This is a genomic window from Enterobacter sp. SECR19-1250, from assembly GCF_013391025.1.
GTDB lineage: Bacteria > Pseudomonadota > Gammaproteobacteria > Enterobacterales > Enterobacteriaceae > Enterobacter > Enterobacter cloacae.
Genome location: NZ_JACASJ010000020.1, coordinates 1 through 57,615, shown reverse-complemented (window position 1 = coordinate 57,615; position 57,615 = coordinate 1). Strand labels below are relative to the sequence as shown.

The window sequence follows — 57,615 nt, the reverse complement described above, 5'->3', positions numbered from 1 at the left end:
GAACGTAGATCTCACCAATAAATAGCCGTCAATACGGCGCTCACTTAACGCTTACGAAAGATGCTGCGCCCACCCCAGCGGGCTGCGTACCCATAAGCCGGGCCATGCCGCCTGCAGCGATGCCAGACCACCTGCATGGTCCAGGTGCTCGTGACTGAGAATAACGCCCTCTGGTTGCAGGTGATGCCAGCGTAACCACGGAATAATCAACTGCTGCGCACTGTCTCCCCCAGGCCAGCCGGGACCGGTGTCGTATAGAAGCGCTTTACCCTGCCGCTCAATAACCATTGATAGCCCCTGCCCCACATCCAGCATATGCAACGTCCAGCTATCGGTTTTCTCCGTTTGCATGAATGGGGATGCCAGCACGACAGTTCCTGTCAGACACACCGCCGGCATGCTTTTCCAGGAGCGAAAGCGCCAGCCGATAATGGCCAGCCAGGGCAGCAATGCCAGGTACTGCCAGCGCTCATCGACATCCTGCCAACCATCAGGCAGACGCTGCAACAGCCAGAACAATCCGGCCAGGGACTTATTTGCCGCAAACCATACGCCAGTCTCCAGGGAGACTAGCGGGAGCAGGTGCAGTAGCATACCGAGCAGGATCAGCGGAACCGAGATAAAGGTCACCAGCGGAACGGCAAAGAGATTGGCCACCAGCGAAGAGACGCTGAAGCCATGGAACATCAACACCTGCAAAGGCAGGAGCAGCAGCAACATCCCAACCTGCAGATAGAGTAAATTTACCAGGGGTCGCACCCGGCGAGTCCAGCGCCAGCTGGGGAGTGGCAGCCACTGATACCAGAAAATCAACGCCGCGACAGCAAACGCTGACAACACCAGGCTTTGAGAAAGCACCGCCAGCGGATCAACGATGAGTATCGCTGCAATACAGCTACACCAGACCTGCCATGCTGACCACTGACGCGCGCCGATCCGCAGAGCGGCCAGCACCGCAAGCGCGATGACCGTGCGTAATGCAGGCGGCTGCAGACCCGTCAGCCATGCGTAGAAGGCCGCAAAAAACAGTCCCGCAAGCAGTGGCATCTGCCAGCGGATCCACTGACACGGCAATAAAAACTGAATACCCCTGGCAAGCAACCAGACGATGGAAGCCGCCAGAGCGATGTGCAAACCCGAGATCGCCATCAGATGCGACGTGCCGGTTTCACGCATCAGTGTTTTTATTTCCCGGGGCACATCCAGGCGCTCGCCCATCCCCAGCCCCAGGATCACCGCTCCCCATCGATAGGCTGAAAGGGTGTCGTGCAGCGATGACAGATAGCGGGCACGCAAGCTACAGCGTTCATCAATTATTTCTGCCCGTGTAAAACGTCCGCTTAACGTTTGATGCCGGGCAAAAGCATTTCGCTGAGGATCATATCCCCCGTCGTTTAGTTCACCATGTACAGGCCTGAGCCTGAGCGTCATGGCCCAGCGCTGACCCGCGCAGGCCTTTTGCGGCAGGTAATTGCCATACAGCACGATGCCCGTCGATGCCCACCAGCGCTTACCATTAAGTGCAACGATTTTCCCCTGATGGACTGTTGCGCCATCGGTGGCGGTGATCTCTACCTCAGCCTTGACTGCACCGGTGGTTAAATGCTGCATCGGCCAGACGCTTTCCTGCGCTGCCAGAATACCCCACGCGCAAAATAACAACCCCATACCGATACACTTCAGACTGATGCTTCGCTGTAAGCCCAGCACCAACCCGCCGGCAACCATGATCCATACAGTATGCCGTGCAGGTAGTTCAGGTAACCAGAGTAGCGGCACTATCGCCAGAATGGCGCACAGACTTAGTGTGGGAATTCCCATTACGACCTCCCTGTTTCAGGGCGGCAGTATGTAAGAAGAGGGAGAGAGGCGTCAGTTGAATAAAATGCAGGTTACAGCGCGCGCTGCACTGTTTTTGTCGGTTTGCAGAAAACGACACGGGGATTGCGGCACGGCTTCAGAATAAAAACGATAAGTACAAAAAAAGCACCCGGAGGTGCTTTCTTTTGAACCCAGTTTAACCTGATGGCTAAACTCAGTTGCCGTAAATATTGGCGCGATCGCGCAGTTCTTTACCCGGCTTAAAGTGTGGAACGTACTTACCTTCCAGCTCGACTTTATCGCCAGTCTTCGGGTTACGCCCGGTACGTGGAGCACGATAGTGCAGAGAAAAACTACCGAAACCGCGGATTTCAATGCGCTCGCCCTGGGCAAGAGTGGTGGCCATATGCTCCAGCATCTCTTTTACGGCATCTTCCACTGCTTTAGCTGGGATATGCGGTTGCTGACTGGCAAGTCTTTCAATCAATTCTGACTTGGTCATGATTCCTCCGGTTCCTTTCAAACCAATTAGCTGAACAGCTCATTAAACAAGGGCGGCCGTAGCCGCCCTTTGTTATTGATTACAGGACGAATCCTGCAATCTGTCAAGTTTGCTCCTCATCCTTCGCGCGATAAATGCGTTACCGCTCAAAGGATGCTGAGGACTTGATATTACTCGCCTTTAGCTGCTTTGAAAGCTTCAGCCATTGCGTTGTTAGAGAAGTTTGCATCTTCCTGTTTGTTAACAGTAGCGATTGCATCTTTCTCGTCAGCTTCGTCTTTCGCACGAACAGACAGGCTGATTGCACGGTTCTTACGGTCAACACCGGTGAACTTAGCTTCAACATCGTCGCCAACGTTCAGAACCAGAGTGGCATCTTCAACGCGGTCACGTGAAGCTTCAGAAGCGCGCAGGTAACCTTCAACGCCGTCAGCCAGTTCTACGGTTGCGCCTTTAGCGTCAACTGCAGTCACTTTACCGTTTACGATTGCGCCTTTCTTGTTCAGTGCAACCCAGTTGTTGAACGGATCTTCTGCGAGCTGTTTAACGCCCAGAGAGATACGCTCACGCTCTGCGTCAACCTGCAGAACAACTGCTGCGATTTCGTCGCCTTTTTTGTATTCACGAACTGCTTCTTCGCCTGCAACGTTCCAGGAGATGTCAGACAGGTGAACCAGGCCGTCGATGCCGCCGTCCAGGCCGATGAAGATACCGAAGTCAGTGATAGACTTGATTTTACCTTCAACACGGTCGCCCTTGTTGTGGGTTTCCGCGAACTGCTGCCATGGGTTGTTTTTGCACTGCTTCAGGCCCAGGGAGATACGACGACGTTCTTCGTCGATATCCAGAACCATAACTTCCACTACGTCACCAACGTTAACAACTTTGGATGGGTGGATGTTTTTGTTGGTCCAGTCCATTTCGGAAACGTGTACCAGACCTTCAACGCCTTCTTCGATTTCAACGAAGCAGCCGTAGTCAGTCAGGTTGGTCACGCGGCCAGTCAGTTTGGTACCTTCTGGGTAACGCTTAGCGATAGCTACCCATGGATCTTCGCCCAGCTGTTTCAGGCCGAGGGATACACGAGTACGCTCGCGGTCGAACTTCAGCACTTTAACAGTGATTTCGTCGCCCACGTTCACGATTTCGCTTGGGTGCTTAACGCGTTTCCACGCCATGTCGGTGATGTGCAGCAGGCCATCAACGCCGCCCAGGTCAACGAATGCGCCGTAGTCAGTGAGGTTCTTAACGATACCTTTGACTTCCATGCCTTCCTGCAGGTTTTCCAGCAGCTGATCGCGTTCTGCGCTGTTTTCGGATTCGATAACGGCACGACGGGAAACAACAACGTTGTTACGCTTCTGGTCCAGCTTGATTACTTTGAACTCAAGCTCTTTGCCTTCGAGGTGCAGGGTGTCACGGACTGGACGAACGTCTACCAGAGAACCTGGCAGGAACGCACGAATACCATTCAGCTCAACAGTGAAGCCACCTTTAACTTTGCCGTTGATAACACCGACCACAGTTTCAGCTTCTTCGTAAGCTTTCTCCAGCGTGATCCATGCTTCGTGACGTTTAGCTTTTTCACGAGACAGCAGGGTTTCGCCGAAGCCGTCTTCTACTGCGTCCAGAGCAACGTCAACTTCGTCACCTACCTGGATTTCCAGCTCGCCCTGGGCGTTTTTGAACTGCTCTGCCGGAATGGCGGACTCAGATTTCAGACCGGCGTCAACCAGTACTACGTCTTTGTCGATAGCAACAACAACACCGCGAACGATGGAACCCGGACGGGTTTCGATTTCTTTTAAGGATTCTTCAAACAGTTGAGCAAAAGATTCAGTCATGTTTAATCTTCAGGTTAATATTAACGTCCACCTGGCTCCGTGCCGGATGGGGTTGTTTCACATACCCGCCGTCAATCCATTGCAGCGGGGGTACTGCTAAATCGGTCGCAATTACGCGAGTGCCAGTTTTTGGCGCGCATATTGTAGCGCTTTTTCAATCACTTGCTCAATAGTTAAACTGGTGGAATCCAGAACTAATGCATCTTCTGCAGGAACAAGTGGGGCGACGGCGCGGTTACGGTCGCGGTCATCGCGCTCTTTTATCTCGGATAAAAGGCGATCAAAGTTAACACTAAAGCCCTTCTCCTGCAACTGAAGCATGCGGCGTTGAGCCCGTTCTTCCGAGGAGGCGTCAAGGAAAATTTTCACTGGCGCATCAGGGAATACAACCGTCCCCATATCTCGCCCGTCAGCGATCAGGCCGGGTGCTTCACGGAAAGCACGCTGACGGCGTAACAGGGCCTCACGAACGCGCGGGAAAGCCGCTACCTGAGAGGCAGCGTTAGCAACCTCCTGCGTACGAATTTCGCCGCTCACATCTTCCCCTTCCAGGATCACTTCGAGGTTGCCATCGGTCGAGACAAAACGCACATCCAGATGCGCAGCCAGCGGAACCAGCGCCTCTTCAGACGCAACATCCACATGGTGATGCAGCGCTGCCAGCGCCAGCACGCGATAGATAGCTCCCGAATCTAAAAGATGCCATTGCAATGCTTCCGCCATCGCCTTGCACAGAGTTCCTTTCCCTGCGCCACTAGGCCCATCAATGGTGATTACCGGGGCAACTGCCGTCATCTTTTTCTCCTTAATAAAGGCATACCGTTAACATGAACGCCGCGCATTATACGCGCCAACGTGCGCAACTGTTACCTTTGCGTGCAAATTACGGAATTAATGAAGCAGAGTGTAGAAGAAATGTGCGGGAACAAACGTCAGAAAACGTAAGGAAATGCCGCATCGGGTGATGCGGCATCATGTCATCAGGCCAGTGTACTGATGCGGGCCAGCTGTTCGAAATAGTCCGGGAAGGTTTTCGCCGTACATTTCGGATCGAGGATCGTGACAGGTGTATCGGACAACGCCACCAGCGAGAAGCACATCGCCATACGGTGATCGTTGTAAGTTCCGATTTCCGCGAACTGCAGTTTTGCCGGAGGCGTCACGCGAATATAGTCTTCGCCCTCTTCCACTTCGGCGCCTACTTTACGCAACTCGGTAGCCATCGCGAACAGACGGTCGGTTTCTTTCACGCGCCAGTTGTAGATGTTACGCAGCGTCGTGGTACCTTTTGCAAAGAGCGCAGCGGTGGCAATGGTCATTGCCGCGTCAGGAATGTGGTTCATGTCCATATCGATGGCGTTGAGTTCACCACGTGTACAGGCGATGAAATCCTCCCCCCAGGTCACCACCGCACCCATTTTCTCCAGCACATCAGCAAAACGAATATCGCCCTGCACGCTGTTACGGCCAATACCGGTCACTTTCACCGTACCGCCTTTAATCGCTCCTGCCGCCAGGAAGTAAGACGCAGATGAGGCGTCACCTTCAACCAGATAGTTACCCGGAGACTGATACTGCTGCGCACCGCGAACCACGAAGCGCTGATACGCGTGGTTTTCCACCTCCACACCGAAGGTTTTCATCAGATGCAGGGTGATATCAATGTACGGCTTAGACACCAGGTCGCCCTTGATGGTGATGACCGTATCCTGCGGTGCCAGCGGTGCAGTCATCAACAGTGCCGTCAGGAACTGGCTGGAGACGCTGCCGTCCACCTCAACGTTGCCGCCGGTAAAGCCACCGCGAAGGCGCAGTGGTGGGTAATTCTCTTGCTCCAGATAGTCAATCTGGGCACCGCCCTGACGAAGGGCATCCACCAGATGACCGATCGGACGCTCTTTCATGCGCGGCTCGCCGGTCAGAACAATATTGTTGCTGCCCAGGCACAGAGCTGCCGCCAGTGGGCGCATGGCGGTTCCCGCGTTACCCAGAAACAGCTCCAGTTCCTCGGCTGAACGTAGCGCACCGCCGTTCCCCGTCACTTCACAGCGGGTACGGTCGTCAGACAGCGTGTAGTGAACTCCCAACGCTTTCAGCGCATTGAGCATATGGCGCACGTCATCGCTGTCCAGCAGGTTCGTGAGGACGGTGGTGCCGTTTGCCAGAGCTGCCAGCAGCAGAGCGCGGTTCGAGACACTTTTTGAACCAGGCAGATTGATGGTGCCATCTACCCGCGCGATAGGTTGTAACGTCAGGGATTCCATGAAACTTAACTCTCAACTCAACATAATAAAAACCCCGCAGCAGGGCTACGGGGGTGAAAACAGCGCAATCAACCGTGGCGACGTTCGAAGTCAATCATGAAATCGGTCAGGGCGTTAACGCCTTCCAGCGGCATGGCGTTATAGATGGAGGCGCGCATGCCGCCTACCACACGGTGACCTTTCAGCGCATGCAGACCTGCGGCGAAAGACTCTTCCAGGAATACTTTATCCAGGTTGCTGTCCGCCAGCTGGAACGGCACGTTCATGCGGGAACGGTTGGCTTTCGCCACATCGTTACGATAGAAATCACTCTTATCAATGACGCCGTACAGCAGTTCAGCTTTCTGCTGATTGATCTTGTCCATCTGCGCCACGCCGCCGTTTTGCTTCAGCCATTTAAAGACCAGGCCGGAGAGATACCAGGCAAACGTCGGTGGGGTGTTGAACATGGAGTCGTTATCGTTCAGCACAGTGTAATCAAGAATCGACGGGCAGGATTTATGCGCTTTACCCAGCAGATCGTCACGTACGATGACGATAGTCAGGCCTGCAGGGCCGATATTTTTCTGCGCACCCGCATAGATGACACCGTAGCGGCTGACGTCAATCGGCGCAGAGAGAATGGTGGAGGAGAAGTCAGCGGCAACCACCACGTCTTTACCGAAGTCCGGCGTCTCGTCGATGGCAATCCCGTCAATGGTTTCGTTCGGGCAGTAGTGCAGATACGCGGCGTTGTCAGAGAGCTGCCACTCGCTCATTGGCTTAACGGCACGCAGGCCATCAACGGTCACTTTGGCGTCGATGACGTTTGGCGTGCAATACTTGTGCGCCTCCTTCACCGCGCTGGCAGCCCAGTAGCCAGCGTCAACATAGTCTGCCGTGGTTTTGTCACCCAGAATATTCAGCGGTACGCCAGCAAACTGGCCGCGTCCACCACCGTGGCAGAACAATACTTTGTAGTTCGAGGGAATGTTCAGCAGATCGCGAAAATCCTTTTCTGCTTCTTCCGCCACCTGAATAAACTCTTTACCTCGGTGGCTGATTTCCATCACCGACGTACCCAGACCGTTCCAGTCACAAAGTTCCTGTTGAGCCTGTTTAAGCACGTCTGCCGGTAACATTGCCGGACCTGAACTGAAATTAAAGACTTGAGCCATTTCCCCTCACCACGCTAAAAGCCATAAGTTATAACTGTGGATATCGGTTTTATCATTCAGTGACACGCGCCGCAATGTCTAAAACTTATGACCGGTGAAATGTGCCCTTCGTCACACAATACAATCTGTCGCCTCGCTGTCACAAAACCGACAAAATGGCTGTCAGACAAGGCGTTTGGCCCGGCTAACCTTCGACCATTCCGGATTTGTACAGCGGGGACATAATTGATGATCGCCCACGTGCATGGCAACGACATGGCTACATCTTACACAGGCATATTCGCCGGATTCCGGTACCGTTTTAAACCGCTCGATCAACATATCCGGCAGAATACAGAGCCCTGGCTTAACCTCGTCGTCAGGATAGTAATACACGCTGATTTGCCCATTCGTTTCCATTATCGCCAGACGCACTTGCCCAAGCTGCTCCACGCTGTTCAGCCGCAGCTCCATAAAGAACTCAAATTCGGTCATATTGGCGCTTTGGACATTTTCCCAGGCCAGCTGTCCGTTCTCAACGATAACGACGGGTTTCCCTTCAAGCATGTCTTCCAGCTTTTCGCTTTTCGACATCAGCCACATGACCAGCCGGTAAAGCAGCGCCAGCGTGACGAAGACAATAAACACCGGCACCATTGGCACATCATCGTAAAAAGCGACATCCCCCGCCGCTGAACCCAGCGTCAGAATGATCAGCACCTCAAACAACGACATCTGCCGTACGCCACGCCGACCGGTGATTTTAAGAAACAGGAAGACCAGGACGAAGGTATACAGACTACGCAGCGCCACTTCGCCTAAAAATTCGGGTGGGACTTTATCAAACGCCATCCTTTGCAGATCGAATGCTTTCATTTTTTTATGCCTTAACAGTCAGTTACTGACAGTAAGCATAGCCCAGTCTTTTATTTTCGCCGGAGATAGCACCCGTCACGCAAAACCCGTATCATTGCGCGCTTTACGTACGATAAAAGTGAACGCCATGACTCAAACGTTTATCCCCGGCAAAGACGCCGCCCTGGAAGATTCCATCGCTCGCTTCCAGCAGAAACTGACCGACCTGGGCTTTAATATCGAAGAAGCCTCCTGGCTTAATCCAGTGCCTCACGTCTGGTCCGTGCATATTCGCGATAAAGACTGTGCACTGTGCTTTACCAACGGTAAAGGCGCGACGAAAAAAGCGGCGCTGGCTTCTGCGCTGGGTGAGTATTTTGAACGTCTGTCGACCAACTACTTCTTCGCCGATTTCTGGCTGGGTGAAACCATCGCTAACGGCCCGTTCGTTCACTATCCCAATGAAAAATGGTTCCCGCTGACCGAAGACGATGAACTGCCGGAAGACATTCTGGATGCGCGTCTGCGTGCGTTCTACGATCCGGAAAATGAACTGACCGCCAGCATGCTGATCGATCTGCAGTCGGGTAATGAAGAGCGTGGGATCTGCGCCCTGCCGTTCACCCGTCAGTCTGATGAACAGACCGTGTACATCCCGATGAACATTGTCGGTAACCTGTATGTCTCTAACGGCATGTCCGCCGGTAATACCCGCAATGAAGCGCGTGTGCAGGGGCTGTCAGAAGTGTTTGAGCGCCACATTAAAAACCGCATCATTGCTGAATCCATCAGTCTGCCTGAAATTCCGGCCGACGTGCTGGCGCGCTATCCGGGCGTGGTGGAATCCATTGCTAAGCTGGAGGCAGAAGGCTTCCCCATCTTTGCGTATGATGGCTCGCTGGGCGGTAAATACCCGGTTATCTGCGTTGTGCTGTTTAACCCGACGAACGGCACCTGCTTCGCCTCCTTCGGCGCGCATCCTGACTTTGGCGTGGCACTGGAGCGTACCGTCACCGAGCTGCTGCAGGGCCGTAGCCTGAAAGATCTCGATGTATTTACTCCACCAACCTTTGACGATGAAGAAGTGGCCGAGCATACCAACCTCGAAACCCACTTCATCGACTCCAGCGGTTTGATCTCCTGGGATATGTTCAAGCAGGACGCAGACTATCCATTCGTCGACTGGAGCTTTGCCGGTACGACCGAAGAAGAGTTCGCTACCCTGATGGCTATCTTCAACGCGGAAGATAAAGAAGTCTACATTGCTGACTACGAACATCTGGGTGTTTACGCCTGCCGTATTCTGGTGCCGGGCATGTCCGATATCTATCCGGCTGAAGATCTGTGGCTGGCGAACAACAGCATGGGTGCGCACCTGCGTGAAACGCTGCTGGCCCTGCCGGGCAGCGAGTGGGAAAAAGAGGATTATCTGAACCTGATCGCCCAGCTGGACGACGAAGGCCATGATGACTTCACGCGCGTACGTGAACTGCTGGGTCTGGCTACCGGTAAAGACAACGGCTGGTATACCCTGCGCATCGGCGAGCTGAAAGCGATGCTGGCGCTGGCTGGCGGCGATCTGGATCAGGCCCTGGCCTGGACCGAGTGGACCATGGAATTCAACCAGTCAGTGTTCTCTGCCGAGCGCACCAACTACTACCGCTGCCTGCAAACCCTCCTGCTTCTTGCGCAGGAAGAGGATCGTGAGCCACTGCAGTACCTGAATGCCTTCGTGCGCATGTACGGTGCCGAGGCGGTAGAAGCCGCCAGCGCGGCCCTGAGCGGCGAAGCGCCATTCTACGGACTGCAGGCGGTAGACAGCGATCTGAAAGCCTTCCCTGCGCATCAGTCGCTGTTGAAGGCCTATGAAAAACTGCAGAAAGCAAAAGCCGCTTATTGGTCAAAATAAGCGCATATAACATTATCAGCAGTAGGCGTATTTAATCGTCTGGGCTATATTACGGGGCAATTTCATTGCCCTGTTTTTTATTTTTTCGGCAATGAACGTTGAATGTAATAATAAAGTTAAATATGGGTAAATATAATAATATTTACCTGGGCTTTACTGTTACTTTTTATGGCAAATACTCCATATTAATTAACTGTTTCAGAGGTGGCCGACCGAAAAAATTCAACTCTTTTCATAACTTTTAAAATTTATTTTTACACGGATAATCAAAAACTTACACCGCAATTGTCGTAAAACCATACACACTGCGGGCCTATAAGCCAGGCGAGATATGATCTATATCAATTTCTCTTCTATAATGCTTTGTTAGTATCTCGTCGCCGACTTAATAAAGAGAGAGTTAGTGTGAAAGCTGACAACCCTTTTGATCTTTTACTCCCTGCTGCGATGGCCAAAGTGGCCGAAGAAGCAGGTGTCTATAAAGCAACGAAACACCCGATGAAGACGTTCTATCTGGCGATCACGGCTGGTGTGTTCATCTCTATCGCGTTCGTCTTCTACATCACTGCCACCACCGGTACTGCCGCGATGCCTTACGGCATGGCCAAACTGATTGGCGGCATTTGCTTCTCACTGGGTCTGATTCTGTGCGTTATCTGCGGCGCCGACCTCTTCACCTCAACGGTGCTGATTGTCGTAGCAAAAGCCAGCGGAAGAATTACCTGGGGTCAACTGGCGCGCAACTGGCTTAACGTCTATGTTGGTAACCTGATTGGCTGTCTGCTCTTTGTTTTGTTGATGTGGCTCTCTGGCGAGTATATGACCGCCAACGGTGGCTGGGGACTGAACGTCCTGCAGACCGCAGACCACAAAATGCACCACACATTTATCGAAGCGGTTGCACTTGGCATCCTCGCGAACCTGATGGTCTGTCTGGCGGTATGGATGAGTTACTCCGGCCGTAGCCTGATGGACAAAGCCATGATTATGGTTCTGCCGGTTGCGATGTTTGTTGCCAGCGGCTTCGAGCACAGTATCGCGAACATGTTTATGATCCCAATGGGTATTGTAATCCGCAACTTTGCGAGCCCGGAGTTCTGGACTGCAGTTGGTTCAACCCCGGAAAGTTTCTCTCACCTGACTATTATGAATTTCATTACTGATAACCTGATCCCTGTCACTATCGGGAACATTATCGGTGGGGGTCTGTTAGTTGGGTTGACATACTGGGTCATTTACCTGCGTGGCGACGATCATCATTGATGGTTATCTCAGGCAGTAAATAAAAAATCCACTTAAGAAGGTAGGTGTTACATGTCCGAGCTTAATGAAAAGTTAGCCACAGCCTGGGAAGGTTTTGCAAAAGGTGACTGGCAGAATGAAGTAAACGTACGTGACTTCATTCAGAAAAACTATACCCCGTATGAAGGTGACGAATCCTTCCTGGCTGGCGCAACTGAAGCGACCACCAAGCTGTGGGACAGCGTAATGGAAGGCGTAAAACTGGAAAACCGCACTCACGCGCCAGTTGATTTTGACACCTCCGTTGCTTCCACCATCACTTCTCACGATGCTGGTTACATCAACAAAGCCCTTGAGAAAATCGTTGGTCTGCAGACTGAAGCACCACTGAAACGTGCGATCATCCCGTTCGGTGGTATCAAAATGGTTGAAGGTTCCTGCAAAGCGTACAACCGCGAGCTGGACCCAATGCTGAAAAAAATCTTCACCGAATACCGTAAAACCCACAACCAGGGTGTATTCGATGTTTACACCAAAGACATTCTGAACTGCCGTAAATCCGGTGTTCTGACTGGTCTGCCAGATGCCTACGGCCGTGGCCGTATCATCGGTGACTACCGTCGCGTTGCGCTGTACGGTATCGACTTCCTGATGAAAGACAAATACGCGCAGTTCGTTTCCCTGCAGTCCGATCTGGAAAACGGCGTAAACCTGGAAGCGACCATCCGTCTGCGTGAAGAGATCGCTGAACAGCACCGTGCGCTGGGTCAGATCAAAGAGATGGCTGCTAAATATGGCTGCGATATCTCTGGTCCTGCAACTAACGCTCAGGAAGCTATCCAGTGGACCTACTTCGGCTACCTGGCCGCGGTTAAGTCTCAGAACGGTGCAGCAATGTCCTTCGGTCGTGTATCCACCTTCCTGGACGCGTACATCGAACGTGACCTGAAAGCAGGTAAAATCACCGAGCAAGACGCTCAGGAAATGATTGACCACCTGGTCATGAAACTGCGTATGGTTCGCTTCCTGCGTACCCCAGAGTATGATGAACTGTTCTCTGGTGACCCAATCTGGGCAACCGAATCTATCGGTGGTATGGGCGTAGATGGCCGTACTCTGGTCACCAAAAACAGCTTCCGCTTCCTGAACACCCTGTACACCATGGGTCCTTCTCCGGAGCCAAACATCACCGTTCTGTGGTCTGAAAAACTGCCTCTGAACTTCAAGAAATTCGCCGCTAAAGTGTCCATCGACACCTCTTCTCTGCAGTATGAGAATGATGACCTGATGCGTCCGGACTTCAACAACGACGACTACGCTATCGCATGCTGCGTAAGCCCAATGGTTGTTGGTAAACAAATGCAGTTCTTCGGTGCGCGTGCAAACCTGGCGAAAACCATGCTGTACGCTATCAACGGCGGCGTTGATGAAAAACTGAAAATGCAGGTTGGTCCTAAGTCTGAACCAATCAAAGGCGATGTGCTGAACTATGACGAAGTCATGGATCGCATGGATCACTTCATGGACTGGCTGGCGAAACAGTACGTTACTGCACTGAACGTTATCCACTACATGCACGACAAGTACAGCTACGAAGCCTCTCTGATGGCGCTGCATGACCGTGACGTTATCCGTACCATGGCGTGTGGTATCGCAGGTCTGTCCGTTGCTGCTGACTCCCTGTCTGCTATCAAATATGCGAAAGTTAAACCAATTCGTGACGAAGACGGTCTGGCTATCGACTTCGAAATCGAAGGCGAATATCCGCAGTTTGGTAACAACGACGCTCGCGTTGATGACATGGCGGTTGACCTGGTTGAACGTTTCATGAAGAAAATTCAGAAACTGACCACTTACCGTAACGCTATCCCGACTCAGTCTGTTCTGACCATCACCTCTAACGTTGTGTATGGTAAGAAAACCGGTAACACCCCAGACGGTCGTCGTGCTGGCGCGCCATTTGGCCCAGGTGCTAACCCAATGCACGGTCGTGACCAGAAAGGTGCGGTTGCCTCTCTGACTTCCGTTGCAAAACTGCCGTTTGCTTACGCGAAAGATGGTATCTCTTACACCTTCTCTATCGTGCCAAACGCGCTGGGTAAAGATGACGAAGTACGTAAAACTAACCTCGCGGGTCTGATGGATGGTTACTTCCACCACGAAGCGTCCATCGAAGGTGGTCAGCACCTGAACGTGAACGTCATGAACCGTGAAATGCTGCTCGACGCGATGGAACACCCTGAGAAATATCCTCAGCTGACCATCCGTGTATCTGGCTACGCAGTACGCTTTAACTCCCTGACTAAAGAACAGCAGCAGGACGTTATCACCCGTACTTTCACTCAGTCCATGTAACTGGAATTGACTGAAATCACGCGTTAAAAAGCGTACAATAAAGGCTCCACGTCAGTGGGGCCTTTTTCTTCCCCACCCCAGTCTCTTTTGGCCGCTATCTATACTGAATGGATAACAGCCAAAACAGACTCGACATAGCCTTTGAGCTGTGCATCAACACAGGCCCCGGGATGGGCCAAATTCGGAGATATCACCGCAATGTCAATTATTGGTCGCATTCACTCCTTTGAATCCTGTGGCACTGTTGATGGCCCGGGCATCCGTTTTATCACCTTTTTCCAGGGCTGCCTGATGCGCTGCCTGTACTGCCACAACCGTGACACATGGGATACGCACGGCGGCAAAGAAGTGACCGTTGAAGATCTGATGAAAGAGGTGGTGACTTACCGCCACTTTATGAACGCGTCCGGCGGAGGCGTCACCGCATCCGGTGGTGAAGCCATTCTTCAGGCGGAATTTGTGCGCGACTGGTTCCGCGCCTGCCACAAAGAAGGCATACACACCTGCCTCGACACGAACGGGTTTGTGCGCCGCTACGATCCGGTCATCGATGAATTGCTTGAAGTCACCGACCTGGTCATGCTCGATCTCAAACAGATGAATGATGAGATCCACCAGAACCTGGTTGGCGTATCCAACCACCGTACGCTGGAGTTCGCCAAATATATTTCAGCCAAGGGCATCAAAACCTGGATCCGCTATGTCGTGGTTCCAGGCTGGTCTGATGATGATGATTCCGCACATCGCCTGGGCGAATTTACCCGCGATATGGGCAACGTCGAGAAAATTGAGCTTCTGCCCTACCATGAGCTGGGTAAACATAAATGGGTGGCGATGGGTGAAGAATATAAGCTTGATGGTGTTAAGCCGCCGAAGAAAGAGACGATGGAGCGCGTGAAAGGTATTCTGGAACAATACGGACACAAGGTCATGTATTAAAGAAGAGGCCCGGTGAGAACCGGGCCTTTTTGTATTTTATTTAAAGACACCATTAATAATGGAAGTCACAATCGCAGTACTCAGCGCAACCAGGACCAGATCGTCACCGACCACGCGCCATTCATAGCCAGGATAGTTAGGGAGCTGGCCCAGCATGGAGGCTGGCACGGTTTTCTTCGCAATACCTGGAGGCAGTGGTTTGCCACGTGCGAGGTTTTTAGCAATGCCCGGAGGCAGCGATTCATACCCCGTTAATCCATAGTTCACTGCCAGATGGCGAGCATGATCGAAGCTCACGCGAGCATCGACATCATCGCTGACGCTTTTATTCGATTTACCCGGGTTGTCCATACCACTTTTTTTATTGCCATGAGTATCGGACATTCCGTTGCCATGATTGCCGGAATTCCCGTTGCCGTGATTACCGCCATTACCTTGTCCGCCACTGTTACCGTGACCACCACCGCCATTCCCGTTTCCAGGGTTAGCCATGACCGGTGCTGTAGCAAACGTTAAAGACAACACTACTGCCAGTGCGGTAGTGGTTAAACGACGTGTAGCCATGATTGCTGCCTTTTAGTGTTAGAACTCACCTGAATTATCGCCTGGCGCGATAAACAAACAATGCGTAAAATTCTTATATGTGATGGGGACAAAAAAGCCAGTCAATGACTGGCTTTTAATTCATCAGGCATGCGCCACTGGCGTGGGATGTTCGCCCGCTTTGCGCAGTAGCATTAAGAGATAAATAAACGACACGCTGGCAATCATGATAAACAGCAAATTGTCGGAATAATTCTGCATCAGCATCGCGGTGAATGTCGGCCCCAGCAAACTGCCAATGGTATAGCTTAATAACAGCGCCTGGTTCATCGCCACCAGCTGGTGATGTTCAACTTTTTCACAGGCCCAGGCCATCGCGACCGGATAAAGTGTGAAGCCTGCCGCCCCCAGAATAAACAGCGCTGGCGCCATCGCGGCATTGCTGAGCATGGCAAGGCAACCCATGATCACCACGAAGACCTGAACGCGCAACACCAGCAGACGCCCAAAACGGTCTGCCAGACGGCCAATCGGCCACTGTCCGACGATGCCCGCGCTGACCATTACCGCCATCCAGAAGCCGATCCCGGAATCACTGACGCCCTGATGGTTCAGGTAGAGCGGCATCAGACCATAAAGCGACCCCAGAACAATCCCGGAGATGATGCAGCCGTTCACGCCCAGACGCGCCTGTCGCAGTCTCAGCATCGGCCAGACGTGGGTCGCTTCCTGATGCTCACTGTTCTGATTCACAATGCGTGTAAAGAGCAGCGGCAGGATCGCCGCCAGGACCATGCCTGTTACCCACGGCAGAACGCTCATCAGGTCGGTCGGCAGTTTGCTGACCATTAATTGCCCAAGCACGGTTCCCACGTAATAGACCATCATATACGCTGCCAGCAGACGTCCCCGGTTGCGCGAGGTACCGCTGCACATCAGCGCACTTTCCACCACAACCCAAATCATCGCGCAGCCTGCACCAGCGATAAAGCGCCAGATCATCCAGCTCCAGAAGCCGACCATCAGGCCCAGCCCGGCACAGCCGGCAGCGAAAATCAGCGAGGCCAGATAATAGCTGCGGTTAAAGCCAACGCGTTTAATCAGGCTCCCCGTCATCAGGGTGCCCAGCAGGTTCCCCGTGAAAAAGGACGAGCTGACCATACCCACCTGCCAGGTTGGTAAGTTTTCATGGGCAAGCCATAGCGGGACGAGCGTATTCAACACTGCGATCGCCAGGGTCAACAAAAGCAGGCCACAGAGCAACAGGAGCACTGGCCGGGTATAGATGGTCATGGATTAAAAACCGTGAGGAAGTTCAGATTTCGTGCGCATCATGCCACTGGAAAAAACAAAGTCAATCCACCGATTCAGGCGTCACGCACGATATGTGCCATGTCGATTTAAAAAACTCATCCTGCTAATGCAAAGTCTGCTACTGATATTAATTATCTGGTTGTTTTTATTTATTTCAGGGGATTTTTAATACCAAACATCAGTCGAAAAATTTCATGATGGAAAAAAGAAAAGCCGGGCGCTATGTCCCGGCTTTTTATAACGAAAAATCAAATCAGCTGGCGATAGCCATGCCTACCGTCATATGCAGGCCGTAAAACACACCGCGACCGATCAACTCCCCTGCCAGCACCAGCACAAAGGCCACTGACAGTAACGGCAGTGCGGGCTGATAACATTTAAGCTGAGGGGCAATCCAGCACACCAGCGCAACAGCCAGCAACACCACACGCCAGGCCATCAGAGAACCGTACTCTGGCACCAGAGTTGAGGCCTGCTGAATGGAGCTGTGAATGGTTGCCAGCTCAGCGCCCTGCATCAGCGCAACCATCGTGCTTACCACCAGCGCCAACAGCGAAACGGCAGGGAGCAGACGCATCGCCCAGCCGTCCACACCCGCCACGCGCAGCAGCAGGTAGCCCAGCAGCGGCCCGCCGATAAACATCGTCAGGAAGAAACTCATTGGCGTCCAGACGCTATACCAGGTGGGAACGGTATCGATGGTGTTATAAACCCGCACCATCATCCACACGAAGACCACGCCCAGCACCATTGTCACGATCAGCCACACGTTGCGCAGCCCCGCAGGAAGCTTTTTCAGGGCTGCCAGCAGCCACCCCAGCCCACCGACGGCAAAGAAGATCGCCCCGCTGGCAATTTCGTTACTCAGTGAGGATGCCCCCACGCGATTGAGAGAGTTGAACGCGCGCATTGGCGAGCCGAGGTGCAGCGTAGAGGCAATAAAACCGATCCCCATCAACACCCACAGACCAAACATACTCAGCACCACGCGCTGCTGCTGTTCAGCTTTCAAATCGCCTTTCAGTAACGCCAGCGCGAGCACAATAAAGCCACCCGCCACGCACTGCCCAAAGACCGTGAAGATCACCAGCGGCCATTCATGCCATCCACTTCCCATCTCACACCTCCTTCGGGTTTGCCAGATAGCCGGAGGTATCTCCCGTCGGGCGGCTGTTGGCGTTAGGTTTAATCACAATGCTTGGCTTAGTGAAGTGCGCGGACGGCAGCGGCGCGACGGCCGCAAGCTGGCCGTGTTTTTTACGCAGCTCGTCAACCGGGCCGAAGTCCAGCGCGCGCAGCGGACAGGACTCCACGCAAATCGGCTTTTTACCCTCTGCGACGCGGTCATGGCAGCCGTCGCACTTGGTCATGTGGCCTTTGGCGGCGTTGTACTGCGGCGCACCGTAAGGACAGGCCATATGGCAGTAGCGGCAGCCAATGCAGACGTCTTCATTCACTACCACAAACCCGTCGTCGCGCTTGTGCATCGCCCCGCTCGGGCACACTTTGGTGCAGGCCGGGTCTTCACAGTGGTTACAGGCAATCGACAGGTAATAGGCAAAGACGTTCTGATGCCAGACGCCGTTATCCTCCTGCCAGTCGCCGCCCGCGTATTCGTAGATCCGGCGGAAGCTGACGTCCGGGGTCAGGTCTTTGTAATCCTTGCAGGCCAGCTCGCAGGTTTTGCACCCGGTGCAACGGCTGGAATCAATAAAAAATCCATACTGGGTTGTCATCGGTTACTCCTTACACCTTCTCAACCTGAACAAGGTTTGTGTGGGACGGGTTGCCTTTCGCCAGCGGCGATGGGCGCTGCGTGGTCAGTACGTTAATACTGCCAGCCTGGTCGATGCGGTTTGCATCCGGGCTGTACCACGCGCCTTCCCCCAGCGCGACAACGCCAGGCATCATGCGGGGCGTCACTTTGGCTTCGATATGCACCTCGCCGCGACCGTTAAAGATACGCACGCGATCGCCATTGCTGATGCCTCGCGCTTTCGCATCCATCGGGTTAATCCACATCTCCTGGCGGCAGGCGGCTTTCAGCACATCAACGTTGCCGTAGGTGGAGTGAACGCGCGCTTTGTAGTGGAATCCGGTCAGTTGCAGCGGGAATTTTGCGGTCAGCGGATCGTTATAGTTTTCAAACCCGGGCGTGTAGATCGGCAGGGGATCGATAACATCCCCTTCCGGCAATTCCCAGGTTGCGGCAATGTTTGCCAGCTCTTCGGAGTAAATCTCGATTTTGCCCGATGGCGTGGTCAGCGGATTTGCCTGCGGATCGTCGCGGAAGGCTTTGTACGCCACGTGGTGCCCTTGCGGATCGCGCTGTTTATAGATGCCCTGCTTGCGGAAGGTATCGAAATCCGGCAGGTCAGGGATCGCTTTACGGGAAAGTTCATGCAGATGACGCATCCACTCTTCCTGAGTGCGGCCTTCTGTGAACTGTTGTTCGACGCCAAGACGTTTCGCCAGCTCAGAGGTCATCTCATAGATGGTTTTGCACTCGAAACGCGGTTTGATGGCCCGGTCGGTGAAGATCACGTAGGACATGTTGCCGCAGGAGGCATCCAGCGCGAAATCCATCTGCTCCGAGGCGGTGCAATCCGGCAGCAGAATATCCGCATATTTCGCCGATGAGGTCATGTGGCAGTCGATCACCACAATCATCTCGCACTTCTTGTCATCCTGCAGGATTTCGTGGGTGCGGTTGATCTCCGAGTGCTGGTTAATAAGGCAGTTACCGGCGTAGTTCCAGATCATCTTGATCGGCACATCCAGCTTGTCTTTGCCCCGTACGCCATCGCGCAGGGCGGTCATCTCCGGCCCGCGCTCAATGGCGTCGGTCCACATAAACATGGAGATACTGGTCTGAACCGGGTTTTCCAGGGTTGGCATCCGTTCAAACGGCAGCGAATAGGAACCTTCGCGCGCACCACTATTCCCACCATTAATACCCACGTTACCGGTCAGAATGGAGAGCATCGAAATAGCACGAGTGGCGATTTCGCCATTCGCGTGACGCTGTGGCCCCCAGCCCTGGCTGATATAGGCCGGTTTCGCTGAACCGATTTCACGCGCCAGCTGGACAATACGTTCCGCCGGTATCCCGGTGATTTTTGATGCCCACTCCGGGGTCTTCGCCACGCCGTCACTGCCCTGACCCAGAATATACGCCTTGTAATGCCCGTTGGCAGGCGCACTGGCGGGCAGGGTTTTCTCGTCATAGCCGACGCAGTATTTATCGAGGAATGGCTGATCGACAAGGTCCTCGGTGATCATGACCCACGCCAGCGCACTGACCAGCGCCGCATCAGTACCCGGGCGAATAGGGATCCACTCATCTTCCCGGCCTGCACCCGTATCGGTATAACGCGGATCGATGATGATCATCCGGGCGTTAGATTTGGCGCGAGCCTGCTCAAGGTAATAGGTTACCCCACCGCCGCTCATCCGCGTTTCACCAGGGTTGTTACCGAAAAGCACCACCAGTTTGCTGTTTTCGATATCGGACGGGCTGTTACCGTCTGCCCAGCCACCGTAGGTGTAGTTCAGGCCGGCAGCAATCTGTGCAGAAGAGTAGTCACCGTAGTGATTGAGATAACCGCCGCAGCAGTTCATCAAGCGCGCCACCAGCGTTTTGCCCGGTGGCCAGGAGCGGGTCAGCGTTCCCCCAAGCGTTCCGGTGCCATAGTTCAGATAGATGGATTCGTTACCGTACTCTTTTATCAGACGCTGCATATTGCTGGCGATGATATCGTAAGCTTCATCCCAGCTGATGCGCTCGAACTTCCCTTCCCCGCGCTTACCGACGCGTTTCATCGGGTACTTCAGACGGTCCGGGTTATAAACCCGGCGGCGCATTGAGCGGCCACGCAGACAGGCGCGAACCTGATGCAAGCCGTCGTAGTTATCGTCACCGGTATTGTCGGTTTCGACGTATTTGATCTCGCCATCCACCACATGCATACGTAATGGACAACGGCTACCACAGTTTACGGTACAGGCGCTCCACACCACGTTTTCCGGGGCCGTAGCCGGGGACAACGCATCCGCCGCCGACGCCAGTCGGGTAAAAGGGAGAGTGAAGGCACTGCTGGCAACGGCGAGACCGCCAATTGCCGTGGTTTTCATCAACCCACGGCGAGTGACCTCGGCAGCCATTAACGCTTCAGGCGCTTTGATTTTCATAAAGACTCACTTTGGTTGCTCACAAAGAATAAGGGGCGGAATTAACCGCGATATAGTTTTATATATAACGAGCTAATGCGTTATGCGTGTTTTATGCTGGCTTTCATTCGCAGGAGTATTACTACTTTAGAGGGAGGGGGTATTGCGTCGTATCAAACCGAGGGTATAAAAAAAGCGCCAAAAGGCGCTTTTTTGTTGTAAGGCAAAGAATTAGCCGATGTACTGCTGGCCTTTCATGTATGGGCGCAGTACTTCAGGGATCTCAATACGTCCGTCTGCCTGCTGATAGTTTTCCAGCACGGCAACCAGCGTACGGCCAACAGCCAGACCAGAGCCGTTCAGGGTATGCACCAGACGGGTTTTCTTGTCGGACTTGCTGCGGCAGCGTGCCTGCATACGACGCGCCTGGAAATCCCAGACGTTAGAGCAGGAGGAGATTTCACGGTAGGTGTTCTGCGCAGGTACCCACACTTCCAGATCAAAGGTTTTGCAGGCGCCAAAGCCCATATCACCGGTGCACAGCGCCATACGACGGTACGGCAGGCCGAGCAGCTCCAGCACTTTCTCCGCGTGGCCGGTCATCTCTTCCAGCGCGTCCATGGACTCTTCCGGACGAACGATCTGTACCATCTCAACTTTATCGAACTGGTGCATACGGATCAGACCACGCGTGTCACGGCCGTAAGAACCCGCTTCAGAGCGGAAGCACGGAGAGTGCGCCGTCAGTTTGATTGGCAGGTCGTCTTCGTCGATGATCTCATCACGCACGAGGTTGGTCAGCGGCACTTCTGCAGTTGGGATCAGCGCGTAGTTGCTGCTGTCGGCTTCCTCGTCCAGCGGACGGGTATGGAACAGATCGCCGGCAAATTTCGGCAGTTGTCCGGTACCGTACAGAGTATCGTGGTTAACCAGATACGGAACGTAGGTTTCGCTGTAACCGTGCTGCTCAGTGTGCAGATCCAGCATGAACTGTGCCAGCGCACGGTGCAGATGAGCAATCTGACCTTTCATCACCACGAAGCGAGAACCGGTCAGCTTCACGGCTGCCGCAAAGTCCAGGCCCGCGTGCATTTCGCCCAGAGTAACGTGATCGCGAACCTCGAAGTCGAACTCACGAGGCGTACCCCAGCGTTTCACTTCAACGTTGTCGTTTTCGTCTTTACCGACAGGAACGCTGTCGTCAGGAATGTTCGGGATAGCCAGGGCGATATCACGAATTTCGGCCTGAAGAACGTCCAGCTCAGCTTTCGCCTGGTCCAGCTCTTCACCCAGTTTGTTCACTTCCAGGCGTAATGGCTCAATGTCTTCCCCGCGCGCTTTCGCCTGGCCGATGGACTTCGATCGAGAGTTACGCTCTGCCTGCAGATTTTCAGTTTGTACCTGCAGAACTTTACGACGCTCTTCAAGAGCGCGCAGCTTATCTACATCCAGCTTAAAGCCCCGGCGTGCCAGTTTTTCAGCGACTGCGTCTGGCTCATTACGCAGCAGATTGGGATCGAGCATGCTTATCCTGTGCTTATCGAATTAAAATAGGAAAATGTGGCCACAGCCTGCGGCCACAGGGATACAATGCCAACATTACCGCAACGACTGAACTAACGGTAGCGTTTTATAGGGCTATTTTGATCCTGTCCGGCGAGCCAGGCGAGCTTTTCGCCAATCTTGCCTTCAAGACCTCTGTTTGTGGGGTGATAATAGCGGGTTTGTGCCATTTCCTGCGGGAAATACTCCTCCCCGGCCGCGTAAGCGTTGGGTTCATCGTGAGCGTAACGATACTCCTGCCCGTAACCGATCTCTTTCATCAGTTTCGTTGGCGCATTACGCAGATGCACCGGCACATCGTAGTCCGGGCGCTCACGCGCATCCGACATGGCCGCTTTGAATGCGGTATAGACGGCATTACTTTTCGGCGCGCAGGCCAGATAGACAATCGCCTGAGCAATAGCGCGCTCACCTTCCGCCGGCCCGACGCGAGTAAAACAATCCCAGGCCGAAAGCGCCACCTGCATGGCGCGCGGATCGGCATTGCCAACATCTTCTGAGGCAATCGCCAGACAGCGACGCGCGACGTACAGCGGATCGCCACCGGCAGTGATAATGCGTGCATACCAGTAAAGCGCGGCATCCGGCGCGCTGCCGCGTACCGACTTATGCAGCGCCGAGATCAGATCGTAAAAGCGATCGCCTTTGTTATCAAAACGGGCGCTACGCTCACCGGCAATTTCGGTCAACAGTTCCGGTTTTAATACCCGTTTGCCGGCGTCGTCGACTTCTGCCATATCGGCCATCATTTCCAGGGTATTCAGCGCCCGCCGCGCATCGCCGTTAACCAGTTCCGCAATTGCCCGACGCGTGTCGTCAGGCAGGACAATGTCCTGTCCGCCATAGCCGCGGGCTTTGTCGTCCATCGCCTGGGTGAGAACTTTTTCAATATCCTCGATGGTGAGCGATTTAAGCAGGTAGACGCGCGCCCGGGAAAGCAGTGCTGAGTTGAGTTCAAACGACGGGTTTTCGGTGGTGGCACCGATGAAGAAGATGGTGCCGTCTTCGATGTGCGGCAGGAATGCATCCTGCTGACTTTTATTGAAACGATGGACTTCGTCCACAAAGAGGATGGTTCGTCGCCCGGCGTTACGGTTCTGGCGCGCGCGCTCGATTGCTTCGCGGATCTCCTTCACACCGGATGTGACGGCCGAGATGCGCTCGACGTCCGCGTTAGCGTAGCGGGCGATCACTTCAGCAAGCGTGGTTTTACCGGTACCGGGTGGTCCCCAGAGGATCATCGAGTGCAGATGCCCGGCCTCAATGGCCCGCGGCAACGGCTTACCCGCAGCCAGCAGGTGCTGCTGGCCAATATACTGAGCTAAATTTTCTGGCCGCATACGCGCGGCCAGAGGTTGAAACGCATTATCTGAAAAATCGAGCGACAGGTTGCCCACTCATGCCTCTTACTTACGTTGGTCGTCCACCGTTACGCCCTGCGGCGGGGTAAAGGTAAATTTAGATGCATCGACAGCGCCATTTTGCTGTGATTTGAGCTGATAGCTGCTGCGCTGATCGTCCTGCTCAACGGCGCCGAACTGATTGATGGTACCGTTGGTGCTTACATTGATGGTGAACTGCTTCAGGTTGCCGTTGCTGCCTTTTGGCGTCAGGACAAACTCATCACCATTCTGCTTAATATTATACTGCTGCCAGTCGCTGGCCTGGTTACGGGCAATCAGCATAAAGGGCGTGTTGCTGGTCGCATCTTTCAGCCAGGTGGCGGTTGCCTGCTCAACAAACGGGTTGAAGAACCACAGGGTTTTGCCGTCAGAGACCAGGATGCTCTCATCCGGCTGAGTCATGTGCCAGTTGAAAAGATTTGGGCGTTTTACCCACAGATCGCCCTGGCCTTCCTGCACCGCATTACCGCTGCCGTCAGTCACTTTTTGCGTGAAGCTGGCGTGGAAGCTGCTCACTTTATCCAGGCGGCTTTTAAGGTCGCTGGCCGCATCAGCCCAGACGCTGCTGGCGACAAAACTGGTGAGTAATGCACAGGCGATTGCGATTTTTTTCATTGTTGTTCCTTAAAATACGTCATCCTGAAATGGGGTTTCCGTTTTCTATTCTGGACCTGCCCGCAGGCAGGTGACAGAAGAAAATGCTTAAATTTGGCTGATTTACCCTTCTTTGCACACGCTGAAGATCAATCAAACGGCGGCGGAGCCAGCACCTCACGGTTACCGTTATGCCCCTGCTCACTGACAATGCCCTGGGCTTCCATCTGCTCAATGATGCGCGCCGCGCGGTTGTAGCCAATACGGAACTGACGCTGAACGCCGGAGATCGACGCTTTGCGTTTTTCGGTAACAAAATTAACCGCCTGGTCGAATAACGGATCCAGCTCTTCGCCGCCGTCAAAGCCACCGCCGCCGCCTTCGCTTTCGCTGTCGGAGGTAATGCCGTCAACGTATTGTGGACGACCGCGCGCTTTCCAGTCCTGCACCACGGCATGCACTTCCTGGTCGCGAACGAATGCGCCGTGAACGCGCACCGGAGAGGTGGAGTTCGGGCCGGAGTAGAGCATATCCCCCATCCCCAGCAGCGATTCAGCACCGCCCTGATCAAGGATGGTACGCGAGTCAATTTTGCTTGATACGGTAAAGGCGATACGGGTCGGAATGTTGGCTTTAATCAGACCCGTAATGACGTCCACAGAAGGACGCTGCGTCGCCAGGACGAGGTGAATACCGGCCGCACGCGCTTTCTGTGCCAGACGGGCAATCAACTCTTCCACTTTCTTACCGACGGTCATCATCAGGTCGGCGAACTCATCCACCAACACGACGATGTAAGGCAGTTTTTCCAGCACCGGATGTTGGGCATCCATGCTATCGCCCGGTTTCCAGTATGGATCGGGAATTGGACGACCCATCCGCGCCGCCTCGGCGATTTTCTCGTTATAACCGGCAAGGTTACGCACGCCCAGAGCCGACATCAGCTTATAACGGCGCTCCATCTCGTTGACGCTCCAGCGCAGAGCGTTGGCCGCGTCTTTCATGTCGGTCACAACTTCCGTCAGCAGATGCGGGATCCCCTCATAGACCGACAGTTCCAGCATTTTCGGATCGATCATGATGAAACGGACATCTTCCGGCTGCGCTTTGTAGAGCATGCTGAGGATCATGGCGTTCACACCTACCGACTTACCGGAACCGGTAGTACCCGCGACCAGCAGGTGAGGCATTTTCGCCAGATCGGCTACCACCGGCTCACCCGCGATATCTTTACCCAGCACCACGGTCAGTGGTGAAGGGTTGTCGCGGAATTTGGTGTTGTCCAGCACTTCACGCAGGTAAACGGTCTGACGTTTTTTGTTCGGCAACTCAAGACCGACATAAGGTTTACCAGGAATGACTTCAACCACACGAACCGCAACGGTCGACAGAGAACGCGCCAGGTCGCGGGACAGGTTTGAAATACGCGCGGCTTTAACGCCAGGCGCCAGGTTGAGTTCGAAACGGGTAATGACAGGGCCTGGAGAGTAGTTGACCACGTCCGCTTTAATGCGGAAGTCAGCCAGACGCGCTTCTACCAGACGGGCCATTTGCTCCAGCGCGAAGGTATCGACCGGCTCAACTTCTGCTGGCGGCGGCGTTAACAGATCCAGCGACGGCAGAGGCGTGCTCGGACGTTGCAACGGACGGCTGTCACCGTTACGCATCAGCAGCGGATGAATGAGACTTTCCTGCGGCTGTGCCTGAGGCTGCTGGAATTGTGGCTGCTGTGGCTGCTGTGGCTGCTGCGGCTGGGCGTAAGCCTGTGGCGCTGGGGCCGGCTGCTGACGCACCGGCTCGGCTTCCGGCATGACGCTCGGCGTGAACAGCGGTTCGCTCGGAGCATCATCCACCAGATCTTTCATCGGTGAGAATTCGAAATCCGACAGCGAGAACGGGTTCGCACCAGCAGGTTGCTCACCTGAATAGCGTTGCTGCTGGGTGGCCGCAAACTGGCGTGCTAATTCTGCCTCTGCTGCATCATCATCGTCCGCCTGAGCAGGATGATCGTGCTGATACTCCTCGCCATAGCGCTGATGCTGCTGTGCGGCGAACTGACGCGCCAGTTCGTCCTGCTGCATTTCATCTGCATCATCGTCGTAATCAGATTCACGGGCTTTCTCCTCAGCCATACGCTGAGAAGGCAGTTTAATGCCATAGGATGCCAGCTCGCGGCGGGTTGGCACACGCACGCGGTTAGGACGCGGCAACTGCGGGCCAATCCCCTCTTTTACCTGAGGACGTGGTGTTCCACCTGTCGCCAGGCTAAAGACCGGCGCCGCAGCCGAAGCGGCTGCTGTAGCCTGTTTCACGCTCTCTGCCACTGGTGCAACCGCAGGCGTTGGAGTAACCGGCGGTGGGGAGACAGAAGGTGTATTCACAACAGGCTCCTGCACCGGCTCAGGAACAGGCTGATACCATGCTGCCAGTTGCTCGCGCTCACGGGCACGGCGCTCTTCAACCTCTTCGAAATAGTACATTGGCGGACGAGACGGTTTGACCTCTTCCACCACCTCAGGTTCTGGTTGAGGCGCGACGTAAGGCCCAGCAGGCTGAACAGGCTCAGGGACATACTCCTGATACGGTTGCGCCACGGGCTGCTCGTCGTACGGGTACCCCTGCGGCTCATGAACGGGCTCAGGCTGATAAGGTTGCTGCCACGGTTCCTGCTGGACCGGCGCATAGCTTTCTGGCTCTGGTGCGATAACCGGCTCTGGCGTATGCACGCCAGGCGCCGTTTGCCACTCTACCTGAGGCTGTTGAATAGCGGACTCGGGAGCGGGAACCGACGCAGACGGCATAACGGCTTCCGCTGGTGCTGCATAAGCCTGCGCCGCCGTGGTCGCGGCTGCCGCGGCGGCAACCGGTGCGGTAACAGAGTGACCGTTTAGCAGTGGATCGTATTCATCAAAATCGCCCGGCGTGGCGCGACTGCCAGAGAAAAGCACATCATCAGGATCAACGGCGGCACCGGCTGAACGGTACTCAACATGATCGTCTTCGTCCATGCGTTTACCGGAGAAGAGCGCCGCATCGGTTTTACGGCCCAGTGGGTTGGCAAATTTCTCGGCGACGCGCTGACGGCGTGCCAGTGCTCCACGCAAAATACGTGCACGACGAGATTCACGACGCTGTACGGGCGCATCGTCTTCCTCTTCGTACTCATCTTCATATTCGTCTTCATCGACCCATGTGTCGTCACGACGGGTACGGTTGCTGGCAAAGGTCAGAATAGTGAGGACAAAACTGCCGATCTTCTCGGCAATGCTCACCCACGACCAGCCGGTGAACAGCGTTAATCCTGCCGCCCAGATACACAGCAATGCCAGGGTACCACCGCTGCTGTGAAGCATAGGCTGCAACGCAGAGCTCAGCAGGCTACCGATGACCCCGCCAGAGGCGAAATACCAGATGTCATCGGCGTTGATGGCTGCCAGCCCGCAGGAGGTGAGGATCAACGCCAGCGCGCCTATCAGGCGCAGCGAAACCGCGAAATAGTCGATGTAGTCGTCGTTCTGACGATGGCGCCAGGCAAACCAGCATCCGCCAATAATAATGAAGGGAATGGTATAGGCCATCACACCGAAAATGAAAAACAGGGTGTCCGCAAGCCAGGCACCGGGAACGCCGCCTAAATTATGGATAGGCTCATGCCATGCAGTTTGTGACCAGCTGGGATCTGAGGGGTTGAAACTGAGTAAGGCTGCCATCAGCCAGACGGCAAAAAGGGCAATAACAATCAGCAACGCCTCAAGGAGCCGACGTCCGCTGCTTAGCTTCGATAATGTGACTTCTTTGTCTTCAGTGTATTCCTGGCTCAAGAAAGGCTCTCCAGGTATCAGGCATATCCTGCCTGTTTGCTAAAACGGACAACAGCGCCGGGACACCCCGGCACTGTTGCTGTATGGATTAACAGGAGTGTAATCAAACTACACTGATTTTGCACCTGTTCCGTGTTAGCGCGTCTTAATAACCAGACGATTGCTCTGTTTGACCTCTTCCATCACCACATAGGTACGGGTGTCGTTCACGCCTGGCAGACGCAGCAGGGTTTCACCCAGCAGCTTACGGTAGGCGGACATATCTGGTACGCGGGTTTTCAACAGGTAGTCGAAATCGCCAGAAACCAGATGACACTCTTGAATTTCTTCAAGTTTTTGTACAGCGGCGTTAAATTGCTCAAACACATCCGGTGCACCACGATTCAGAGTAATCTCAACAAATACCAGAAGTGAGGCATCCAGATAATGCGGGTTCAGCAGAGCCGTATAGCCCTGAATAAAACCCTGTCTTTCCAGTCGGCGCACACGCTCAAGGCACGGCGTCGGGGAAAGTCCCACACGTTTTGAAAGCTCGACGTTGGAAATACGCCCATCCTTTTGCAATTCATTAAGAATGTTACGATCGATACGGTCGAGATCTTTGCCAGGGCGCTTCTTGCTATCTACCATTATTATTGTCTCTCTGTATTCCTTCCCTACTCCTGCCTGGACCCTGTGCACATCACTGTTCAGAGCCTGTACCCGTTAGTCATCACATCGCCTGGTTATCTATTAGACGCGATGCGGATTCGGGTTCTGTTGGTAAGAAGACCGTTGCCCGAAGGCAGTCACCGACATCACGTATGGCGTCTGTCCACGCCATGCGTAGATTTCACTGACCCGGTAAAAATGGCATTTACATGCATGCCTATGCGGCACACGGTTAACGCGGTTTTTTTTCTTCCTTGAATGTTTTCGCAAAAGCGCAGGGGATTGTCAAAGCAAAACATCGATTTTTAGTACAACATGCCGGATATTCATTTCGGTGGGGTATTAATCCTCATTTTATTGCCTTATAAACAAGCGAATTTAAGAAGTAAGCCTGATGTTATAGCGCTCAATTTATCGTCATTGCCTATCGTACAGATTGAGATCAACATTGCTGTGCTCTTTTTTTACGGCAACAAATTCCCTACAATCCAGCCAACTGTCTGCCAACAACAATGGGGATCTCATGGGCACGGCCAAACACAGTAAGCTGCTAATTCTTGGTTCTGGACCTGCGGGATATACCGCGGCGGTCTATGCTGCACGCGCTAACCTGCAACCGGTTTTGATTACCGGTATGGAAAAAGGCGGTCAGCTGACCACCACCACTGAAGTGGAAAACTGGCCAGGCGACCCTAACGACCTGACCGGGCCGCTGCTGATGGAGCGTATGCACGAGCATGCGGCTAAATTCGAAACCGAAATTCTGTTCGACCATATTAACAAGGTCGATTTGCAGAACCGTCCGTTCCGCCTGACGGGCGACAGCGGCGAGTACACCTGCGATGCGCTGATCATCGCAACGGGCGCTTCTGCCCGCTACCTTGGCCTGCCGTCAGAAGAGGCGTTCAAAGGTCGCGGCGTTTCTGCCTGCGCAACCTGCGACGGTTTCTTCTATCGCAACCAGAAAGTCGCGGTCATCGGCGGCGGTAACACCGCCGTAGAAGAGGCGCTCTATCTGGCGAACATCGCTTCTGAAGTGCACCTGATCCACCGTCGCGACACTTTCCGCGCCGAGAAGATCCTGATCAAACGTCTGATGGATAAAGTGGCGAGCGGCAACATTGTGCTGCACACCAACCGTACGCTGGAAGAAGTGACGGGCGATCAGATGGGCGTTGCCGGTCTGCGTATTCGTGATACCCAGAACACCGATAACGTCGAAACGCTGGAAGTGGCGGGCCTGTTTGTGGCTATCGGTCACAGCCCGAACACGGCGATCTTCGAGGGGCAACTGGAGCTGGAAAACGGCTACATCAAAGTGCAGTCCGGTATTCACGGCAACGCGACCCAGACCAGTATCCCGGGTGTGTTCGCTGCTGGTGACGTAATGGACCACATTTACCGTCAGGCGATCACCTCCGCAGGCACCGGTTGCATGGCCGCGCTGGACGCTGAACGCTACCTCGATGGGCTGGCTGAACAAGGTAAATAATCTTTACAAGTCAGTAACAAACGTAAATAAAGGCGGCGATAAGTCGCCTTTATTGTCTCCTCGTTGTAACATTGCGCTGCCCACTTTCTAATAACATCACCTGCAAAGCACGCAATGGAAAAAACCCGTCAACAAGAGTTAACACGCTGGCTAAAACAGCAGAGCGTTCTTTCCCGCCGCTGGCTCATGATTTCCCGTCTTCTGGGACTGATCAGTGGTCTGTTGATTGTTGCCCAGGCATGGCTGCTGGCCCGCATTCTCAATCATATGATTATGGAGAACATTCCGCGTGAAGCGCTTCTGCTGCCCTTCATCGTCCTGATCCTGGTTTTCATTCTGCGCGCCTGGGTCGTCTGGCTGCGCGAACGCGTTGGTTTTCACGCGGGGCAGCATATTCGCTACGAAATTCGCCGACAGGTGCTTGATCGTCTTCAGGAAGCCGGGCCCGCATGGATCCAGGGAAAACCAGCCGGAAGCTGGGCAACGTTAATCCTTGAACAGATTGACGATATGCACGACTACTACGCCCGCTACCTTCCGCAGATGGCGCTGGCCGTCTGCGTCCCGCTGCTGATTGTGATAACCATTTTCCCTGTCAACTGGGTAGCTGCGCTGATCCTGCTGGGTACCGCCCCGCTGATCCCCCTGTTTATGGCGATGGTGGGGATGGGAGCGGCCGATGCGAACCGCCGTAACTTCCTTGCGTTGGGTCGCCTGAGCGGCCATTTCCTTGATCGTCTGCGCGGGATGGAGACGTTACGCATTTTTGGCCGGGGTGAAGCCGAAACGGAAAACATTCGCCTGGCGTCGCAGGATTTCCGTCAGCGCACGATGGAAGTGTTACGTCTGGCGTTTCTGTCGTCTGGCGTACTGGAATTCTTTACCTCGCTCTCTATCGCCCTCGTGGCGGTCTATTTTGGTTTCTCGTATCTCGGCGCGCTGGATTTTGGTCACTACGGCACGGCGGTGACACTGTCGGCCGGTTTCCTGGCGCTTATTCTGGCTCCGGAATTTTTCCAGCCGCTTCGCGATCTTGGAACCTTCTACCATGCCAAAGCGCAGGCCGTTGGCGCGGCTGACAGCCTGAAAACGTTCCTGGAGACGCCGTTGGCGCATCCGGAGCGAGGAGAGGTAACGCTGAACGCCAATGAACCCGTGACCATTGAAGCACGTGATTTCGCTATCCTGTCACCGGAAGGGAAAGTGCTGGCTGGCCCACTGAACTTTACCTTACCCGCCGGGCAACGGGTGGTGCTGGTAGGGACCAGTGGTTCAGGAAAAAGCTCGCTGATCAATGCGTTATCCGGTTTTATGGCTTATACCGGCTCACTGCGCATCAACAAAACCGAACTGCGCGATCTCGATCCGGACGCCTGGCGAAAACAGCTCAGTTGGGTGGGGCAAAACCCGCAGCTGCCAGCCCCGACGCTGCGGGAAAATGTCCTGCTGGCTCGCCCGGATGCACGTGAAGACGAGTTGCAATCTGTTCTCGACCGCGCCTGGGTCAGCGAGTTTCTGCCGCTGCTTCCGCATGGCGTTGATACCATTGTCGGCGATCAGTCTGCCGGGTTATCCGTGGGCCAGGCGCAGCGCGTGGCGGTCGCCCGCGCGTTGCTTAATCCATGCCAGTTAATGCTGCTGGACGAGCCAGCGGCCAGCCTGGATGCGCACAGTGAACAGCGCGTGATGGCGGCCCTGAACGCCGCCTCGCGGCAGCAAACCACCCTGATGGTCACTCATCAGCTGGAAGGCATTGCCGACTGGGACCAGATCTGGGTCATGGAAAACGGTCGTATTGTTGAGCAAGGCGATTACGCCTCTCTCGTTACCGCGCAGGGCCCCTTCGCTGCCCTGCTGGCGAATCGTCAGGAGGACATCTGATGCGTGCCCTGCTTCCCTATCTCGCGCTCTATAAACGCCACAAATGGATGCTGACGCTGGGCATCGTGCTGGCCATTGTGACCCTGCTTGCCAGCATCGGCCTGCTCACGCTTTCCGGCTGGTTCTTGTCTGCCTCTGCCGTGGCGGGGGTTGCCGGGCTCTACAGCTTCAACTACATGCTTCCGGCGGCGGGCGTCCGCGGCACTGCCATTACCCGTACGGCAGGACGGTACTTCGAGCGACTGGTCAGCCATGACGCGACATTCAGCGTGCTGCAACATCTGCGCATTTACACCTTCAGTAAACTGCTGCCCCTCTCCCCTGCCGGACTGGCGCGTTTTCGTCAGGGGGAATTGCTCAACCGTGTGGTTGCGGATGTCGACACCCTGGATCACCTCTACCTGCGCGTGATTTCCCCGATAGTCGGCGCGTTTGTGGTGATTGTGGTGGTCACGCTGGGTCTGTCGGTGCTGGATGTCGCTGTTGCGCTGACGCTGGGCGGGATCATGCTTTTGACGCTCATTATCCTGCCGCCGCTATTTTACCGCGCGGGTAAATCCACCGGAGAGAACCTGACGCGTCTGCGCGGGGAGTACCGCCAGCAGCTCACCTCCTGGTTACAGGGGCAGGCCGAACTGACGATATTTGGCGCCAGCGAGCGCTACCGTGCGCGAATGGAGAACACAGAACTGAACTGGCATGAAGCCCAGCGCCGTCAGTCTGAGCTTACCGCGTTCTCTCAGGCGCTTATGATGTTAATCGGGGGTGTCGCGGTCATCGCCATGCTCTGGATGGCGTCCGGTGGCGTTGGCAATAACGCACAGCCGGGCCCTCTGATTGCCTTGTTCGTATTCTGTGCCCTGGCGGCCTTTGAAGCGCTGGCGCCGGTGACGGGTGCCTTCCAGCATCTCGGTCAGGTCATCGCCTCCGCCCTGCGCATCACGGAGATTGCGGAGCAGGATCCGGAGGTGAAGTTCACCGCAGAGCAAACGGCCACGCCTGAGCAGGTTGCCCTGACGCTCAGTAACGTCACCTTCGCCTATGACAAGCAGGCACAGAATGCGCTGGAAGGCATCAGCCTCGCTGTGGATGCGGGTCAGCGGATTGCGATCCTCGGCCGTACCGGCTGCGGCAAATCCACGCTTTTGCAGTTGTTAACGCGAGCCTGGGATCCACAGCAAGGTCAGATTCAGTTTAACGGAACTCCGCTGGCAGACTTCAGCGAACAGGCGCTGCGCAAAACCGTCAGCGTGGTTCCGCAGCGCGTTCATCTCTTCAGCGCCACGCTGCGCGATAACCTGCTGCTGGCTGCACCGGAGGCCACTGATGACGTACTCCGCGCCATGCTGGAGCAGGTCGGGCTGCATAAGCTGCTTGAAGACGATGGCCTGAACAGCTGGCTGGGTGAAGGCGGTCGTCAACTCTCTGGCGGTGAGCTGCGTCGTCTGGCGATTGCGCGCGCGCTGCTGCATGATGCGCCGCTGATGTTGCTCGACGAGCCCACAGAAGGGCTTGATGCGACAACTGAAAGCCAGATCCTTGATTTACTTGTGAATGTTATGGCCGGTAAAACCGTCCTGATGGTGACACACCGCCTGCGTGGACTGGCAAGTTTTGATCGGATAATTGTGATGGACAACGGACACATTATTGAGCAAGGTAGTCACGCAGAGCTGTTGACGAAACAGGGTCGCTACTACCAGTTTAAACAGCGTCTGTAGACTATATTTGTAGCGTCCTCACTCGCGTACTGGAGTTTTGCTGTCATGCGCCTGGTCCAGCTTTCTCGTCATAACATTGCGTTCCCGTCGCCAGAGGGAGCGCTGCGTGAACCCAATGGGCTGCTGGCACTTGGCGGCGATCTCAGCCCTGCCCGGCTCCTGATGGCCTACCAGCGCGGCATATTCCCGTGGTTTTCACCTGGCGACCCTATTTTATGGTGGTCTCCCGATCCGCGCGCCGTGCTCTGGCCCACGCAGTTTCACCTGAGCCGCAGCATGAAGCGTTTCCACGCAAAATCACCGTACCGGGTCACATTGAATCACGCCTTCGGTCAGGTGATAGAAGGGTGTGCGGAAGACCGTCATGAAGGGACATGGATCACCCGCGATATCATCACTGCCTATCATCAACTGCACGAGCTTGGCTACGCCCACTCCATTGAAGTGTGGGAAGGTGGCGAACTTGTTGGCGGTATGTACGGCGTCGCGCAGGGGACATTGTTCTGCGGTGAGTCGATGTTCTCCCGGGCGGTAAACGCCTCGAAAACGGCCCTGCTGGTTTTCTGCCAGGAGTTTGCTCAGCGCGGCGGGCAGCTGCTGGATTGTCAGGTTCTGAACGAGCATACCGCCTCCCTCGGTGCGGTTGAAATCTCCCGCCGCCACTACATTGAGCACCTGGATAACTGCCGTCAGGAGAAGCTGCCGCGCGATTTTTGGGTACCGCGGACACTCTTTATGCCCAATGTCTAAATGTTTTCCGCATATTTTTTATGAGGGTGTTATAATTATGCCGCAGAGTAGCTTCTGCCTGTTGCCCCGCCGCCGTTTGGGACCTTCGCTTCAGATAACGTCCTGACGTTTATCCTGTTGTATCCCCTTTACGAATGCGCTTTCCGTTCGGTTGTACCGTGACGCTTGGGCAATGCGCCGAAACTGTTTTGCTGCGTTTTAAACGCGCAATTCTTTACTTAATTGATGAATTTCGGCATTATCTTGCCGGTTCAAAACTTGGTAGTGATACCCCAGAGGATTAGATGGCCAAAGAAGACAATATTGAAATGCAGGGTACCGTACTTGATACGTTGCCTAACACCATGTTTCGCGTAGAGCTGGAAAACGGTCACGTGGTAACTGCGCACATCTCCGGTAAAATGCGCAAAAACTATATCCGCATTTTGACGGGCGACAAAGTGACTGTTGAACTGACCCCGTACGACCTGAGCAAAGGCCGCATTGTCTTCCGTAGTCGCTAATTGTTTTCGCCTGTAATGGCAGATGAATATTTAATAAGGCCGGGATAATCCCGGCCTTTTTTTATTCATGGCTTTAGTGTTGGTGTATTGTCTTCCACGGTTGTACAGAGGCGCCAATTTATGGCTGTGGATTTATCCAGAACCAACATCGAACGAAACTGGAAAGCGCCTTGCAAAATTACTCTGCGGGCTGTTGCCCTCACCCCAGCCCTCTCCCATTGGGAGAGGGAGAAAAGCAGGCATAAAAAAACCGGGCTGATGCCCGGTTTTTAACACACATATTACACTCAGTGAGCCGCTTCCGGCTTGTGCTTCGCCGCACTCTGGAAATCGTACGTCAGTTCATTCTTCGCCTGATCCAGTGCCACCGTCACCTGGCCGCCATCCACCAGCGAGCCAAACAGCAGTTCGTTCGCCAGCGGTTTCTTCAGGTTGTCCTGAATCACACGCGCCATCGGACGGGCACCCATCGCACGGTCGTAGCCTTTCTCAGCCAGCCAGTTGCGGGCCTCCTGGCTCACTTCCAGCGACACGCCTTTCTGATCAAGCTGAACCTGCAGTTCGACGATGAACTTGTCTACCACCTGATGGATCACCTCGGTAGACAGGTGATCGAACCAGATAATGTTGTCCAGACGGTTGCGGAACTCCGGCGTAAAGATCTTCTTGATCTCTTCCATCGCATCGGTGCTGTTATCCTGGTGGATCAGGCCGATGGATTTACGCTCGGTTTCACGTACCCCGGCGTTGGTGGTCATCACCAGCACCACGTTACGGAAGTCCGCCTTGCGCCCGTTGTTGTCGGTCAGCGTCCCGTTGTCCATCACCTGCAGCAGGATGTTGAACACGTCCGGGTGCGCTTTCTCGATTTCATCGAGCAGCAGTACCGCATGTGGATGCTTGATCACCGCGTCGGTGAGCAGACCGCCCTGGTCAAAGCCCACGTATCCCGGAGGCGCACCAATCAAGCGGCTGACGGTGTGACGCTCCATATACTCGGACATATCAAAGCGCAGCAGTTCAATGCCCAGCGCTTTGGAGAGCTGCACCGTTACTTCGGTTTTCCCGACACCGGTTGGACCGGCGAACAGGAACGAACCGACAGGCTTATGCTCATGCCCCAGTCCGGCACGGGCCATCTTGATCGCTTCGGTTAAGGCCTCAATGGCTTTATCCTGACCAAAGACCAGCATCTTCAGACGATTACCAAGGGTACGCAGCGTGTCGCGATCGCTCTGAGAAACGCTCTTCTCAGGAATGCGCGCGATACGAGCCACTACGGACTCAATATCCGCCACGTTGACGGTTTTCTTACGCTTGCTGGCTGGCATCAGACGCGCACGCGCCCCTGCCTCGTCAATCACGTCAATCGCCTTATCTGGCAGATGACGATCGTTGATGTATTTCACCGCCAGCTCCACCGCCGCACGCACCGCTTTCGCGGTGTAACGCACGTCATGGTGCGCTTCATACTTCGGTTTCAGGCCGTTGATGATCTGCACCGTTTCCTCGACGGACGGTTCAGTGACATCGATTTTCTGGAAGCGACGCGCCAGGGCACGATCCTTCTCGAAGATATTGCTGAACTCCTGGTATGTGGTCGAGCCAATCACCCGGATCTTGCCGCTGGAGAGCAGCGGTTTGATCAGGTTAGCGGCGTCCACCTGCCCACCCGAAGCGGCACCCGCACCGATGATGGTATGAATTTCATCGATAAACAGGATGCTGTTGGTATCCTGCTCCAGCTGTTTTAACAGCGCCTTGAAGCGTTTTTCAAAATCACCACGGTATTTGGTGCCCGCCAGCAAAGAGCCGATATCCAACGAGTAGATGGTGCAATCGGCAATCACTTCCGGTACGTCGCCCTGCACAATGCGCCAGGCGAGACCTTCGGCAATCGCGGTTTTACCCACGCCCGATTCCCCCACCAGCAGCGGGTTATTTTTGCGGCGACGGCACAGCACCTGAATCGCGCGCTCCAGCTCTTTATCGCGACCAATCAGCGGGTCGATACCGCCAACGCGAGCAAGCTGATTAAGGTTGGTGGTGAAGTTTTCCATACGATCCTCCCCGCCTGCTTGCTCTTCATTGTTATTGACCTGATTGCTGGGATCCGATGCCTGGTTAGGCTCGTCTTTGCGCGTGCCGTGGGAAATAAAGTTAACCACATCAAGTCGGCTGACTTCATGTTTGCGCAGCAGGTAGGCCGCCTGCGACTCCTGCTCGCTGAAGATGGCGACCAGGACATTTGCGCCCGTCACTTCGCTACGTCCGGAAGACTGGACGTGGAATACCGCGCGCTGCAGCACACGCTGGAAGCTGAGCGTCGGCTGTGTGTCGCGCTCTTCTTCACTGGCTGGCAGCACCGGTGTCGTTTGTTCGATGAAGGCTTCGAGTTCCTGACGTAGCGCCACCAGATCCACGGAGCAGGCTTCCAGCGCTTCGCGGGCAGATGGGTTGCTAAGCAGTGCGAGCAGTAAATGCTCGACGGTCATAAACTCATGTCGGTGCTCACGCGCTCTGGCGAAAGCCATATTTAAACTGAGTTCCAGTTCTTGATTGAGCATAGGCACCTCCCCCAATTTTATGCCTTATCAGGCCTTTTCCAGCGTACACAGCAACGGATGCTCGTTCTCCCTCGCATAGTCGTTCACCATCGCCACTTTGGTTTCTGCCACCTCGGCGGTAAAGATGCCGCAGATAGCTTTGCCACGATAATGAACGGTAAGCATCAGTTGCGTTGCACGTTCTACATCATAAGAAAAGAACTTTTGTAGCACGTCAATAACAAATTCCATCGGCGTGTAATCATCGTTCATTAACATAACTTTATACATAGATGGCGGTTTTAGCGCGTCACGCACTTTGTCTTCCGCCAGCTGGTCAAAATCCAGCCAGTCGTTGGTCTTACCCATTTTGCATAACCACTTTGAATCTACCTCAGATGTTAGATAACAATCATCTATTACTGTCATCCGCGATGTCTGTCACAAACTGTTGCAATAGCGTTAACTGCTTCAAACTTTGGTTGATTATTGTCCCATCTCCAGCGCCAAACGCTTGACGATGTCTTTCGATTCTCTAAATTGTACAAGCGTGAGATGGCGAGGTTTTGAACAGCCCCCACTCCACCACCGGTTCATTCCATCTTAACTTATAAGATTTACGAAGGATGTCGAAGCATGGAAATGGGTACTGTTAAGTGGTTCAACAACGCCAAAGGGTTTGGCTTCATCTGCCCCGAAGGCGGCGGCGAGGATATATTCGCTCACTATTCCACCATTCAGATGGATGGTTACAGAACGCTCAAAGCCGGGCAGTCCGTCCGGTTCGATGTACATCAGGGACCCAAAGGCAATCACGCAAGCCTTATCGTACCGATTGAAGCAGAAACGGTTGCTTAGCTCTCTGTTTTATTGTGTACATCCCGCAGTCAAAATGCCAGCCCGATCGGCTGGCATTTTTATTTTCGGGTTATTCCCGAGCCAGCGCATCCACCGGATCCAGCCGCGCCGCGTTGCGGGCCGGCAGCCAGCCAAACAAGATGCCGGTAAAGGTCGAGCATAAAAATGCGGTAAGAATGGCCACCGGTGAAAACCCAATCTCCCAGCCGGGTAAGAAAATCTGCAGGGCAAAGGCGATCATCATCGACAGCGCAATCCCCATGGCGCCGCCCACCAGACACACCAGCACCGCTTCAATCAAAAATTGCTGCAGCACGTCGCTGGCTCTGGCCCCAACCGCCATGCGAATACCAATTTCCCGGGTACGTTCCGTCACCGAGACCAGCATGATATTCATCACCCCGATACCGCCAACGACCAGCGAAATCACCGCCACCAGCGTGAGGAACAGCTGAAGAGTACGTGTGGTCTTTTCCGCCGTTTTCAAGAGGCCGTCCATATTCCAGGTGAAGAAATCCTTCTTCCCGTGACGCAGGGTTAACAGCCGCTCAAGCTGCTGTTCGGCCAGCGCGCTGTCATAGCCCTCCTTCACGCGCACGGTGATGGAGTTCAGCCACGACTGCCCCATAATCCGCCCGGAAATGGTGCTGTACGGTAGCCAGACCCGCAGGATCTTGCTGCTGCCAAACATGGACTGCTTCTCTTCCGCCACGCCAATCACGGTGGCTGGCATGTTCCCTACAAGGATCACTTCGCCCACGACGTTGGTTTTATTGGGAAAGAGCTGTCTGCGCGAGTTCGCGTCCAGTACCACCACCTGCGCCCTGCCCGCCAGCTGTTCGGCGTTGAAGGTCGCCCCTTCGCTGAAGGTCATGCCGTAGACATTAAAATAATCTCCGCTGACGCCATTCGCGCTGGCGGCAACGTCCACGTTACCCACGCGCAGGCGAAGGTTTTGCGACACGGCAGGCGTCGCCGAATTGACCCACGGCTGTTTCTGAATGGCCGCCAGGTCGTCGTATTTCAACGCCTGCTGATACTGCGGTTCGTCATCACCAAAGTCTTTCCCGGGATAGACGTCAATGGTGTTGGTCCCGATAGCGCGGATATCCGCCAGCACCAGCTGTTTGGCTGCATCGCCCACCACCACAATCGACACCACCGATGCAATACCGATGATGATCCCAAGCATGGTCAGCAGGGTGCGCATTTTATTGGCCGCCATCGCCAGCCAGGCCATGGTCAGCGCCTCGCGAAAGCCGCTGGAAAACTGTCCCCAGCCGGTTGCAGCAGGCAAGGCTTCTTTTGGCGCGGCCGCTCTGGACGCACGCGGCGGCGGGTTGCTCACCAGCTCGCCGTCGTGGATCTCGATAATGCGTTCAGCCTGCGCCGCCACCTGCGGATCGTGAGTCACGATAATGACCGTGTGCCCCTGATCGCGAAGCTGATGGAGGATCGCCATCACCTCTTCACCGGAATGGCTGTCGAGCGCTCCGGTGGGTTCATCGGCCAGGATCACCTGACCGCCGTTCATCAGCGCACGGGCAATACTCACGCGCTGCTGCTGACCGCCAGAAAGCTGCGAGGGCTGATAATCTACCCGCTCCGCCAGGCCAAGACGCGTTAACAGCGCCTGCGCGCGCGCAAGGCGTTTCTTGCGCTCCACGCCTGCATAGACCGCCGGGACCTCCACGTTCTGCGCCGCACTCAGGTGAGAGAGCAGATGGTAACGCTGAAAGATAAAGCCGAAGTATTCACGACGCAGCTTTGCCAGCGCGTCGCCGTCCAGAGTGGAAACGTCCGTTCCGGCCACGCGGTAGGTACCGCTGGTCGGTTTATCCAGACAGCCAAGAATGTTCATCAGCGTCGATTTACCGGACCCCGACGCGCCGACAATCGCCACCATCTCGCCCGCTTCCACGCGCAGGGAGATGCCCTTCAGCACCTCCACCGGACCATCGCCCGACGGATAGCTGCGACGAATGTCAGTCAGCTCAAGCAACGCCGTCATTTCGCCGCTCCGGGCAGGGTTTCGCTGGTGACCACCTCGTCACCCTCTTCCAGCCCTTTCACCACCACCACGTCGGTATCGTTGCGTGCGCCAATCACCACTTCACGCTCGCGCGTTTCGCCGTTGCGTAGCACCTTCACCTTATAACGGTTATCCCCGGCGGATTCCCCCAGCGCAGAGAGCGGAACGGTTAGCACGTTTTTGACGCCGGTCAGCTGAATATGGACCTGCGCGGTCATATCCAGACGCAGCACGCCCTGCGGGTTGGGGACTTCAAAACGGGCATAGTAGAAGATCGCATCGTTCACTTTTTCCGGCGTAGGCAGAATGTCCTTCAGCACGCCTTCATAGCGCGTCTGCGGATCGCCCAGTACGGTGAACCAGGCGTTCTGCCCCGGCTTAAGATGGATAACATCCGCCTCGGAAACCTGCGCTTTCACCAGCATAGTGCTCATGTCCGCCAGCGTCAGAATGTTCGGCGCCTGTTGGGCGGCAATCACCGTCTGACCCTGAAGCGTGGTGATCTGGGTCACTTCCCCGGCCATGGGCGCCACAATCTTCGTATAATCGAGGTTGGTTTTCGCCGTATCCAGCGAGGCCTGATTGCGCTTGATTTGCGCGTCAATGGTGCCAATCTGCGCCTGTTTCACCGCCAGTTCGGTGGCGGCCGTGTCGAGATCCTGTTTCGAGATCGCCTGCGTTTTGGCCAGCGCCTGCTGACGCGTCAGGGTCACCTGGGCAAGATTACGTTCCGCCAGCGCCTGCGCACGCTGCGCGCGCAGCTCCATCAGCGTGGCTTCCACTTCCCGGATCTGGTTTTCAGCCTGTTCCGGGTCGATAACGCCGAGCAGTTGCCCCTTTTTCACCTTATCGCCAATCTCAACGGACAGCGTTTTTAACTGCCCGCTAACCTGTGCGCCCACGTCAACCTTGCGCAGCGCATCAAGTTTGCCGGTCGCCAGCACGTTTTGCTGCAATTCACCCGGACGGACGATCAGCGTTTGATACTGCGGAACCGGCGCGTTGAGCACTTGCCATAACCAGTATCCGGCCGCTATCACCACTATCGCCAGCAGCAGAAACCACTTTCTGCGTTTTCCCTTAAGGTTCATAAATATTCCAAATAATTATTCTGGCTTACATCAACGTCGATTCTATCTAAACCACTCCTCAACGAAACCCCTGAATTCAGGAAATGCCTGGATTTGTTGACACAACGTTGACAAAGGGCCTGCTGAAATAACGCCATTCCATAAGAAGCAGGATCTCACATGTCTTCCATCGTCGATACACCGTATTCCACTCTGTCGCAGCCTAAATCCGGCTGGCAGCTGTTTAAAAGTCTGGTCACTGGCGCCATTACGCCGGGCCTGGCATGGCAAAATCCCGCCTATCGACGTAAGTTTGCGCTTCGCACGCTGGCAACGCCGCTCAGCACCGCACGTCTGCTCTCAAGCCTGGCAAAGCAGCCCCGTTTGATGCAAATGCTGCAGGTCCAGCCTGGCCTGCCCTGTCGCCTGCATCGCCCTTGGCTGACCGTGAATATGGATCGCCCGCATGCGCTGGAAGCCCTGAACTGGCACTACCAGACCATGAGTGACCACCTGCCGGCCGCGCTGCTCAAAGGCTATCTTTCTAAGCAGGGCGTGACGCTCCTGACCTTAACCGGTAAGGATGAACAGCAGTTTACCGTTCGGTTGTGCGCCGATGCGTTCCTGGATAAAGAGGGAGAAGCTACCCTCTTTTTCAGTGACCATCAGGATACCGTGCTGGCGGAAATAACGTTTACGCTGTGCCCGTTTGAAGGCAAAAGCACACTCTTTATCGGCGGCCTGCAGGGGGCGAAAGCCCACGTTCCGCATGAGCTGATCCAGAAGGCAACCAAGGCGTGCCATGGCCTTTTCCCGAAACGTCTGCTGGTTGAAGCTGTCATGACGCTTGGCAGCGCCTTCCCGGTGGAGCAGATTGTGGCGGTGAGTAATGCCACCCACATCTATCGCAGCTGGCGATATCGCAAGAAAAAAGAGGGGAAACTGCTGGCGGATTACGACAGCTTCTGGATCTCCCTCGGCGGACACAAACAGGATAACGGTAACTTTGAACTGCCGCTTGCCATGCCGCGTAAGTCCATGGAAGAGATTGCCAGTAAAAAACGCGCGGAATATCGCCGCCGCTATGAGCTGCTGGATAGCCTGACGGAGCAGGTCACCCAGGCAACCCGGCGTTAATCGGCTTTCCCGCGTGCCAGCCACAGGACGCGGGAGAACATTTTACGTAGCAGCGTAGGCACCGATTCGATCCCTCTCCGCCCTGCTTCTGTTGCCACTTCAATGGCTAAATCCGGTTTTGAAGAGCGGTGGATCGCTTTGGCGATCACGCGCCGCATGTTCATCGGCACATCGACCGGCACCATCGCTATCCTGTGGAACACGTCATCGAACCCCTGGCGGTACATAAAGTGCTCCATGTCCATGGCGGGCAGTATGGTTAAATGATCCCGCTCTTCTTCTCGCTCATCGTTCAACAGGCTGCGCACGGTGGATGCGTATTTTTTACCTGCCTCATCGCCGTCGACCAGCACATGCCATTCTATGCCCATCCGCCGGGCGAATTTGATCAGCGGCTTTAACCCTGACTGCGCAAACTCGATGACCTTAATCCCCTCCGCATCAAAATGGTGGCCGCACTGGCGCGCCAGCTCGTTGATGACCCAGGTCTCGGTTTCCCCCTCCACCAGAAGCCAGCAGCGGGCAAAAAGCGACGAGGCGCGATTAAAGCGGATATGAAACGCAATACGGCGACCATCCTCGGCATTCATCCCTCCCGGCCCCAGCCGGTAAGCAGAAACGCGCGATGATTCACGCACCAGGCGGCAAACATACTCGACCGGCGTCAGCGACAACAACTCGCCGGAATTGGTGGTGGTAATGCGCTGAAGCGGCAGCAGATTCAGCAGGTGCCAGGCAACGGAGAGCATGATGGGGTGCAGACGTGTTTCCGGATCTTCCACCAGCAGCAGCGGACGCGCATCGCGATCCAGACGGACGGTTCCCTTGGCCTGCAGAAGGGTGGAAAACAGCCCCAGCAAAATCACCCGATGAGTGCGTCCGCCGGGCCGGTCGATCATCCGGTTAATGATATCGAGATAGCGCCAGCTTCGTTGCTCATCATGGGATCGACGGCGCATCAGACGATGGCGCGACTGCGAGGTTCCCTGCTCGGAAAAATAGTGCTCCAGCAGTTGCACCATGGCAGAGAGCCCCTGGCGGATTTGCCCATCGGTGAGATTTTGCGGACGCGAAACCAGCTCGCGTGCCAGGAAATCAAGCTCGCGGGCGGTGACTTCTACTTCCGGCATATGCGGCACGGTACCGTTACGGATACGCCGCATAAAACGCGCATCGCGCAAGCGTAGCACCGGCATCAAACGAATCAGATGCCGGGCCAGCTCGTCGATATTGTCCAGCGGGATGGGGTTGCCTTTCTGGTCGAGAAATTCACGCAGGGTCAGCACTCCTTCATTCTCTGACATCTCGCCTTCCAGACGATAAAAAATACGGTGGAAGCCATCGTCGCTCTGAACCCAGCACGGTGACATCGGGCGGAAGCGACGCACCCGGTGACGCCCCGGCTCGGATTCGCGGAACGTCAGAATGATATGGAGATGCTTCTCGCGGCCGTTGACATCGCCGGGCGGAAACCAGAAATCATCATGAACGAAGTGATACAAATCGCCCTCGGGCGAAAGCAGCAGCGTCAGCGCGTCCAGCAGGCTGGACTTACCCCAGGCGTTCTCGCCGATGAGGACGTTATTCTGCTCCAGCTGGAGTGACAGACGGTTTATACCGCGAAACCCGACAATTTCCACACGTTCGAGAAGCATACATCCCCCGAGAAATGATCACTTTTTCCTTTAAGTTATCAGCAGTATAGCGGGAGGATGCCGCGCAGAACACTGTCAGGCCTCCTGATTATTTTGTCTCAGCACGAAAAATTCAGAATTTACGTGCAAGGTTTCATTTGAAATAGTCTCAATAGCACCACAAACTATCGCCCGCAAATTGGACTATGATCTATTCACCTCCAGTTTGAACAAGGATTGACATCACATTGCCTTAAATCAAATTATCCGAATTTATTTAAGTGGCGAAGGGGTGTTGTTGGTTTCTAAAATAATGGCTCTTTGAGTCGTCATCCCTTTATGGCGATATATCCCGCGCGCGGGAAAGCGTGCGGTAGTTAATTGAGGTGGTTATGTTCAGAAAATTAGCAGCAGAATGCTTTGGTACATTCTGGCTGGTGTTTGGTGGCTGCGGTAGTGCCGTTCTGGCAGCAGCATTTCCGGAACTCGGCATTGGTTTTGTCGGCGTCGCGCTGGCATTTGGTTTAACGGTATTAACCATGGCCTTCGCCGTGGGACATATTTCCGGTGGTCATTTTAACCCGGCCGTGACATTAGGTTTATGGGCTGGTGGTCGCTTCCCGGCTAAAGAGGTCATTGGTTATATTGTCGCTCAGGTTGTGGGCGGTATTATTGCTGCCGCGGTGCTGTACGTGATTGCCAGCGGTAAAGCCGGCTTTGACGCCGCAGCCAGCGGTTTTGCTTCCAACGGCTTCGGTGAGCACTCGCCTGGCGGCTACTCTATGCTCTCTGCCATTGTGATTGAAATTGTGCTGACCGCCGGCTTCCTGCTGGTGATCCACGGCGCGACCGACAAATACGCCCCTGCGGGCTTCGCGCCTATCGCCATTGGTCTGGCACTGACGCTTATTCACCTGATTTCCATTCCGGTGACCAACACCTCGGTGAACCCGGCGCGCAGCACCGCCGTCGCCATCTTCCAGGGCGGTTGGGCACTTGAGCAGCTGTGGCTGTTCTGGGTAATGCCGATCGTCGGCGGTATTCTGGGCGGCGTGCTGTATCGCACCCTGCTGGAAAAACGCGATTAATCTTTCCCTCCCTCTCCCTGTGGGAGAGGGCCAGTGTGAGGGCAACAGGCCGGGTAAGGCGCAGCCGCCACCCGGCTTTCTTTTGCCGCTTTACTGAACAGCCTTTATTGGGTAGTGTCTCTGGCGCTCAACAGCTACTCACAAGGACCGGTTGTTCATGTTCTCAGGACTCCTCATTATTCTGCTGCCCCTGATTGTGGGCTATCTTATCCCGCTGCATCAGGCATCGGCATTACGGCTTATCAACCGTTTTCTCAGCTGGATTGTTTACGTCATTCTGTTCTTTATGGGGATTAGCCTGGCCTTTCTGGATAACCTGGCGACCAATCTGCTTTCCATCCTGCATTATTCTGCGGTCACAGTTGTGGTTATTTTGCTCTGCAATATCGCCGCCTTATTCTGGCTTGAACGCACTATTCCGTGGAAAAACCATCACCATCAGGAAAAACTGCCTTCCCGAATTGCGATGGCGCTGGAATCATTAAAACTGTGCGGCGTCGTGGTGCTCGGTTTTGTCCTTGGACTCACCGGATGGCCTTTTTTGCAGCACGCCACCGAAGCCAGCGAATATACCCTGATCTTCCTGCTGTTCCTTATTGGTATCCAGCTACGCAATAATGGCATGACCCTGAAACAGATTGTCCTGAATCGTCGGGGAATGATTGTTGCCGTTATTGTGGTCGCCAGTTCAATGGTAGCAGGCGTCATTAACGCCTTGATTCTCGACCTGCCGCTCAAAACCGGCCTGGCCATGGCCTCCGGATTTGGCTGGTATTCCCTCTCCGGTATTCTGCTAACCGAGTCGTTTGGCCCTGTTATTGGCAGCGCCGCCTTCTTTAACGACCTGGCGCGGGAGTTAATCGCCATCATGCTGATCCCGGGTCTGGTTCGCCGCAGCCGCTCTACCGCGCTGGGTCTGAGCGGGGCGACGTCGATGGACTTTACCCTGCCGGTATTACAACGCTCTGGCGGGCTGGAAATGGTGCCCGCCGCCATCGTGCACGGCTTTATTCTGAGCCTGCTGGTGCCTGTTCTGATGGCCTTTTTCTCCGCCTGATACCTCTCTGGCGGTAGGGTTCCTGCCGCCAAAATTGCGCTAAATCAATCTCCCTCTATTTTGTCAGAAAAAGCCCTTTTCACCGTCCGGACATAGGCATAACCTTAAACATGTATATCAAATATAACTTTAACAGGTGTGATTATGTTTTGTGTGCAATGTGAACAAACTATCCGTACCCCGGCAGGCAATGGCTGTTCTTACGCGCAGGGTATGTGCGGTAAAACCGCAGAAACATCAGACCTGCAGGATCTGCTGATTGCTGCCCTGCAGGGACTTTCCGCCTGGGCATTCAAAGCCCGCGAGTACGGTATTGTCGACCACTACGTAGACAGCTTTGCGCCGCGCGCCTTTTTCTCCACGCTGACTAACGTTAACTTTGATTCGCCGCGCATTGTCGGGTACGCCCGTGAAGCGATTGCCCTGCGCGAAGCGCTGAAAGCGCAGTGCCTGAATGCCGATGCCAGCGCCCGCGTGGACAACCCGATGTCAGAACTGCAGCTGGTGAGTGACGACCTGGGCGAATTACAGCGTCAGGCCGCAGAATTTACCCCGAACAAAGACAAAGCGGCGATTGGCGAGAACATTCTCGGCCTGCGCCTGCTGTGCCTGTACGGCCTGAAAGGTGCCGCAGCCTATATGGAGCACGCGCACGTGCTTGGCCAGTACGATAACGACATCTACGCGCAGTACCACAAAATCATGGCGTGGCTGGGCACCTGGCCTGCCGATATGAATGCGCTGCTTGAGTGCTCTATGGAAATCGGCCAGATGAACTTCAAAGTGATGAGCATTCTGGATGCCGGTGAAACCAGCACCTACGGTCATCCAACGCCAACGCAGGTCAATGTAAAAGCGACCGAAGGCAAATGTATTCTCATCTCCGGCCACGACCTGAAAGATCTCTACAACCTGCTGAAGCAGACCGAAGGCACCGGCGTTAACGTCTATACCCACGGCGAAATGCTGCCCGCACACGGCTACCCGGAACTGCGTAAATTCAAACATCTGATCGGGAACTACGGCAGCGGCTGGCAGAATCAGCAGGTTGAGTTCGCCCGCTTCCCGGGCCCAATTGTGATGACCTCTAACTGCATCATCGACCCGACCGTAGGCGCGTATGATGACCGCATCTGGACCCGCAGCATCGTCGGCTGGCCGGGCGTGAGCCACCTTGAAGGTGACGATTTCGGTCCGGTGATCGCCCAGGCGCAGCAGATGGCAGGCTTCCCGTACAGCGAAATTCCGCACCTCATCACCGTTGGCTTTGGCCGCGAAACGCTGCTCGGCGCCGCAGATTCGCTGATTGACCTCGTCAGCCGTGAAAAACTGCGCCACATCTTCCTGATTGGCGGCTGTGACGGCGCGCGCGGTGAGCGTAACTACTTCACCGATTTCGCCACCCGCGTGCCGGAAGATTGCCTGATCCTGACGCTGGCCTGCGGTAAATACCGTTTCAACAAGCTGGACTTCGGTAACATTGAAGGGCTGCCGCGTCTGGTGGATGCTGGTCAGTGTAACGATGCCTATTCAGCCATCATTCTGGCGGTCACGCTGGCGGAGAAACTGGGCTGCGGCGTGAACGATTTGCCGCTGTCGCTGGTGCTCTCCTGGTTCGAGCAGAAAGCGATTGTGATCCTGCTGACCCTGCTCTCTCTGGGCGTAACCAATATCGTCACCGGCCCAACCGCGCCAGGCTTCCTGACGCCGGACCTGCTGGCCGTGCTGAACGAGAAATTCGGTCTACGTTCCGTGACCACCGTAGAAGAAGATATGCAGCAACTGCTGAGCGCGTAAGGAGTATTTCATGACCATGCCAACCTCACAATGTCCGTGGCGGATGCAGGTTCACCACATCCAGCAGGAGACGCCGGATGTGTGGACGCTGTCGCTGCTGTGCCATGACTACTACCCGTACCGTGCCGGTCAGTATGCGCTGGTCAGCGTCCGCAACTCCGCGGACACATTGCGCGCCTATACGATCTCCTCGACGCCGGGCGTGAGCGAATACATTACGCTCACTATCCGCCGCATCGATGACGGTGCAGGCTCGCAGTGGCTCACGCGTGACGTCAAGCGCGGGGATTACATCTGGCTGTCTGACGCTCAGGGGGAATTTACCTGTGACGACAAAAGCGAAGATAAATTCCTGCTGCTGGCCGCGGGCTGTGGCGTCACGCCGATCATGTCAATGCGTCGCTGGCTGGCCAAAAACCCCCCGCAGGCCGACGTGCAGGTGATCTACAGCGTGCGCTCGCCGGACGATGTGATCTTTGCCGATGAGTGGCGCAACTACCCGGTGACGCTGGTGGCAGAGCACAACGCGACGCACGGTTTTGTCGAGGGACGTCTGAGCCGCGAGCTGCTGCAAAGCGTGCCCGATATAGCGAACCGTACCGTGATGACCTGCGGCCCGGCACCGTATATGGAGATTGTGGAACAGGAAGCGAAAGCCCTGGGCGTAACCCGCTTCTTCAAAGAGCAGTTCTTCACGCCGGTGGCGGAGGCGGCAACCAGCGGGATTCAGTTCACCAAACTGCAACCGGCACAAACCTTCTTTGGCCGCGTGGGCACCACGCTACTGGAAGCGCTGGAAAGCAATAAGGTGCCGGTGGTAGCTGCCTGCCGTGCGGGCGTATGCGGTTGCTGTAAAACGAAGGTAGTCTCCGGGGAGTACAGCGTGACCAGCACCATGACGCTGACCGATGCAGAAATTGCCGAGGGTTATGTGCTGGCGTGCTCATGTCATCCGCAGGGGGACCTGGTCCTTGCATAAACGTTAAATGTTCGATCGTAGGCCCGGTAAGCGTCAGCGCCACCGGGCTTTTTGTCGGGTGGCACTACGTTTACCCGACCTACAACAACCCTATCGCCACGCAGGACCTTTCCCTACCGCGTACCGCCCTGCCCCTAAAAACGCCACCGCCAGCGAGCCGATAAAGAAGTACACCAGGCTCTCAATGGCCCACGCACCGACGGCATCGAGTGCAAAGGTTTTGCCCGTGCCCACCATCAGCCATGCCACAATCATGGTAAACGCCAGTACCAGCGCCGCCGGGCGCGTAAAGAGGCCGACAATGATCAGGATCGGTGCCACCACTTCGCCAATCAATACGCCGTACGCAATAAACCCCGGCAGCCCTTTTTCCACCAGCAGGCCGCTGATGAAGCCCACACCGCCAAATAACTTGTGTAATCCGTGAAACAACATCAGCCCACCGACGGCAAGTCGTAACAAGAGTTTGCCGAGATCGTCGCACGTTAGCTTTTCGTTTACAGCAATTAACAATGATTTAACCATCTGAAATGATTCCCGTTTTCACCCAATCTGTCGCCAGATTATGCCGAATCATTGCCGGTGAAAACCACCCTGAAATGAGGGGTATTGTGCAGGCAATACAGTGACTTTCTTCTAAGCTTGAAAGCGATATCACAAAAAGGAGACGGACAACCATGAAACAAACCGTGGCTGCATACATAGCGAAGACCCTTGAACAGGCAGGTGTAAAACGTATCTGGGGCGTAACCGGCGATTCACTGAACGGGCTGAGCGACAGCCTCAACAAGATGAAAACCATTGAATGGATGCCGACCCGTCATGAGGAGGTCGCCGCCTTTGCCGCCGGGGCCGAAGCACAGCTCACCGGGGAGCTGGCCGTCTGCGCCGGGTCGTGTGGCCCAGGGAACCTGCACCTGATTAACGGGCTGTTCGACTGTCACCGCAATCACGTGCCGGTGCTGGCAATTGCCGCCCATATTCCCTCATCTGAAATCGGCAGTGGCTATTTTCAGGAGACGCATCCGCAGGAGCTGTTCCGTGAATGCAGCCACTATTGCGAGCTGGTGTCCTCGCCGGAGCAGATCCCGCAGGTTCTGGCGATAGCCATGCGCAAGGCGGTGCTGAACCGGGGTGTTTCTGTGGTCGTGATCCCGGGGGATGTGGCGCTCAAGGCTGCGCCCGAAGGGGCCAGCACCCACTGGTATCACGCCCCCCAGCCGGTCGTTACCCCAGCTGAAGAGGAGCTGAAAAAACTGGCGCAACTGCTGCGTTACGCCAGCAATATCGCCCTGATGTGCGGCAGCGGCTGTGCTGGCGCGCATAAGGAACTCCTTGAATTTGCAGGTAAGCTAAAAGCCCCAATTGTTCATGCCCTGCGCGGCAAAGAGCACGTTGAGTACGATAACCCTTACGACGTGGGCATGACCGGGCTGATCGGTTTTTCGTCCGGCTTCCATACCATGATGAATGCCGACACGCTGATCCTGCTCGGTACCCAGTTCCCCTATCGCGCGTTCTACCCGACGGATGCCAAAATCATTCAGATCGATATTAACCCGGCCAGCATCGGTGCACACAGCAAGGTCGATATGGCGCTGGTGGGCGACATTAAATCTACCCTTGCCGCCCTGCTGCCGCTGCTGGAAGAGAAAACGGATCGTAAATTCCTCGACAAAGCCCTGAGCGATTACCGCGATGCGCGTAAGGGGCTGGACGAACTCGCCAAACCGAGCGACAAAGCGATCCACCCGCAGTATCTCGCGCAGCAGATCAGCCACTTCGCGGACGACGATGCCATCTTTACCTGCGACGTCGGCACGCCAACCGTCTGGGCAGCACGCTACCTGAAGATGAACGGCAAACGCCGCCTGCTCGGCTCGTTCAACCACGGCTCAATGGCCAACGCCATGCCGCAGGCGCTGGGCGCCAAAGCCACCGCCCCGGAGCGTCAGGTGGTGGCGATGTGCGGTGACGGCGGATTCAGCATGCTGATGGGCGATTTCCTGTCGGTGGTGCAGATGAAGTTGCCGCTGAAAATCGTGGTCTTCAATAACAGCGTGCTGGGCTTTGTGGCGATGGAGATGAAGGCCGGGGGCTATCTGACGGACGGCACCGAGCTGCACGACACCAACTTTGCCCGCATTGCCGAAGCCTGCGGCATAACCGGTATCCGCGTGGAGAAAGCCTCCGAGGTGGATGAAGCTCTGCAACGGGCGTTTTCCATCGACGGCCCGGTGCTGGTGGATGTGGTGGTCGCCAAAGAGGAGCTGGCCATCCCGCCGCAGATCAAGCTGGAGCAGGCCAAAGGCTTTAGCCTCTACATGCTGCGGGCGATCATCAGCGGCCGCGGCGATGAAGTGATCGAACTGGCAAAAACTAACTGGCTCAGGTAAAACATTTCGCATGACCTCTTAAAATAAAGGGATGTGAAATGATTGATTTACGCAGTGATACCGTTACCCGTCCGAGTCGCGCCATGCTCGAAGAGATGATGGCCGCCCCGGTCGGGGACGACGTCTACGGTGACGATCCAACGGTTAACGAACTGCAGCGCTATGCCGCAGAACTCAGCGGTAAAGAGGCCGCCCTGTTCCTGCCCACCGGAACGCAGGCCAACCTGGTGGCGCTGCTCAGCCACTGCGAACGCGGTGAAGAGTACATCGTCGGCCAGGGAGCGCATAACTACCTGTACGAAGCGGGCGGCGCGGCGGTGCTCGGCAGCATTCAGCCGCAGCCGATCGACGCCGCACCGGACGGCACTCTCCCGCTCGACAAAGTCGCCGCAAAAATCAAAGCCGACGACATCCACTTCGCCCGCACCAAATTACTCAGCCTTGAAAACACCCACAACGGTAAAGTCCTGCCGCGCGAGTACCTCAAAGCGGCGTGGGAATTTACCCGCGAGCGCAGGCTCGGCCTGCACGTGGACGGCGCACGAATCTTTAACGCCGTGGTAGCCTACGGCTGCGAGCTGAGCGAGATTACGCAGTATTGTGACTCGTTCACCATCTGCCTCTCAAAAGGGCTGGGCACCCCCGTGGGTTCTCTGCTGGTGGGCGATGCGGACTACATCAAACGCGCCAACCGCTGGCGCAAGATGACCGGCGGCGGCATGCGCCAGGCCGGTATTCTGGCCGCAGCGGGTCTGTATGCCCTTAAAAACAACGTGGCACGCCTGCAGGACGATCACGACAACGCCGCGTGGATGGCCGGGCAACTGCGTGAAATTGGCGCCGACGTGATGCGACACGACACCAACATGCTGTTTGTTCGCGTGGGTGATGAGCACGCCGCTGCGCTTGGGGAGTTCATGAAAGTGCGTGGCGTACTGATCAACGCGTCACCTGTTGTGCGTCTGGTGATGCATCTCGACGTCAGCCGCGAGCAGCTGTTGGACGTTGTGAAACACTGGCAGGCGTTTTTACAGCGTTAAGGAGCAGAACGTGCCGCAACGTATTCTGGTGCTTGGTGCCAGCGGGTATATCGGTCAGCATCTGACCACGGCGTTAAGCCAGCAGGGACATCAGGTGCTGGCGGCGGCACGCAACACGGAACGCCTGCAAAAACTAAACCTGCCTGGCGTCACCTGCCACAACGTCGACCTTAACTGGCCAGAGTCGCTGCCCGCACTGCTGGAAGGGGTCGACACGCTGTACTACCTGGTGCACAGCATGGGCGAAGGCGGCGATTTTATCGCCCACGAACGTCAGGTGGCCCTGAACGTCCGCGATGCCCTGCGGCAAACGCCGGTTAAGCAGGTGATTTTTTTAAGCTCGCTCCAGGCGCCCGAAAATGAGCAGTCCGACCACCTGCGCGCCCGTCAGCTTACCGCGGACACCTTGCGCAACGCGGATATCCCCGTCACCGAACTGCGGGCGGGGATCATCGTCGGCGCGGGCTCTGCCGCCTTCGAAGTGATGCGCGATATGGTCTACAACCTGCCGGTGCTCACCCCACCGCGCTGGGTGCGGTCGCGCACCACGCCGATTGCTCTGGAAAACCTGCTGCATTACCTGGTGGCGCTGCTGGACCATCCCGCCGAACGGCACCGCGTGCTTGAGGCCGCGGGGCCGGAGGTGTTGAGCTATCAGGAACAGTTCGAGCATTTTATGCGCGTCAGCGGCCGCCGACGCTGGCTCATCCCCGTTCCCTTCCCGACCCGCTGGATCTCCGTGTGGTTTTTAAACGTTATTACCTCGGTGCCGCCGACGACAGCGAAAGCGCTGATCCAGGGGCTGAAGCACGATCTGCTGGCGGACGATGGCGAACTGCGCGCATTAATTCCGCAAACGCTGATCCGTTTTGACGACGCGGTACGCCATACCCTGAAAGAAGAAGAGAAGCTGGTGAACTCCAGCGACTGGGGCTACGACGCGCAGGCGTTTGCCCGCTGGCGGCCGGAGTACGGTTATTACCCGAAACAGGCGGGCTGCACGGTGAAAACCTCGGCCAGCCTGGCATCGCTGTGGGAGGTGGTGAACCAGATCGGCGGCAAAGAGCGTTATTTCTTCGGCAATATTCTCTGGCAGACACGCGGAGCGATGGATCTGCTGGTGGGCCACCGGCTGGCGAAAGGCCGCCCTGCGCAGCCGTACCTCAAAGTGGGTGATACGGTCGACAGCTGGAAAGTCATCATCGTCGAACCGGAAAAACAGCTGGCGCTGCTGTTCGGCATGAAAGCGCCAGGGCTGGGACGGCTCTGCTTCACGCTGAAAGACAAAGGCGATTGCCGTGAACTGGACGTCCGCGCCTGGTGGCACCCACATGGGATGCCCGGTCTGTTCTACTGGTTACTGATGATCCCCGCACATCTGTTTATCTTCCGCGGGATGGCAAAACGGATTGCGCAACTGGCAGAACAAAAAACGGAAAAGAACTAAATAAAACTCGCTTTCTTTCACCTTTCCCATTGCAACCCGCCGTAATTCACGAAAGAATGCGCACGAAATTCTTTTCAACACAGTGGATTGTTATGAAGGTACTGGTTACCGGGGCGACCAGCGGCTTAGGCCGAAATGCGGTCGAATTTCTGCGCAACAAAGGCATTAGCGTCAGGGCTACCGGTCGCAACGAGGCGATGGGTAAGCTGCTGCAAAAAATAGGCGCAGAGTTTGTCCATGCCGACCTGACGGAGCTGGTCTCCTCTCAGGCGAAAGTGATGCTCGCCGGAATCGACACCCTGTGGCACTGCTCCAGTTTTACCTCTCCGTGGGGAACCCAGGAAGCCTTCGATCTCGCCAACGTGCGCGCCACGCGCCGTCTGGGCGAGTGGGCCGTTGCCTGGGGCGTGCGTAACTTTATTCATATCTCCTCTCCGTCGCTCTACTTCGACTACCACCACCACCGGGATATCCAGGAAACGTTCCGTCCGGCCCGTTTTGCCTGTGAGTTTGCCCGCAGCAAGGCGGCCAGCGAAGAGGTGATCGACCTGCTGGCGCAGTCGAACCCGCATACGCGCTTTACGATCCTGCGTCCGCAAAGTCTTTTCGGACCGCACGATAAAGTGTTTATTCCGCGCCTGGCGCAGATGATGCACCACTACGGCAGCGTGCTGCTGCCGCGCGGCGGTGATGCGCTGGTGGACATGACTTATTACGAAAATGCCGTGTACGCCATGTGGCTGGCGAGCCAGCCGGACAGCGATAAACTGGCGTCCGGTCGCGCGTATAACATCACCAACGGCGAACCCTGCCGCCTTCGCACCATTGTGCAGCGCCTGATCGACGAGCTGCACATCGACTGCCGCATTCGCTCGGTGCCTTATCCCATGCTGGATATGATTGCCCGCAGCATGGAGCGTTTTGGCAGCAAAACCGCCAAAGAGCCTGCGCTGACGCATTACGGCGTGTCGAAGCTGAATTTTGATTTCACGCTGGATATTTCGCGCGCGGAGAATGAGCTGGGGTATAAGCCGATTGTGACGCTGGATGAAGGGATTGTGCGCACCGCGGCGTGGCTGCGGGACCATGGGAAGTTGCATCGGTAGTTAATTGGGTGCGGCCTGATGCCCTCACCCCGGCCCTCTCCCACAGGGAGAGGGAGTAAAGACTAAAACGGCAACCCGAAGGTTGCCGTTTTGCTTTTACAGAGCCGTCCAGGCCTCAGACCATGCCAGACCTGCGCCTGGTTCATAGTACATTGGTGCGTTGTTACACCAGCCGCTGTACGGGAACGGTTTGCACTGGAACAGTTTACCGTGGTTGTTCACGATATCGCCTGCGCTGTACTTGCTGTTCGCGCTCCACGCCGGGTAAGAGCCGGAAGTGCCTTCGTCCTGAGACGGGGTGGCTGCTTTGGCTTTTACGTTCAGCAGATATGTGGTGGTGCTGCTCAGCTCGCCGTCGCTGACGGTCAGGCTGATTTCATACTGCTGCGCCGTCGCGGCTTCAGGCGCGTTGAAGGTCACCACCGCTTTATCGTCGCCGGTAACGGTCTGGCCGTCCTGGGAACGCCAGGTGTAGGTCAGCTTGTTGCCATCTTCGTCGGTAGAGCCTTCTGCGCTCAGGGAGACCTGCGCACCGGCTTCAACCGCACCGATCGGACCGGCAATCTGCGCTACAGGCGCATGGTTTACCACCGCCGGGATGTCGTCTGGCACAGGTGCCGGGGTTTCATCCGGTGTTGGTGTCGGCGCTGGCGTCTCATCTTCAGACGGGGCTGGAGCAGGAGCCGGTGTTTCATCCGGCACGACCGCGGAACCGTCGTCGTTAACGATGTTCACGTTAAAGAACTTCTGTACACACTTGGTGTAGTCGCCGTCTTTGAACGCGCTGAATGGCGTCTGGTAACCCACCAGCTGGCAAGCGTAGGTCTTGCCATCTGGGGTATCCGCGCTCCATCCCCAGTCCTGTTCCCAGTAGATCTTCAGGGCGCCTGCGCCACCTTCATCGAACTGCTTCATGTTGGCACAGCCAAGCACTTCGTCAGCCGGTACAGGGACTTTCAGGTAGTTAGCGAACTCTTTGTAGTATTTGATACGGTTCTGAGACTGAGCAATTTCAGTCGGGCCACCGCACTCTACGCCGCCGTTGATGATCTGGGTGGTCACGCCGAAGCCAGGGACAAGACCATTGGCTTTATCGTGGTCGTTCGGCTGCCAGGTGCCGTCGATAACCTGAAGCATGCTTGGTTTTGGCGGCTGTGGATAGGCGAAGAAGAAGATGGCGCTCGCCAGGTTCAGCCAGGTATCGGCCACCAGCTCAGGTTTGTCGAGCAGCGTGCGGACATCGCCGTACATTGCTTCAGAGAAGGGACCGTAGTTGTAGTTGTAGGACAACTGCTTAGCGCCGCGGCCAAAGTAGCTCAGGAAGTCGCCATCTTTGTCTTTACCGCACGGCCAGGTCTGACCCTGCCAGACGTCCGGGTTACACTCCCCGTTATAGCCGCCCTTCTGGCCTTCGCTCCAGCCCATCTCGCGCACATAGACCAGTGCCTGACGCCATTCCGGCTCCGGACGCCAGCTTTCGTGGCCGCCGGTTTCCTGTGCGAAGTGAGCAAACATGGTTGCCAGCTCTTTACGGCAGATAGCTTCGCTGTCGCGGCCATCGTTGTAGGTATCACACAGCGCCGGGAATTTACCCACGGCTTTCAGGAAGTTACTGTAGCTGTAATCCTTCGCGCGCAGCGGGAACAGGTATTCCCAGTCGCTCTCTTTAAGGATCCCTTCAACGCGTTTCACGTTTACCGGGTTGGCTGCACGGCCTGGCTCAATCTGCTCGACCTGAGCGTTGTCCAGCGTACGGATGGTATCCTTCACGGATTTCATCAGTGGGAAATCGGTGAGCTCTTTTTCCTTTTTAGCCAGATCGCTGGCTTTCATGGTGTAAGGCACACTGCTTTCCGCCTTCAGCATGGTGGCCTGAGCAATCACCGGCGCTACGCAGGCACCGGCAATAAGCACGCTCAGTAATGTCCTTTTATTCATCTCGGTTATTCCTGTTAATTTCGATAAAGTTAAATAAATCTAAATTCATTTATTAATCCGTTAATAAATAAACTTCAGACAGCTGCTTTTCATTTTCTGAAGAATACGGGGGGGGTACTCTTCAAAAAACAAAAAACTCACCAGTTGGTTCTGTCGCGGGCGGCTAAGGAAGGTGCGAATAAGCAGGTCATTTCTTCCCAAGCTGACTCGCTGATTA

43 protein-coding genes are annotated in these 57,615 nt (G+C 55.4%); 19 read left to right on the top strand and 24 right to left on the bottom strand.

Annotation, left to right across the window (positions count from 1 at the left end):
- Positions 1-51 precede the first annotated feature (51 nt).
- The 7 genes from HX884_RS07825 to HX884_RS07795 all read right to left on the bottom strand — a co-directional run bounded on the left by HX884_RS07825 (position 52) and on the right by HX884_RS07795 (position 8,443).
- A complete protein-coding gene (locus HX884_RS07825; RefSeq protein ID WP_249166303.1) occupies positions 52-1,821 on the bottom strand; it encodes a DNA internalization-related competence protein ComEC/Rec2 in 1,770 nt (589 codons plus the stop codon).
- A 214-nt stretch (positions 1,822-2,035) separates the two neighbouring features.
- Positions 2,036-2,323 carry an integration host factor subunit beta gene (gene ihfB, locus HX884_RS07820; RefSeq protein ID WP_003858233.1) on the bottom strand — a complete coding sequence of 96 codons (288 nt, stop codon included), beginning with the start codon at positions 2,321-2,323 and terminating at the stop codon, positions 2,036-2,038.
- 170 nt (positions 2,324-2,493) lie between these two features.
- On the bottom strand, positions 2,494-4,167 hold the full coding sequence (rpsA, locus tag HX884_RS07815; RefSeq protein WP_008499966.1) for a 30S ribosomal protein S1: 1,674 nt from the start codon (positions 4,165-4,167) through the stop codon (positions 2,494-2,496).
- 111 nt (positions 4,168-4,278) lie between these two features.
- The gene (cmk, locus tag HX884_RS07810; protein WP_013097305.1) at positions 4,279-4,962 is read right to left on the bottom strand and encodes a (d)CMP kinase; all 684 of its coding nucleotides are present in this window, start codon (positions 4,960-4,962) and stop codon (positions 4,279-4,281) included.
- 185 nt (positions 4,963-5,147) lie between these two features.
- Positions 5,148-6,431, bottom strand: a complete 1,284-nt coding sequence (aroA, locus tag HX884_RS07805) for a 3-phosphoshikimate 1-carboxyvinyltransferase (RefSeq protein WP_029882988.1) — start codon at positions 6,429-6,431, stop codon at positions 5,148-5,150.
- A gap of 68 nt (positions 6,432-6,499) precedes the next feature.
- Positions 6,500-7,588 carry a 3-phosphoserine/phosphohydroxythreonine transaminase gene (gene serC, locus HX884_RS07800; protein ID WP_095452844.1) on the bottom strand — a complete coding sequence of 363 codons (1,089 nt, stop codon included), beginning with the start codon at positions 7,586-7,588 and terminating at the stop codon, positions 6,500-6,502.
- 162 nt (positions 7,589-7,750) lie between these two features.
- Positions 7,751-8,443, bottom strand: a complete 693-nt coding sequence (locus HX884_RS07795; protein ID WP_013097308.1) for a DUF421 domain-containing protein — start codon at positions 8,441-8,443, stop codon at positions 7,751-7,753.
- Positions 8,444-8,570: 127 nt separating this feature from the next.
- On the opposite strand from HX884_RS07795, the gene ycaO reads away from it, so the two are divergent.
- From ycaO to pflA, 4 genes are all read left to right on the top strand, one after another.
- On the top strand, positions 8,571-10,331 hold the full coding sequence (gene ycaO, locus HX884_RS07790) for a 30S ribosomal protein S12 methylthiotransferase accessory factor YcaO (RefSeq protein ID WP_178327935.1): 1,761 nt from the start codon (positions 8,571-8,573) through the stop codon (positions 10,329-10,331).
- A 405-nt stretch (positions 10,332-10,736) separates the two neighbouring features.
- Positions 10,737-11,594 (top strand): formate transporter FocA, encoded by an 858-nt coding sequence (focA, locus tag HX884_RS07785; RefSeq protein WP_013097310.1) that lies wholly within the window; start codon positions 10,737-10,739, stop codon positions 11,592-11,594.
- A gap of 51 nt (positions 11,595-11,645) precedes the next feature.
- Positions 11,646-13,928 carry a formate C-acetyltransferase gene (gene pflB, locus HX884_RS07780; RefSeq protein WP_013097311.1) on the top strand — a complete coding sequence of 761 codons (2,283 nt, stop codon included), beginning with the start codon at positions 11,646-11,648 and terminating at the stop codon, positions 13,926-13,928.
- 198 nt (positions 13,929-14,126) lie between these two features.
- Positions 14,127-14,867, top strand: coding sequence for a pyruvate formate lyase 1-activating protein (gene pflA / locus HX884_RS07775; RefSeq protein WP_014831281.1), 741 nt, complete (start codon positions 14,127-14,129; stop codon positions 14,865-14,867).
- A 36-nt stretch (positions 14,868-14,903) separates the two neighbouring features.
- Here pflA and HX884_RS07770 read toward each other — a convergent pair whose 3' ends face one another.
- The 10 genes from HX884_RS07770 to lrp all read right to left on the bottom strand — a co-directional run bounded on the left by HX884_RS07770 (position 14,904) and on the right by lrp (position 28,905).
- A complete protein-coding gene (locus HX884_RS07770; RefSeq protein WP_028028129.1) occupies positions 14,904-15,431 on the bottom strand; it encodes an anti-virulence regulator CigR family protein in 528 nt (175 codons plus the stop codon).
- A gap of 123 nt (positions 15,432-15,554) precedes the next feature.
- Complete coding sequence (locus HX884_RS07765; protein WP_038981312.1) at positions 15,555-16,703, bottom strand: MFS transporter; 1,149 nt, start codon at positions 16,701-16,703, stop codon at positions 15,555-15,557.
- A gap of 274 nt (positions 16,704-16,977) precedes the next feature.
- Complete coding sequence (locus HX884_RS07760; protein ID WP_178327934.1) at positions 16,978-17,841, bottom strand: dimethyl sulfoxide reductase anchor subunit family protein; 864 nt, start codon at positions 17,839-17,841, stop codon at positions 16,978-16,980.
- 1 nt (position 17,842) lies between these two features.
- A complete protein-coding gene (locus HX884_RS07755; protein WP_062934364.1) occupies positions 17,843-18,460 on the bottom strand; it encodes a DMSO/selenate family reductase complex B subunit in 618 nt (205 codons plus the stop codon).
- Positions 18,461-18,470: 10 nt separating this feature from the next.
- Complete coding sequence (gene dmsA / locus HX884_RS07750; RefSeq protein WP_020686417.1) at positions 18,471-20,915, bottom strand: dimethylsulfoxide reductase subunit A; 2,445 nt, start codon at positions 20,913-20,915, stop codon at positions 18,471-18,473.
- Between the two features lie 210 nt (positions 20,916-21,125).
- Entirely contained in the window at positions 21,126-22,418 is a 1,293-nt protein-coding gene (gene serS, locus HX884_RS07745; protein WP_008499983.1) for a serine--tRNA ligase, read from the bottom strand.
- 92 nt (positions 22,419-22,510) lie between these two features.
- Entirely contained in the window at positions 22,511-23,854 is a 1,344-nt protein-coding gene (gene rarA, locus HX884_RS07740; RefSeq protein WP_178327933.1) for a replication-associated recombination protein RarA, read from the bottom strand.
- Between the two features lie 9 nt (positions 23,855-23,863).
- On the bottom strand, positions 23,864-24,475 hold the full coding sequence (gene lolA, locus HX884_RS07735) for an outer membrane lipoprotein chaperone LolA (RefSeq protein ID WP_013097319.1): 612 nt from the start codon (positions 24,473-24,475) through the stop codon (positions 23,864-23,866).
- Between the two features lie 128 nt (positions 24,476-24,603).
- Complete coding sequence (locus HX884_RS07730; RefSeq protein ID WP_178327932.1) at positions 24,604-28,275, bottom strand: DNA translocase FtsK 4TM domain-containing protein; 3,672 nt, start codon at positions 28,273-28,275, stop codon at positions 24,604-24,606.
- 135 nt (positions 28,276-28,410) lie between these two features.
- Entirely contained in the window at positions 28,411-28,905 is a 495-nt protein-coding gene (gene lrp / locus HX884_RS07725; RefSeq protein WP_000228469.1) for a leucine-responsive transcriptional regulator Lrp, read from the bottom strand.
- 544 nt (positions 28,906-29,449) lie between these two features.
- On the opposite strand from lrp, the gene trxB reads away from it, so the two are divergent.
- The 5 genes from trxB (at position 29,450) to infA (ending at position 35,273) form a co-directional block, all read left to right on the top strand.
- On the top strand, positions 29,450-30,418 hold the full coding sequence (gene trxB / locus HX884_RS07720; protein WP_013097321.1) for a thioredoxin-disulfide reductase: 969 nt from the start codon (positions 29,450-29,452) through the stop codon (positions 30,416-30,418).
- A gap of 114 nt (positions 30,419-30,532) precedes the next feature.
- On the top strand, positions 30,533-32,299 hold the full coding sequence (gene cydD / locus HX884_RS07715) for a cysteine/glutathione ABC transporter permease/ATP-binding protein CydD (RefSeq protein ID WP_178327931.1): 1,767 nt from the start codon (positions 30,533-30,535) through the stop codon (positions 32,297-32,299).
- Positions 32,299-34,020, top strand: a complete 1,722-nt coding sequence (cydC, locus tag HX884_RS07710; protein ID WP_178327930.1) for a cysteine/glutathione ABC transporter ATP-binding protein/permease CydC — start codon at positions 32,299-32,301, stop codon at positions 34,018-34,020. Before cydD ends, cydC begins: the two co-directional genes overlap by 1 nt.
- A 45-nt stretch (positions 34,021-34,065) precedes the next feature.
- Positions 34,066-34,770, top strand: a complete 705-nt coding sequence (aat, locus tag HX884_RS07705; protein WP_013097324.1) for a leucyl/phenylalanyl-tRNA--protein transferase — start codon at positions 34,066-34,068, stop codon at positions 34,768-34,770.
- Positions 34,771-35,054: 284 nt separating this feature from the next.
- A complete protein-coding gene (gene infA, locus HX884_RS07700; protein WP_002211347.1) occupies positions 35,055-35,273 on the top strand; it encodes a translation initiation factor IF-1 in 219 nt (72 codons plus the stop codon).
- Positions 35,274-35,560: 287 nt separating this feature from the next.
- Here the strand turns inward: infA and clpA are convergent, their stop codons facing one another.
- Together clpA and clpS are read right to left on the bottom strand one after the other, a co-directional pair.
- A complete protein-coding gene (clpA, locus tag HX884_RS07695) occupies positions 35,561-37,840 on the bottom strand; it encodes an ATP-dependent Clp protease ATP-binding subunit ClpA (protein WP_023622164.1) in 2,280 nt (759 codons plus the stop codon).
- Between the two features lie 27 nt (positions 37,841-37,867).
- Positions 37,868-38,188 (bottom strand): ATP-dependent Clp protease adapter ClpS, encoded by a 321-nt coding sequence (gene clpS / locus HX884_RS07690; RefSeq protein ID WP_006174393.1) that lies wholly within the window; start codon positions 38,186-38,188, stop codon positions 37,868-37,870.
- Between the two features lie 267 nt (positions 38,189-38,455).
- Here clpS and cspD point away from each other — a divergent pair, with 267 nt between their 5' ends.
- A complete protein-coding gene (cspD, locus tag HX884_RS07685) occupies positions 38,456-38,677 on the top strand; it encodes a cold shock-like protein CspD (protein WP_008499993.1) in 222 nt (73 codons plus the stop codon).
- Between the two features lie 70 nt (positions 38,678-38,747).
- Here cspD and macB read toward each other — a convergent pair whose 3' ends face one another.
- Together macB and macA are read right to left on the bottom strand one after the other, a co-directional pair.
- Positions 38,748-40,688 carry a macrolide ABC transporter ATP-binding protein/permease MacB gene (macB, locus tag HX884_RS07680; protein WP_178327929.1) on the bottom strand — a complete coding sequence of 647 codons (1,941 nt, stop codon included), beginning with the start codon at positions 40,686-40,688 and terminating at the stop codon, positions 38,748-38,750.
- Entirely contained in the window at positions 40,685-41,800 is a 1,116-nt protein-coding gene (gene macA, locus HX884_RS07675) for a macrolide transporter subunit MacA (protein ID WP_023622163.1), read from the bottom strand. The genes macB and macA overlap by 4 nt, the downstream gene beginning before the upstream one ends.
- 159 nt (positions 41,801-41,959) lie before the next feature.
- On the opposite strand from macA, the gene HX884_RS07670 reads away from it, so the two are divergent.
- Complete coding sequence (locus HX884_RS07670; RefSeq protein ID WP_013097328.1) at positions 41,960-42,916, top strand: VirK/YbjX family protein; 957 nt, start codon at positions 41,960-41,962, stop codon at positions 42,914-42,916.
- Here the strand turns inward: HX884_RS07670 and HX884_RS07665 are convergent.
- A complete protein-coding gene (locus tag HX884_RS07665; protein ID WP_178327928.1) occupies positions 42,913-44,571 on the bottom strand; it encodes an ATP-dependent endonuclease in 1,659 nt (552 codons plus the stop codon). The two genes, HX884_RS07670 and HX884_RS07665, sit on opposite strands and share 4 nt — an antisense overlap.
- 371 nt (positions 44,572-44,942) lie before the next feature.
- Between HX884_RS07665 and aqpZ the strand changes: the two genes are divergently transcribed.
- The 4 genes from aqpZ to hcr all read left to right on the top strand — a co-directional run bounded on the left by aqpZ (position 44,943) and on the right by hcr (position 49,471).
- Positions 44,943-45,638 (top strand): aquaporin Z, encoded by a 696-nt coding sequence (gene aqpZ / locus HX884_RS07660; protein WP_013097330.1) that lies wholly within the window; start codon positions 44,943-44,945, stop codon positions 45,636-45,638.
- A 157-nt stretch (positions 45,639-45,795) separates the two neighbouring features.
- Positions 45,796-46,695, top strand: coding sequence for a lysine exporter LysO family protein (locus HX884_RS07655; protein WP_013097331.1), 900 nt, complete (start codon positions 45,796-45,798; stop codon positions 46,693-46,695).
- Positions 46,696-46,839: 144 nt separating this feature from the next.
- Positions 46,840-48,492, top strand: coding sequence for a hydroxylamine reductase (gene hcp / locus HX884_RS07650; RefSeq protein WP_023622157.1), 1,653 nt, complete (start codon positions 46,840-46,842; stop codon positions 48,490-48,492).
- A gap of 10 nt (positions 48,493-48,502) precedes the next feature.
- The gene (gene hcr / locus HX884_RS07645) at positions 48,503-49,471 is read left to right on the top strand and encodes an NADH oxidoreductase (protein ID WP_178327927.1); all 969 of its coding nucleotides are present in this window, start codon (positions 48,503-48,505) and stop codon (positions 49,469-49,471) included.
- A gap of 90 nt (positions 49,472-49,561) precedes the next feature.
- Here the strand turns inward: hcr and HX884_RS07640 are convergent, their stop codons facing one another.
- Positions 49,562-49,996 (bottom strand): DoxX family protein, encoded by a 435-nt coding sequence (locus HX884_RS07640; RefSeq protein ID WP_029883004.1) that lies wholly within the window; start codon positions 49,994-49,996, stop codon positions 49,562-49,564.
- A 152-nt stretch (positions 49,997-50,148) separates the two neighbouring features.
- Here HX884_RS07640 and poxB point away from each other — a divergent pair, with 152 nt between their 5' ends.
- The 4 genes from poxB to HX884_RS07620 all read left to right on the top strand — a co-directional run bounded on the left by poxB (position 50,149) and on the right by HX884_RS07620 (position 55,460).
- The gene (gene poxB, locus HX884_RS07635) at positions 50,149-51,867 is read left to right on the top strand and encodes a ubiquinone-dependent pyruvate dehydrogenase (RefSeq protein ID WP_013097335.1); all 1,719 of its coding nucleotides are present in this window, start codon (positions 50,149-50,151) and stop codon (positions 51,865-51,867) included.
- 38 nt (positions 51,868-51,905) lie between these two features.
- Positions 51,906-52,907, top strand: a complete 1,002-nt coding sequence (gene ltaE / locus HX884_RS07630) for a low-specificity L-threonine aldolase (RefSeq protein WP_178327926.1) — start codon at positions 51,906-51,908, stop codon at positions 52,905-52,907.
- 10 nt (positions 52,908-52,917) lie between these two features.
- Positions 52,918-54,354, top strand: coding sequence for an SDR family oxidoreductase (locus HX884_RS07625; protein ID WP_178327925.1), 1,437 nt, complete (start codon positions 52,918-52,920; stop codon positions 54,352-54,354).
- A gap of 92 nt (positions 54,355-54,446) precedes the next feature.
- Positions 54,447-55,460 (top strand): NAD(P)-dependent oxidoreductase, encoded by a 1,014-nt coding sequence (locus tag HX884_RS07620; protein ID WP_178327924.1) that lies wholly within the window; start codon positions 54,447-54,449, stop codon positions 55,458-55,460.
- A 96-nt stretch (positions 55,461-55,556) separates the two neighbouring features.
- Here HX884_RS07620 and HX884_RS07615 read toward each other — a convergent pair whose 3' ends face one another.
- Positions 55,557-57,398, bottom strand: a complete 1,842-nt coding sequence (locus HX884_RS07615; protein WP_013097339.1) for a glycoside hydrolase family 19 protein — start codon at positions 57,396-57,398, stop codon at positions 55,557-55,559.
- Between the last annotated feature and the right edge of the window lie 217 nt (positions 57,399-57,615).

Bases quoted from the DNA above. Each gene is read 5' to 3' on its own strand.
- HX884_RS07825 (WP_249166303.1), bottom strand. From the start codon at position 1,821: ATGGGAATTCCCACACTAAGTCTGTGCGCCATTCTGGCGATAGTGCCG.
- ihfB (WP_003858233.1), bottom strand. From the start codon at position 2,323: ATGACCAAGTCAGAATTGATTGAAAGACTTGCCAGTCAGCAACCGCAT.
- rpsA (WP_008499966.1), bottom strand. From the start codon at position 4,167: ATGACTGAATCTTTTGCTCAACTGTTTGAAGAATCCTTAAAAGAAATC.
- cmk (WP_013097305.1), bottom strand. From the start codon at position 4,962: ATGACGGCAGTTGCCCCGGTAATCACCATTGATGGGCCTAGTGGCGCA.
- aroA (WP_029882988.1), bottom strand. From the start codon at position 6,431: ATGGAATCCCTGACGTTACAACCTATCGCGCGGGTAGATGGCACCATC.
- serC (WP_095452844.1), bottom strand. From the start codon at position 7,588: ATGGCTCAAGTCTTTAATTTCAGTTCAGGTCCGGCAATGTTACCGGCA.
- HX884_RS07795 (WP_013097308.1), bottom strand. From the start codon at position 8,443: ATGAAAGCATTCGATCTGCAAAGGATGGCGTTTGATAAAGTCCCACCC.
- ycaO (WP_178327935.1), top strand. From the start codon at position 8,571: ATGACTCAAACGTTTATCCCCGGCAAAGACGCCGCCCTGGAAGATTCC.
- pflB (WP_013097311.1), top strand. From the start codon at position 11,646: ATGTCCGAGCTTAATGAAAAGTTAGCCACAGCCTGGGAAGGTTTTGCA.
- pflA (WP_014831281.1), top strand. From the start codon at position 14,127: ATGTCAATTATTGGTCGCATTCACTCCTTTGAATCCTGTGGCACTGTT.
- HX884_RS07770 (WP_028028129.1), bottom strand. From the start codon at position 15,431: ATGGCTACACGTCGTTTAACCACTACCGCACTGGCAGTAGTGTTGTCT.
- HX884_RS07765 (WP_038981312.1), bottom strand. From the start codon at position 16,703: ATGACCATCTATACCCGGCCAGTGCTCCTGTTGCTCTGTGGCCTGCTT.
- HX884_RS07760 (WP_178327934.1), bottom strand. From the start codon at position 17,841: ATGGGAAGTGGATGGCATGAATGGCCGCTGGTGATCTTCACGGTCTTT.
- HX884_RS07755 (WP_062934364.1), bottom strand. From the start codon at position 18,460: ATGACAACCCAGTATGGATTTTTTATTGATTCCAGCCGTTGCACCGGG.
- dmsA (WP_020686417.1), bottom strand. From the start codon at position 20,915: ATGAAAATCAAAGCGCCTGAAGCGTTAATGGCTGCCGAGGTCACTCGC.
- serS (WP_008499983.1), bottom strand. From the start codon at position 22,418: ATGCTCGATCCCAATCTGCTGCGTAATGAGCCAGACGCAGTCGCTGAA.
- lolA (WP_013097319.1), bottom strand. From the start codon at position 24,475: ATGAAAAAAATCGCAATCGCCTGTGCATTACTCACCAGTTTTGTCGCC.
- lrp (WP_000228469.1), bottom strand. From the start codon at position 28,905: ATGGTAGATAGCAAGAAGCGCCCTGGCAAAGATCTCGACCGTATCGAT.
- trxB (WP_013097321.1), top strand. From the start codon at position 29,450: ATGGGCACGGCCAAACACAGTAAGCTGCTAATTCTTGGTTCTGGACCT.
- cydD (WP_178327931.1), top strand. From the start codon at position 30,533: ATGGAAAAAACCCGTCAACAAGAGTTAACACGCTGGCTAAAACAGCAG.
- cydC (WP_178327930.1), top strand. From the start codon at position 32,299: ATGCGTGCCCTGCTTCCCTATCTCGCGCTCTATAAACGCCACAAATGG.
- aat (WP_013097324.1), top strand. From the start codon at position 34,066: ATGCGCCTGGTCCAGCTTTCTCGTCATAACATTGCGTTCCCGTCGCCA.
- infA (WP_002211347.1), top strand. From the start codon at position 35,055: ATGGCCAAAGAAGACAATATTGAAATGCAGGGTACCGTACTTGATACG.
- clpA (WP_023622164.1), bottom strand. From the start codon at position 37,840: ATGCTCAATCAAGAACTGGAACTCAGTTTAAATATGGCTTTCGCCAGA.
- clpS (WP_006174393.1), bottom strand. From the start codon at position 38,188: ATGGGTAAGACCAACGACTGGCTGGATTTTGACCAGCTGGCGGAAGAC.
- cspD (WP_008499993.1), top strand. From the start codon at position 38,456: ATGGAAATGGGTACTGTTAAGTGGTTCAACAACGCCAAAGGGTTTGGC.
- macB (WP_178327929.1), bottom strand. From the start codon at position 40,688: ATGACGGCGTTGCTTGAGCTGACTGACATTCGTCGCAGCTATCCGTCG.
- macA (WP_023622163.1), bottom strand. From the start codon at position 41,800: ATGAACCTTAAGGGAAAACGCAGAAAGTGGTTTCTGCTGCTGGCGATA.
- HX884_RS07670 (WP_013097328.1), top strand. From the start codon at position 41,960: ATGTCTTCCATCGTCGATACACCGTATTCCACTCTGTCGCAGCCTAAA.
- HX884_RS07665 (WP_178327928.1), bottom strand. From the start codon at position 44,571: ATGCTTCTCGAACGTGTGGAAATTGTCGGGTTTCGCGGTATAAACCGT.
- aqpZ (WP_013097330.1), top strand. From the start codon at position 44,943: ATGTTCAGAAAATTAGCAGCAGAATGCTTTGGTACATTCTGGCTGGTG.
- HX884_RS07655 (WP_013097331.1), top strand. From the start codon at position 45,796: ATGTTCTCAGGACTCCTCATTATTCTGCTGCCCCTGATTGTGGGCTAT.
- hcp (WP_023622157.1), top strand. From the start codon at position 46,840: ATGTTTTGTGTGCAATGTGAACAAACTATCCGTACCCCGGCAGGCAAT.
- hcr (WP_178327927.1), top strand. From the start codon at position 48,503: ATGACCATGCCAACCTCACAATGTCCGTGGCGGATGCAGGTTCACCAC.
- HX884_RS07640 (WP_029883004.1), bottom strand. From the start codon at position 49,996: ATGGTTAAATCATTGTTAATTGCTGTAAACGAAAAGCTAACGTGCGAC.
- poxB (WP_013097335.1), top strand. From the start codon at position 50,149: ATGAAACAAACCGTGGCTGCATACATAGCGAAGACCCTTGAACAGGCA.
- ltaE (WP_178327926.1), top strand. From the start codon at position 51,906: ATGATTGATTTACGCAGTGATACCGTTACCCGTCCGAGTCGCGCCATG.
- HX884_RS07620 (WP_178327924.1), top strand. From the start codon at position 54,447: ATGAAGGTACTGGTTACCGGGGCGACCAGCGGCTTAGGCCGAAATGCG.
- HX884_RS07615 (WP_013097339.1), bottom strand. From the start codon at position 57,398: ATGAATAAAAGGACATTACTGAGCGTGCTTATTGCCGGTGCCTGCGTA.